We start from the raw sequence: 51,193 nt of genomic DNA on the forward strand, positions 1-51,193 counted from the left end.
ACCAGGCGTGCGCGCGAAGCAGGGTTCGACATGCTCGAGCTGCAAGCCGGGCACGGCTTTCTGCTGTCGAGCTTCATCACGCCGTTGCTGAACGAGCGTCGGGATGCCTATGGCGGCACCCTTGAAAACCGACTGAGGTTCCCGCTCGAGGTGATTGGTGCAGTGCGTGAAGCCTGGGGCGCAGATCGGCCGCTGGCCGTCAGGATCTCGGCCAATGACTGGCTGGGGGACGCAGGCGTGACGCCTGCCGATGCAGTCCTCATCGCTGTTGCTCTGCGCAACGCAGGTGTCGATCTTGTCGACGTGTCGGCAGGCGAAACCTCCGCACAGGCCAAACCCCGTTATGGGCGTATGTTCCAGACGCCCTTTTCCGATCGCATTCGAAATGAGGCGGGCTGCCCGACCATGGCCGTCGGCAACATATTCGAACCGGATCATGCCAATTCGATCCTCGCCGCAGGCCGTGCAGATCTCGTTGCACTTGGCAGGCCGCATCTCGCGGATCCGCACTGGACGATGCGCGCCGCAGCCCAATCCGGCTACCGAGGGCTTGGCGTTCCAAAGGCGTACGTGCTTGGTCAGGCTCAGCTGGAACGGACGTTGCAGCAGGCAAACGCCGTATGAAGCAGCCGGCGGCTCGTGCCGAGCAGGATCAGGCGCCGATACGCGAAAAGCATGATGGCGCCCTTACGGGGCGCTCGGATGTGCGCGTCTGGCTGCGGCTGCTCAGCTGTTCGACCGTCATCGAGAAGCGGCTCAGGCGGCGGTTCATCGAGCAATATGACACGACCTTGCCGCGCTTTGACGTGCTCGCGCTGCTTGACCGCCACCCAGAGGGGGTGACGATGAGCGCCTTATCGAGCGGACTGTTGGTCTCGAATGGCAATGTGACGTCGCTCGTGCGGCAGCTCGAAAACGATGGTTTCGTCGTCAGCCGTCCCGCCGCCGAGGATCGTCGATCGTCCATCGTCGCATTGTCGGACAGAGGGCAGGCCCATTTCGTTGAGCTGGCGCGGGCCCATCATCGGTGGATCGAGGCCATGTTCGCCGGGATGAAAGGCGAAGACCAGATGGCATTGTACAGCTTGCTCGCAATGCTCAAGGAATCAATTGCAAGAGAGGGCGGGACACCTGAATGACGTTCGTTTCCGAGCAGCAGGTGCGGTTTGCGCACGTAGATCCGGCCGGTATCGTCTTTTACCCGCGCTACTTTGAGATGCTGAACGCAGCCCTAGAGGATTATTTCGCTGCCGTGATCGGTGTCGACTTCGAGACGATGCACTTTCGTCTGCGGCTGGGCGTCCCCACCGTGAAACTGGAGGCTGAATTTGTTGTGCCGAGCCGATTGGGTGACCTACTCGATTTCGCGGTCGAGGTGGATCGGGTCGGCCGCAGTTCGGCGGCTTTGACTGTGACCGTCACATGCAACGGTGAATTGCGCCTGCGTCTCAAGCCGGTGCTCGTGTGCATGGACCTGGCGACGGCGCGCTCGCATCCATGGCCTGCGGAAATGAGACCCGCGGAAACCGCTCAGGCCGCCTGATCGAAGTGTCAGGCGGCCTGCATGCGGCAGATCCTCAGGCTGCGATGATGGCGTGGCGTAGCTTACCGATGCCAGCGACCTCGGCCTCGATGATATCGCCCGGCCACAGAAATTCCTGAGGATTGCGCCCGGCGCCCACGCCCTCTGGCGTTCCCGTCGCGATGATATCACCAGGTTCGAGCGTGATGCCCTGGCTGATATCCGCGATGAGCTCGTCGACTTTGAACAGCATATGGCTGGTGTTGGATCGCTGTTTCTCAACCCCATTCACACTCAGCCACAGGTCCAGCGTCTGTGGATCCGGAATTTCGTCAGCCGTGACGATACAGGGGCCCATCGGCGCATAAGTGTCCTGCCCTTTGGAATAGATCCATTGGCCGGCCCGGCGATTGTCGCGCGCGCTCATGTCGATGCACACCGTATAGCCGAACACATGCGTTAGCGCATTCGTGCGCTCGACCCGCTTTGCGGTGGTGCCGATGATCGCAGCCAACTCCACCTCCCAGTCCAGCTGCTGCGTAATCGCGGCATTGTGCACAACCGGATCACCCGGGCCGACAACCGCCGTGGGGGGTTTGGAGAAGATAACCGGCTGCTTGGGCAGATCTGGCGAAGTGTCCAAGGCTGCCGCCGATTCCGCTACATGATCGATATAGTTCAATCCGATGCCAAAGATGTTCTTGCGAGGGCGCGGTATGGGGGCGAGCAGTCTCGCATTAGCCAGCGGCAGTGCGCCACCCACCGGCCAACGGCCGTCAGCCGCTTCGATCAGACGACCGAGTTCCATCACCGCTGTCGGTCCGAGCTCGATAAAATCGAGCATGCGGTGCGGAAATGATAGGCCGGCGCGTTCGCCAAGTGCGGCCACGTCGATCACCAGGTCGCCGACGATGACCCCCATCCGGCCCGCCGCTTCGATCGAGGCGCGGTAGGTTACAAGACGCATGGGTTTCCTTTCAAAGAGCTGGTCTATCAGTGATGTGTTGATGGCCGTCATTCTCGGCCAACCCTTCGGCACGATAGAGGCCGAGCGAACGCATCACCGGCAGATCGTGGAAGGAGAAAAGACAGGCGTCGCCGCTGTTCGAGCCGTTAACATGTTCGTGCCACATCCCAGTCGGCTCGCAAAAGATGTCGCGTTCTTTCCAGTCCAGCCGCTGGCCATTGACGATCGAATATCCCGACCCTTTGGCACATTGGTAGATGAAGCTGCCCACCTCCCGATGGGCTTTGGTATGCTCGCCCGGACGCAGCAACTGCATCGCAGCCCCGATCGTCGGCATCACCGGTCCGCCGGAGATCGGGTTCACATAGTCCATATGGACCCCGTCGTAGGGCGAGCCGGCGGTGACTTTGGAATAGCGCAGGAGGCCTTCATAGGTCGGCCCCCATTCGTATTTCAGGAGAGGCGAATAACGTCGCGACCAAGTCTCGCCGGCCGGGCGTAACGCCGCAGCCCCCCAGGTCGCGGTGGAATCGTCGATCGGGAACGAGACGGCCTGCTGAAGGTCCGGATGGACCTCGTAGAAATTGGCTTCGAGCGCGTTCATAAGGGGAATGTCGAGCCCGTCCTGCCAGATGCAGACCGTGCCATCCTCTGACACCCCATGTTCATGCCAGGTACCATTCGGCGTCAGGACGAAATCGTTCGCGCCGAGCGTCATCTTGTGGCCATCGACGTTGGTGAAGGCGCCGGAGCCCTCCATGATGAACCGCAGGGCCGATGCGGAATGCCGGTGGCTCGACGCACATTCGCCCGGTCCCATCACCTGTAGTCCCGAATAGAGCCAGCCAACCGCGGCGACGACATCGGTGCGGCCTGGGTTGGCAAGGTAGACGACGCGTCGTCCGGCCTGTTCAGGCGTGACAAGTTCGAGCGCGCGCAGGACGTGGTCGCGCAGCCGATCATAATGCCACACCATCGGACGGGAGGCAGAGACAGGCTCCCACGGCTCGATCTTGTTGGCGACCGTCCACAGGGCGCCCGTATGTTGCTGTTCGAGCGCGCGATAGAAGTCGACCAGTTCTGCCGTGTCGGCGACGTTCGCTCGCCCGGCCACGTCCTCGCGATAGTGATCGTAGCCTGCTGTCGCCATAGCACCCTCGGTTTTCGAGAACTGTTATAGGGTTAAAATAATTTGCGCCGAAGTGTCAATGCAGGGCATGAGAGCAGGAACGGGTTGGCGGAGATTTGCGATGACAGCTTACAGGGCAGCAGTGGTGCAGGCCGCGGCAATGCCATTCCAGCCGATCGCGTCTGCGGAAAAGGCGGCACGGCTTATCCGGGAAGCAGCAGCAGAAGGGGCACGATTGGCCGTATTCCCTGAGGTCTTCATCGGCGGATATCCCAAAGGCGCGTCCTTCGGTACGCCTGTCGGCATGCGCAAGCCGGAGGGGCGCGACGCATTTCTGCGCTACCACGAAGGCGCGATCGCTCTCGACGGTCCCGAGGTGGCGCTGCTCGAAGAGGCAACGGCCGCGACGGGACTTTTCGTCGTCATCGGCTGCCTCGAGCGCGACGGCGGCACGCTGTATTGCAGCGCCTTGTTCTTCGATGGCGAGAGAGGGCTGATCGGCAAGCACCGCAAGCTGATGCCGACCGGGGCCGAGCGGCTGATCTGGGGCTTCGGCGACGGATCGACGATGCCCGTGTTCGAGACTTCCCTTGGCCGAATCGGTGCTGTGATCTGCTGGGAAAATTACATGCCAGCGCTGCGTCTGGCGATGTTCGATAAGGGCGTGAGCATCTATTGCGCGCCGACCGCCGACGATCGCGATACGTGGGTGCCGTCGATGCAGCACATCGCGCTGGAGGGGCGGTGCTACGTGCTCTCCGCATGCCAGCACATCACGCGCGCAGCCTATCCGGACGATTATGAGTGTGCCTTGGGCAATGAGAAAGACACGGTGCTGCTGCGGGGCGGCAGCGTGATCGTCAGCCCACACGGCCAGATTCTCGCGGGCCCGGATTTTTCGGGCGAGACGATCCTATATGCCGAGATCGAATTGGGTGAGGTCGTGCGCGGCAAATATGATTTCGACGTGGTCGGACATTATGCGCGTCCCGACGTCTTTCGACTTCTCGTTGACGAGACGCCCAAGGCGGCGGTGGTTCGACAGGGCTAGGCCCATGCAGTTCGATATGCGCGCCATGCCGAAGAGCGACCGCTACAAGATCTTGGGATCCTGTGTGACGCCGCGGCCAATTGCCTGGATCACATCCCTGTCGGATCATGGGATCGTCAACGCAGCGCCTTACAGCTTCTTCAATATGATGGGGGACGATCCCCTGACGATCGCAGTGGGACTTATGGCGCATGACAAGGGCAGGTTGAAGGATACCGCTGCCAACATCGTGGCCAGCGGCGAATTCGTGGTGAACCTGGTCGACGTGGCCCATGGTGAAACCATGAACCTGACCTGCATTGATGCGCCGCCGGAGGTGAGCGAGGCCGAACTTGCCGGTTTGACGATGGCACCCAGCGTGATGGTCAAGCCGCCACGTATCGCGACGGCGCCAGCAAGCTTTGAATGCCGTAGCCTGCATGAGATCGCGACGGGTCAGAACCAGGTCGTGATCATCGCCGAAGTGCTATACGGCCATCTGGTCGATGCGTTCATCACTGACGCTGAGCGTCTCTACGTCGATGCGCCGGCCATGAATCTGCTCGGCCGCATGCACGGGTCCGGCTGGTACAGCCTTCAGACCGACCTGTTTCAAATTACGCGGCCCAAGTGGAAGGAAACCCACGAAAGCGCAGCCGGAAGGTAGGCCAGCGATGGGCGCTCGCTCCCGACCGTCTTTCAATGCTCTCACCGCAGCGTGATCAGCGCTCTGCAGCGAACCACCTGATCGGACCCATCACGGTGATAGTGTGGCTGTTATCATTGTCTGCGCGGATGCGACGACGTCCTCCGGGGAGGCGGAAAGCGGAATGCCTCACCAACCGGTCTTGGCACTCGGCGTCGGCTGGTTGGCCCTGTTTCCCGCGCAGGCAGGTCCAGAAGGGTCACGGGAGCTGGTAGCCCATCGCTCACCAGATCAGCCCAGACGGTGGCCAATTCGCGCCGCCGCGGCATATAGGCGGCGCGGTTATAGGCGCCCTCGACCTTTCCCTTCGGCAGATGCGCGAGCATGAGATCAATGACTTGCCGATCATGGTCCTTGCCGTGGCGCTCAGCCCATTCGTTCATGATGGTTGAGAATGCAGCGCGAAAGCCATGTGGCACGTGGTGGCCATGATAGCCGGCGCGGTTCAACAGATAGCCAAGCGCGTTCTCACTCATTGGTCGATGAGAGTGGCGTGCACTTGGGAACACGAGATCTAGGTTGCCGGACAACGGCCATATGGCGCGGAGCACTGCAACGGCTTGATAGGGTAGGGGCACCAGATGGTCGCCCCGTAGCTCCTCCTTGCGATCAAGCGCGCCTTTCATGCGGGCGGCCGGGATGCGCCATAGCGGCTCCGGCCCGTCGAGATCCTCGAATTCTGCCCAGCTCGCGCCGCGTATCTCGTTAGGACGGACCGCCGTCAGTGCGAGGAGACGAAGGGCCAAACGGGACACCGGCCGAGCATATTCCCCTTCGGTCGCTCGGATCATGGCGCGGAGAGGTTCGATCTCTGTGATTGCTGCCTGTCGGCCCCGGCGTAGTGGCTTCAGTACCGCACCAAGCTTCTCGGCTGGATCCGCTTTCACCACACCTTCTGCTATTCCATAGACAAAGACGGCTGAGATTCGCTGGCGCAGGCGCCTGGCGGTCTCGATAGCGCCTCGGCTCTCGACCTCGCGCAAAGTGCCAAGCACCAGCGGAGGGGTGATGTCGCCAACGGGTAGGTTGCCGATCGTTGGGAACACATCGCGTTCCAGGCTGCGGATAACGTCGTCCACATGGCGTGCACCCCACCGAGGTGCGGCGTTCGCATACCAAGATCGTGCAAGCTTTTCAAACGTTTGCCGCGCAGCTTGAAGATTTTCTTCGATCTTTAACTTCTTCAGGATCGCAGGATCTCGAGCCTCGCACAGTGCAGTATAAGCCCTATCGCGCTTGGCGCGTGCATCGCCCAGCGTGACGAGCGGATAGGCCCCGAAGGCCATGCTCTTCTGCTTGCCATCGTAGGTGTAATTCCACCGCCACAGCTTTCCCCCGTTGGGAGTGACAAGAAGATAGAGCCTGTGAGAGTCCGTTAACTTGTAGGGTTTGTCGCGCCCCCTCGCGGCTCGAACTTTGGCGTCGCTCAACACGATCAGTCCTCCTGGCAAAGTACCACGTTTTTGCTCGCCACGTACCACGTTTTGATACCACAAGGCCGTTGAGACCCGGTTGGACCAAACTGGACACGCGGAGCCAACAAGACCCGCCAAGGTTTTGATAATACGAGAAAATTCTTCAAGCCATTGGGACCTGTTAGGACCCCTTGGAATGACCCAATGGCGGACAGGGTGGGATTCGAACCCACGGTACGGTTCCCCGCACGGCGGTTTTCAAGACCGCTGCCTTAAACCACTCGGCCACCTGTCCAAGCGCGCGCTTATCGGGGCGGCAGCGCGTCGGCGCAAGCACTCCGCGCATCTTTAACAGGGTTTTCGATCTGCGGCCGAATGTGGCAGGGCAGGGCATGATGTTGTCGCTTCGCTTATCCGCCCTAGCCCTTGCGCTGTGCGCGGCGCCTCTGGCCGCTCAAACCGCTCCTCCGTCCTCGGGCAGCACTGTTACCGACACAGGCGGTAGCCTGACGCAGGACGCGGCTTTCACCAGCTTCGTTGCCGGTCTGCGGTCGCGCGCGATAGCGGAAGGGGTCAAGCCCGAGACATTCGATCGTGAGACGGCCGGTCTTACCTTCAACCCGAAAGTGATTCGCCTCGATCGTGCGCAGCCTGGGGGCACGCTCAACTCGGGGCCGCCGGGGCCGATGGAGTTTGCGGCCTATCGACGCAGTCATGTCGATCAGGCCCATATCGACAAGGGGCGCACCCTTTATCAGACACTCAGCGCCCAGCTGGCGCGTAACGAGGCGCGCACGGGCGTCGCGGGAAAGATCACGCTGTCGATATTCGGGCTCGAGACCGGCTATGGTGTCTATACCGGTGATTTCGATCTGATCCGTTCGTGCGCAACTCTGGCCTACGAGGGGCGTAGGCGAGAATTGTTCACCGCTGAGTTGATCGCGACGCTGAAGCTGATCGACCGCGGTTTCACGCGGGCCGAAATGAAGGGCAGTTGGGCAGGGGCTACCGGCTATCCGCAATTCCTGCCGAGCGTATACCTCCGTATCGCGGCGGATGGCGATGGCGATGGCAAGGCCGATATCTGGACCAACAAGGCCGACGCTTTGGCCTCGATCGCAGCTTATTTGCGCGAGGCGGGATGGAAACCGGGGGCGCCCTGGGGCGTGGCCGCTACCGTGCCTGCCAATTTCGATCGCGCCGCGGTGCGCACTCCGCTCGTATCGCCGCGCTGCCCTCGCGTGCACGCGCGGCTGAGCAAGTGGCTGACCATTGCCGAATGGAAGGCCAGAGGATTGGTGATCTCCGGATTTCCCGCTCCAGCGGATGACGAGCTCGCCCGTCTGCTGGAGCCCGATGGACCAGGCATGACGGCATATCTGCTGACCACCAATTACGGGTCGATCCTGGATTATAACTGCTCCAACTTCTACGCGATGTCGGTGGGGGTGCTTTCGGACGCGATTGCCAGATAGAGGCTTGGCGCCGCGCGACCGTGGGCGCTATCACAGGCAAAACCATCACGGGATCACCATGACGCGTCTTCGTTTCACCGCTTTCGCTCTTGCCGCCACTGCGCTTACCGCGCTGCCTAGCGAGGCGGCGGCCCCGCCGTTCGATACGCCGGCGACCGTGGCGTTCATGAAGGATCTGTCGTCCGGCGCCGTGCTGTATTCGAAGAATGCCGATCAGCGCATCCCGCCCGCGTCGCTTGCCAAGATGATGACGGTCTATGTCGCGTTCGACATGATCAAGAAGGGCGAGCTCAAGCTGACCGACATGGCGACGGTGAACCCCGAGACATGGCGCAAATGGCATGGCCCGGCGGCCGGATCGACCATGTTCCTGTCGCCCGGCGAGCAGGTCTCGGTCGCTAATCTACTGCTCGGCATCATCACCTTGTCGGGCAATGACGCTTGCGTCGTGCTGGCCGAGCGTATCGCCGGGACGGAGCCTGCCTTCGTCGCGATCATGAACCGGAAGGCGCAGGAGATCGGCCTGACGAACAGCCATTTCGGTACATCGAATGGCTGGCCGGACGGTGGCGTGACCTACGTCACCGCGCGCGACCTGACGACGCTCGCCACCGCGACGATCCAGAATTTCCCCACGCTCTATAAGCAGTTCTACAGCCGTACGAACTTCACCTGGGGCAAGACGATGGGGACGGGTGCGGATATCACCCAGGCCAATCGTGATCCCTTGTTGGGCCGCGTCGCCGGTGCCGATGGCCTCAAGACCGGCCACACCGAAGAATCCGGATATTCCTTCACCGGATCTGCGGAGCAGAATGGCCGACGGCTGGTCATGGTGCTGTCGGGCCTGACGTCGTTCAACCAGCGGATCGAACAATCGGTCGCGTTCATGAATTGGGGCCTGCATGCCTGGCAGTCCAAGCCGCTCTTTCCCAAGGGTAAGCAGGTGGCGACCGCCCCCGTGCAACTGGGCAATGCGCGTCAGGTCGGCCTGGTGGCACCGCGCGATCTGGCGGTGACCGTTCCGGCCGGCATGGGCTCCGACATGAAGCTGTCGGTCGCTTATGACGGGCCGATCAAGGCGCCGTTCAAGGCGGGAACCCATGTCGCGGATCTGATCGTCCGCACCCCCGATGGTCCGCCGCAGGTGATGCCGTTGGTTGCTGCCGCCGACGTCGTGGAGGCCGGCTTCTTCGATCGTGTCTGGGCCGGGCTGCGCCGGCTGCTTGGAATGGCATGAATCAAGGCACGCGCGGCCGCTTCATCAGCCTTGAAGGCGGGGAAGGGGTCGGCAAATCGACGCAGGCCCGCGCTTTAGCGGCGGCGTTGCGGGCCGACGGCCGAGACGTCGTTGAAACACGCGAGCCGGGCGGCAGCGCCGGTGCCGAGGCGGTGCGCGCGCTTTTGCTGGAAGGGAGCGCGGATCGCTGGGGGCCCCGGGCAGAAGCGCTGTTGTTCGCAGCCGCGCGCGCCGACCATGTCGACAAGACGATCCGGCCGGCGCTCGATGCCGGCGCTTGGGTGATCTGCGATCGCTTTCTCGATAGTTCGATTGCCTATCAGGGGGGCGCTGACGGATTGGGATCCGATTCCATCCGCGCCTTGCATGCGATTGGAAGTGAGGGCCTTTTGCCGGATCGCACGTTGCTGCTGACGCTGCCGGAGGAGGTGGCGATGGCGCGCGAGGCGGCGCGTGATGCCGGCCGCCCGGATCGCTTCGGCAAACGAGATGCCGCCTATCACCGCCGCGTGACAGCTTCGTTTCGCAACTTGGCCGACGCCGAGCCTGAACGGTGGCGGGTGATCGAGGCACGGGGCAGCGCCGATACGGTGACCCAGGCCTTGCTGGCGGCGCTCGAGGACCTGCTTTGACCCTTCGTCACAGCGAATGGCCTGAGGTGACTCGATGATCGTCGGTCATGACGACGCGATTGCGGCGTTCGTGGATGCAGCACGCTCCGGTCGGATGCACCATGCCTGGCTGCTGGCGGGTCCCCAAGGCGTTGGCAAAGCGACCGTCGCCTTTGCCGCTGCGCGCTGGTTACTGGCGAGCGCCGCGGGGCCAAAGCCGTCCGGCGATCGGTTGGACGTTGCAGAGACGCATCCTGTGGCGGCGCTGCTGGAAGCTGGATCGCATCCTGATTTCAAGCTGTTACAGCGGCTGCCACGGGCGAATTCTGAAGATCTGGCACGGTCGATTACGGTCGATCAGGTGCGTAGTCTGCAGCCGCTTTTTGCGACAACGCCCAGCCTGTCTTCCCGTCGGGTCGTGCTGATCGATGCGATCGACGATATGGAGCGTGGGGGCGCCAACGCGCTGCTCAAGAATCTGGAAGAGCCGCCGGCCGGTACCATCTTCCTGCTCGTCAGCCATGCGCCCGGGCGCCTGTTGCCGACCATCCGCTCGCGCTGCCGGATGGTGCGGTTCGGCCCGCTGGACGACGCGCAGGTCGGAATCGTCCTGCGCCGTGCCCTGCCGGAAGCCGAGCCAGGCGAGATCGACAGCCTTGTCCGTGTGGCAGCGGGGGTGCCCGGCAACGCCTTGCGGTTCGCCGGTCTCGATATTGCTGGCCTGGATCAGGCGATCGACACGCTCGCCGCGCGAGGTGATGCAAGCAACGCCCTGCGCACGGCCTTGGGGCGTACGCTGGCGACCAAGAGCGCACAGCCGCGCTATGAGGCCTTTCTGGAGCGCGCGCCCTCGCGGATTGCCTTGGCGGCCCGGGCGGGCAGGGCGGATATGGGGGCCACGATCGCGCTCTGGCGCCAGGCGCGGGACATTGCCGATCGCGCCGTGCGCCAGTCGCTCGACCCGCAATTGACGGTCGTGGAAATTGCCGGGCTTGTCGCAAAGCTTGCTCAGGCGGAGCCTCCCGCTAAAGGCTGAGCCATGGCCGAGCCTTTCTACATCACTACCGCAATCTCTTATCCCAATGGGCGGCCGCATATCGGCCACGCTTATGAAGCGATCGCTGCGGACGCGATCGCGCGCTATCGGCGGATGCAGGGGCGCGACGTCTTCTTCATGACGGGGACGGACGAGCACGGCCTGAAAATGGCCCAGGCGGCCAAGGCCCGTAATGTGTCGCCTAAAGCCTTGGCCGACGAAATGTCGGGCTATTTCCAGACAATGGACGAAGCTCTCAACATTTCCTTCGATCGGTTCATCCGCACCACCGAGCCGGACCATTATGCGGCCAGCCAAGCCATTTGGCGGGCTATGCAGGCCAATGGTGATATCTATCTCGGCCGCTATGAGGGCTGGTATTCGGTACGGGACGAGGCCTTTTACGACGAGAAGGAGCTTGTCGAAGGGGAAGGGGGCGCGAAGCTCTCGCCGCAGGGCACGCCCGTCGAATGGACCGTGGAGGAAAGCTGGTTCTTCCGCTTATCCGCTTATGCCGATCGCTTGCTCGCGCATTATGATGCCCATCCCGATTTCATCAGGCCGGAGGGCCGGCGCAACGAGGTGACCAGCTTTGTGCGCGGGGGCCTGTCCGATCTGTCCATCTCCCGCACCAGTTTCGATTGGGGCGTGCCGGTGCCGGACGCGCCCGGCCATGTCATGTATGTCTGGGTCGACGCACTGACCAACTACCTGACCGGCGCCGGCTATCCGGGCGAGGGGGGGTCAGGCTTCGGGCGGTGGCCCGCCGATGTGCATATCATTGGCAAGGACATCGTACGCTTTCACGCAATCTATTGGCCTGCTTTCCTGATGTCGGCAGGTCTGCCGCTGCCGAAGCAGGTGTTCGGCCATGGCTTCCTGCTCAACAAGGGCGAGAAAATGTCCAAGTCGGTCGGCAATGTGGTCGATCCGATCGACATGGCGACGACCTACGGCGTCGATCAATTGCGCTATTTCCTGTTGCGTGAGGTAAGCTTCGGCCAGGACGGCAGTTACAGCCACGAGGCGATCGTCACCCGGTGCAATGCCGATCTTGCCAATGGTCTTGGCAATCTCGCGCAACGCTGCCTGTCCATTATCGCCAAAAATGCCGGCGGCGTGGTGCCGGAGCCGGGGCCCGCGCACGACCAGCTTGGATTGGCTGCGCTGTTGGAGCGGGTCGACGGGGCGATGGAGGAACTCGCGCTCAATCGCGCTTTGGAGATCATCTGGGACGGCGTGGCGCTCGCCAATCGCTATTTTGCCGATATGGCGCCCTGGTCGCTCCGCAAGGAGGATCCCGCCATGGCGGATGGCGTTCTGTACTGGACGGCGGAGGCCGTTCGTATCCTGGCGATCCTGGCACGCTGGGCCATTCCGAAAAGCGCGGATGCATTGCTCGACCTGCTTGGGCAGGACGCAACCGCGCGCGATTTCGCTGCGTTGCGCGCGCCTATCGTTGCTGGCACGCCGTTGCCGGCGCCGCAGGGTGTGTTTCCGCGATGGGTTGAGCCGGCCTGATGCTGATCGATAGCCACTGCCACCTCAATTATAAGGGGTTGGTCGAAGAGCAGGCGGCGGTGCTGAACCGCGCGCGGGCGCGTGGCGTCACCGGCATGCTCAATATTTCGACGCGCGAACGCGAGTGGGCCGACATTGTCGCGACGGCGGAGCGCGAACCGGACGTATGGGCGTCGGTGGGCATCCATCCGCACGAGGCGGACGAGCATCCCGATGTCGATGCGGCCAAGCTGATCGCGGCGGCCCAGCACCTGAAGGTGATCGGTATCGGCGAAACCGGCCTCGATTACTTTTACGATCATTCCGATCGAACACAGCAACAGCGCAGCTTCCGTGCCCATATCGCCGCTGCCCGCGAAACCGCATTACCTCTGATCGTCCACACGCGCGACGCTGAAGAGGATACGGCTGCGATCATCGCCGAGGAGATGGGGAAGGGGGCCTTCCCGGCCTTGATCCACTGCTTCACCGCCAGCGCAGCGTTCGCCGACAGGATGTTGGAACTCGGCCTTTATATCTCGATCGCCGGGATCGTGACGTTCAAGAATGCTCAGGCGCTGCAGGAGACGGCATCCCGGTTACCGATCGATCGGATGTTGATCGAAACCGATGCCCCCTTCCTGGCGCCGGTGCCCCATCGCGGCAAGACCGGCGAGCCCGCCTTTGTCGCCGATACGGCCGCGTTCATCGCGAAGCTGCGGTGTGAGGAGGTGGGAGAGATCTGCTCGAGAACGGCACATAATTTCAAACGCTTGTTCACGAAAGCGCAGGCGTGAGGGTAACGATACTCGGCTGCGGGACTTCGTCTGGGGTACCGCGGATCGGGGGCGACTGGGGCGCATGCGACCCAAGCGATCCGCGCAACCGACGCACGCGGGCCGCCATCCTCGTTCGAAGCGAGACCACCACCATCCTGGTCGATACCGGGCCGGACATGCGGGAGCAGTTGCTCACCGCCAATGTCGGCCGCGTCGATGCGGTGTTATGGACGCATGAACATGCCGATCACACCCACGGGATCGACGATCTGCGCCAGATCTTTCACCTGACGCACCATCCAATTCCCGGCTTTGCCCGCCGGCAAACCCACGATCTGCTGGAGACACGGTTCCGCTATGTCTTTCATGGGCGTGGCGGTTATCCTCCAACCGCGAGCCTGCAGCTGCTCGAAGACGACATTGTTATCGGCGACATCCGCGTCCGCACCGTCGATCAGCCGCATGGCGGGATAACGTCGGCCGGTTTCCGGTTCGACGGGGCAGGCCGCGCGGCGGCCTATTCAACGGATTTTCATACACTTACGGAAGATATGGAGCGTCTGTTCAAAGGTGTCGATGTTTGGGTGGTCGACGCCCTGCGGCGGGTGCCGCATCCCACACATGCGCACCTTGCGACAACGTTGGAAGCCATTGGGCGGGTCAATCCCGGTCGTGCGATCCTCACCCACATGGACCAATCGATGGATTATGCCACGCTGGCAAGGGAACTTCCCCAAGGCGTGGAGCCCGGCTTCGATGGGCTTGAGGCCGTCATTTCATGAACGGCAATGGCGCCGACATCGCATTTTACCTCCTGGCATTGATCCTGCCATTATCGGCCTTGCTGAGCCGCCGGATACCGTGGCGCAAGGCGCTCGGGCTGGCCGGCATTTGGTTCGTGATATTCCTGACATTGTTCCTGATCGTGGGCGCGGGCACAAATGTCCCGAGCGATGTCTGGTCGAAGATTGGGGGCATCTTTCGCGAAGACGAACAGCATGTCACCGGCGGTACGATGCGGTTGGACATGGCGTCCGACGGGCATTTCTGGGCGACCGCTTCGATCAACGGGGTTTCGCGACGGATGCTTGTCGATAGCGGCGCTACGACGACGTCCTTGAGCCACGCGACAGCAAAGGCCGCAGGCTTGGATCTTGAGCAAAGTCCGTTTCCGGTCCAGCTCGACACCGCCAACGGCATGGTCATGGCGCGGACGTCGAGCATCGATCGATTGGTGATCGGACCGATCCAGGCCACCGATTTGCGCGTCGTCGTCTCGGATCGGTTCGGCACCGACATATTGGGCATGAACTTCTTATCCCGGCTGGGTTCATGGCGTGTCGAAGATCGCACCTTGATCCTCAATCCGGGCAGTCCAGGCTAGACGCCGTATTGCGACATCAATCCAATTTAACATAATATATATTATCAGACTGTGAGTTGGAGGTTAGATCGTCAGGCTGCGGCCCTACCGCCGGAGCCCAACCACGACCGCCGATAGATCGGCCAAGCGCCCTAATGCGCTTTCCAAGACGCGCCGTGGACGTCGACGGCAATGACATTCAAAACGCGCTCTCCTCTCGCTCGGTCGCTTTCGCCTTCGGTCGGCAAGACCAGGAGATCCGGCGAGATCCCCGCCTCCTCGTTTGTGCCGTCCGCGCGCAATCGCATGCAGTTCGGCAGTCTAAAACGGAGGCGCGAATGGCGCAGAACGATGGGTTCGTCTTCGGTCATGAATCCGCAGCCGTCGCCTCCCGTCCGCTCGCCAACGAGCTTGCCGATCCGGTTGTCCTGCACCACGGCCGCGAACATCTCGGCCGATGAATAGGATCGCTTGTCCGCGATCGCGTAAGTCGGCCCGGTCCAGGCGCCGTAGAATTGTTGGACAGTCGATGCTGAAGATAGCACGGTCGCTGCCGTCCCATCGCCATAGGCGCCGGGCGGCAGGCCCGCCCAAAAACCACCGGCGTAGCCGGCGTCGAGCAGCCGGTTGCAATTTGCCAAGGACCAGGCCCTCCTCTCCTGCCATACCCAGGACAGATCGCATCGCTGCTGCCCGATCGCGGTACTTTGCCGGGAGAAGAAAGAGCGTGCCTCGGCGAGCGCAGCCTTGGCCGTCCGCGACGATGTGGCGACCAGCGCCTGATCGATGTCCGCAACCTCGTCGCCAAAGTACCGGGCAGCGACGGGCGCATCCGCCATCATCAGGCGGGCGGAGCGCACAGAACGATCTGTCAGCAGACGAGGCGTCCAGTCGCCGCTATCGTCGCCGCCGCTGTTGTTGCCGATGTCGATCACCAGTGCCGTCGCGCCGGCCTGGCGAAGCGTTTCAATAGCGGCCGTCAGGTCTTTGAACCAGCGCAGGCGCGTCGCGTCGCGCACCCCGGCCGCCGTGATCGTCCTACCCGTTCGCCGCAGGTCTGCCCAAGCGTGGAGGCAGGCGGCCGGGAAGACACGAGCGCGGAAGTTCTGGATACGCAAGACTCCCATGGTTACCCCCGAGCGGGTTACGAGACCGCTTCGGAAGGTCCCGCTGAGCCCGTCCGATATCAGCTTGAAACCCGGGAGGCTCTCCAGCGGCAGCGAAAACGCGACTGGCCCGGTCGAGGCGAACCCCAAGGCGGCGCACCCCGCTACCGGTTGTGCTGGATCAAGCGCAGCTTTGGCAGGCTCCACTGGCGGTGCAGTCGCTGAGGCGAGATAGGGCACTTCAGAGAGGTGGCCGTCATGGAAAGCAGCAATGAAGGCACGGATCGCGTCCCCTGCCTCTGTGTCATTACTCGCAGACGCCAGTGCGGCGCTGGTCCTGCGGTCAAGCGCGGGCAGATCGATCCCACCGGCGCCGGAGGCCTTCCATGCTAGGTTGGCGTAACGGCTGACCAACTCTCCCTTGAGCTGGCCGTAATCCTGTTGCCAGGCCGTTCGGTCGAACGAGGCGGCAGCGGGCGCGGCGATCGTCAACCAGCTCAAGATGATCAGCGGGGCTATGCGCATCGACTCTCCAACGGCTTGCAAGGTGCCGTCATGCTATCGCGCCTGCTCGGTCCGCGCTTGGATCAGAGACGCGATGAGGACCTTACGCGCGCCTACGATATTCGGATGGGGAGCAACCCAGCACGGCCCGAAAGGATCGCGCGAGGTGCGCCTGGTCGCAGAAGCCGCAGCGTGTCGCGATTGCGGCGATGGGCAACGCCGTGGTCCGGATCATGTCGGCTGCCTTTCTTACACGCATCTCGCGCTGGTAGGCGCCGGGCGTGCAGCCATGCTCCCGGCGAAAGGCGCGCGTAAGCGTCGCGGGGTGGCAGTCTACGGAGCGTGACAGGTCGGTCATCGAAAGCGGCTCCCCGTCAGCCGCCACGATCATCGCGATTGTGTGACGGACGATTGTGGAGAGCGGTATGGAGCTACCGGACGAGCCGCGGCCCAGCTCGGCGGATGCCTGCCAGATCAGGCCTTCGATCGCGCCGCGGGAAAATTCATCGTTAGTGCGCTGTTCCGCGTCAATGCGCGCCGCCAACCTTGCGATCGCCGTTGACCGTGCGACTGAGGCGGATCGGAAAGGCGTCGTGCCGGTCAGATAATCGAGCAGATCACCGCCAGGTGTGACGATGATTTTGTATGCCCCACGCGCTCCAAATTGCTGGGAATGCGGCACGCCGGCAGGGCAGACCAGCGCGCTGCCCCGCCTCTCCATGCCGGACCTGCCCCCGATCTCCTCTTCGTAGCTGCCGCCTAGAATAATCGTCAGGCTTGAACATGCATGCGTGTGCGCCGCGATATGGCTGCCGGCGCCATAGGCTCGAAAGGTGAAATCGGTTCTGGCGCCTGGCCGCTCTTGCATCCTGCCGGCCGTACACCATTCATCGTCTAGACGATATCAGAGCTTCGCAACTGGACCCTTTCATGGAGAGGTGTCCAACCGTTTCCCGGATCGGCAGTGTCTAGCCAGCGTCGTCAAATCGGCTTCCGAACCGACCGCGACCACCGCTTCAGCGATTGTCGAAATATGCCTCCTGTGGCTAATCTCCGGGCGTGATGTCCCTCGAACGATCTACATGCCCCACCCCGCCGCCCCTCATCGGAGGAGGACGATCGGGAGACCTGATCCGGGCGAAGGATTGGAGCACGACCTCGCTTGGGCCGATCGAGTTCTGGCAACCGCAATTGCTCGCGGCCGTGCAGATGGTGCTTGCTTCGCCCGTGCCGATGACGGTGCTGTGGGGTCTAGACGGTATCCTGCTGTACAATGATGGCTATGCGGAGGTGTGCGGGCCGCGACATCCTGCAGCGCTGGGCGGGAAGCTGCTCGAGATCTGGCCGGAGGCCCGCGCGTTCAACATGCGCGTGATCGAGGCCGGCTTGTCCGGTCAGCCGTTGAGCTTTCAGGCCCAAGAACTGGAGCTCTGGCGTAAGGGCCATGCCGAGACGGTCTGGATGGACCTAGAATATACACCCCTGTTCGACGGCAGCGGCCGGCCGGCAGGAATGCTCGCCATGGTCTTCGACATCACACCGCGGGTGCGGGCGGAGCAGCAGCTCGCCCGGAGCGAGGAGCTGTACCGCTTCCTTGATGAATTGAGCCAGGCCGTCATGGGCCTTCATGACGCGGATGAGGTGCTGCAGGTTACGACCCGCATGGTCGCCTTGCATCTTGGCATCTCCAGCTGCGCCTATGCCGACATGGATGAGGATGAGGACGGCTTTACCATTCGCGGCGATTGGTACGCGCCGGGCTCCCGATCGATTGTCGGGCATTATAGCCTTGCTGACTTTGGCCAGCTCGCTGTCCAGGAGCTAACGGCGGGCCGCCCTCTCATCATCAATGACAACCTTGCTGAGATTGCGCCGCACGAGGCGAAGACGTTCCAGGATATCGGCATCTCCGCGACGCTTTGCATGCCGCTCATCAAGAATGGCCGGTTGCGCGCGCTGATGGCGATCCACGACAAGGCGCCTCACCGCTGGAGCGAAGACGAACTGAGCGTAATCCGCGAGGTTACCGAACGGTCCTGGGCGCATGTCGAACGTGTGGGCGCTGAGTCCAACCTTCGCTCCAGCGAGGAGCAGTTGCGCCTCGCGGTTGAAGCCGCGGAGATCGGCCTTTGGGATGTCGACGAAGTCAGGGGCACCCTCTTCTGGCCGCCGCGCGTGAAGGCGATGTTCGGCATTTCGGCCGACGTGCCCGTGTCCATGGCCGACTATTACGGCGGGCTGCATCCCGATGATCACGCGGCTACGGCAACTGCCTATGCGGCTGCCGCCGATCCAGCACAGCGCGCGCTCTACGACGTCGAATATCGCACGATCGGCAAGGAGGACGGTGTTGTTCGCTGGGTCGCTGCGAAAGGACGTGGTGTCTTCGAAGGCAACACATGCGTTCGGGTGATCGGCACTGCGATCGATATCAGCCGCAGAAAGCAGACGGAACAGGCGCTACGAGAGCTGAACGAAACGCTGGAAGAGCGGATCTCGACCGGGGTGGCCGAGCGCAAGCTGCTGGCGGACGTGATCGAGAATACGACTGCGATCATCTTTGTTGCCGATCTGCAGTTCCGCTGGCTTGCCATCAACAAGGCGGCCGAAAAGGCGTTCGAAACCGTGTTCGGCGTCCGCCCGATGGTGGGCGCATCGATGCTCGACGCGCTCGATCATGTTCCTGACCAGCGTGCGCACGTCGAAAGGGTTTGGAGCCGCGCCCTGCAGGGTGAAGAATTCACCCTCACCGAGGAGTTCGGTGATCCCAACCACGCGCGGCGGTCGTTCGAGATGACGTTCAACTCGCTACGCGACCAGACCGGCCAACGCATCGGCGCTTACCAGATCGTTCATGACGTGACGGAGCGGCGCGCGGAACAGCGGCGGCTGGCGGATGCGGAGGAGCAGCTTCGCCACGCGCAGAAAATGGAGGCGCTCGGGCAACTCACCGGCGGTGTCGCGCATGACTTCAACAATCTGCTTACGCCCATCATTGGCTCGCTGGACCTGCTGACCCGCAAGCAGGTTGGCAACGACCGTGAGCGTCAACTTATCGGGGGTGCTCTCCAATCTGCGGAGCGCGCAAGGACCTTGGTTCAACGCCTCCTCGCGTTCGCCCGGCGCCAGCCTTTGCAACCGACCGCCATCGATATACGCGCCCTTATCTTTGGCATGGGCGATCTGGTCGGCAGCACGACGGGGCCACAAGTGAAGGTTCTGGTTGAAGCGCCTGAAGATCTGCCGGCGGCCCGCGCCGATCACAATCAGGTCGAAATGGCGCTTCTGAACCTGACCGTAAACGCGCGCGACGCGATGCCGGATGGAGGAACGCTTCGCATCAGCGCCGCACCGCGGAGAATAGAGAGTGGGGATCACGATCTTCGCGCAGGCGACTATGTCATGATCTCCGTAGCGGATACGGGCATCGGCATGGATGCCGACACGATCAACCGCGCGATCGAACCCTTCTTCTCGACGAAGGGTATCGGCAAGGGCACCGGTCTCGGCCTGTCGATGGTTCACGGCCTGGCGCAGCAACTTGGCGGCGCTATCCGCATCTTCAGCCGGCCGCGCCTTGGCACCAATATCGAGCTTTGGCTGCCCGTAGCGCAGGATCCGGTACAGCTTGTTTCGGATGGCCATACGTCCCCTGCCCGACCGGGCTCGGGGCGTGGCCGCGCGTTGCTTGTCGACGACGAAGGGATCGTTCGCGCGACGACGGCGCATATGCTCGAGGAGCTCGGCTATGACGTCGTCGAAGCCGGCTCAGCCGAGGACGCATTGCCGCTCTTGCAAAAGGGCTCAGACTATACCCTGCTGGTGACGGATCATCTCATGCCGGGCATGGATGGCACAGAGCTGATACGGCGCGTGCGCTCCATCAATCCCCGCCTCCCGGTACTGGTTGTTTCCGGTTATGCGGATGTGGACGGCATTGCCCCTGATGTGCCGCGTCTCACCAAACCCTTCCGCGCCGAAGAGCTTGCGGGAGCACTCGCGACCTTGAGTGCTGACGTACCGTAGCAAATCCTCCCCTCTCCCCGCGTGAGACCGTCCTTGGTCCCAAACGAAGATCGGCGGGTGTCGCGATTTGACGTGTCCTGCTTGGTCTGCCAAAGCGCGACCTTCCCTGGGGAGTAGCCGTCCGCATCAGCGGGGTTTCCGTCAACATGCTCGGTCTTGGCCGTGGCGGAAACAGCGAGAGCTTGGCGAGACCATGGATCGGCGAGTGCCCGGGCCGGCACGTTGCCGGTTCATGTGCGTCTCACGCCGGCCCGGGATGTATCGATGCCCGTTATCTGGCTACATTTGGCGCTGCTGGTCGGTTCGGCAGTTGCCATTTATCTATCATGCGAATTGTTCGTGAATGGCGTCGAATGGGTGGGCCGTAAGCTTGCGGTCGGTCAGAAGGCGACTGGCTCTATCTTCGCTGCATTCGGAACCGCTCTCCCGGAAAGCGTGGTCACGCTGGTAGCAGTGGCGTTTGGCGCCAACGCGGCGACCAAGGCGCTAGGCGTAGGTGCCGCGCTCGGTGGGCCCTTGGCACTCGCTACGATCGCCTACGCCACTGTCGGCATCGTTTTGTTGGCCAAGCGGCAGAGCCTGCCTAAGACATCGGAAATCTGTGGCAGCTTTCGGATTTTGGCGCGCGATCAAGGATGGTTCCTTGTTTTGTTCGCGGCCAAGATCGCGCTGGGCCTGATCGCCTTTGCCTGGAAACCGTGGTTGGGCATTCTCTTCCTGGCGGCTTATGCCTTGTACGTCCGCAAGGAGATGGTCGGCGAAGCGATAGACGAGGAGGGCGAGGCCGAAGCACTGACCTTCGCGCCAAACAGCGCTGTTCCCGGTACGGCGGTCGCGCTCTTTCAGACGCTGCTGTCGCTGGCGATCATCTTTGTCGCGTCCCGCCTGTTCGTCTCGCAGCTGGAGGCGCTGGGCCCTGCCCTCGGCCTTCCGCCCCAGCTTCTGGCGCTGTTGCTGAGCCCGATCGCGACCGAATTGCCAGAGACGATGAACGCCATCATCTGGGTCCGGCAGGGAAAATATCGTCTCGCGCTCGCCAACATCTCGGGCGCGATGATGATCCAAACCACCATCCCCACGGCCTTCGCGTTGTTCTGGACGCCGTGGATGCTGGACACGCCGCTGATCGTCGCCGCTGGCATTACCGCTGTTGCAGTCACCATCATGTTCATCGCCTTCGGACGCGGCGTCGTTTCCCGCCGGCTGCTTGCCGCCATGGGATTGCTATATCTCGTTTTTGTCGCGCTGCTTCTGCTGCTTCATCTGGGATAAGCATTGCCCGCTCGCGCAATAGAACATATAAGGAACGCATGGCGCAGCTCGATACGCGTGAGAAACTTGCGATCCTGGCGGACGCGGCAAAATATGACGCCTCCTGCGCCTCTTCGGGAACGTCGAAGCGATCGTCGCGCGATGGGAAAGGCTTGGGATCGACCGATGCGGGTATGGGCATCTGCCATGCTTATGCACCCGATGGCCGCTGCATTTCTCTCCTCAAGATCTTACTGACGAATAGCTGTATCTTCGACTGCCATTATTGCATCAACCGAAAGAGCTCCAACGTTCGGCGGGCACGTTTCACCGTCGACGAAGTGGTGAACCTCACCCTGTCCTTCTATCGCCGGAATTATATCGAAGGTCTCTTCCTTTCTTCCGGCATCATTCGATCTTCCGATTATACGATGGAGCAATTGGTAGAGGTGGCGCGCCTGCTGCGTGAAAAGCATCATTTCCGTGGCTATATCCATCTCAAGACTATTCCGGATGCCGATCCCGAACTGGTTCACCAGGCCGGGCTCTATGCCGACCGCCTGTCGATCAATGTCGAGCTTCCCACGGAAAATGGCTTGAAGCGGCTGGCGCCCGAGAAATCCGGTGCGCGTATTGCGGGCGCAATGGGGGACCTCAAGGGCGCGATCGAAGACGGCAAGGATGCACGCAAGCGCTACCGGTCCGCGCCGAAATTCGCACCAGCGGGGCAATCGACGCAGATGATCGTGGGAGCGGACAGCGCCAATGATCGCGACATTATCGGGAGCGCGCGCCGGCTTTACGATCGGTACAGTCTCAAGCGCGTTTATTATTCGGCCTTCAGCCCGATTTCGGATGCGAGCGCCATTTTGCCGCTGAAGCGCCCGCCTTTGATCCGCGAGCATCGGCTATATCAGTCGGACTGGATGATGCGCTTCTATGGCTTTGCGGCGGACGAAGTCGCGGCGGCCGCAGGCGACGATGGTATGCTGCCGCTGGATATGGATCCGAAGCTCGCCTGGGCGCTGAAGTTCCGCGATCAATTTCCCGTCGATGTGAACCGTGCTTCGAAAGAGATGTTGCTGCGCGTGCCGGGGCTGGGCGTCAAAGCTGTCTCCGCGATTCTGAACTCGCGGCGTTCCCATGCTTTGCGTTTAGATGACGTCGCGCGATTGACTGTTTCCGTTAAAAAGATCCGGCCCTTCATTATAGCGGCAGATTGGAAACCCATCCTGCTGGCGGACAGTCTTTTATCGCCTCCGCCCCTTTCTTTGAAATCGCAACTTGAACTGTTTGGGGCATGAACATCGTTTCGCACATGCAAGATAAGCTCGGCGACGAGCCCAGCTTTTTGCTACCATTTCTGGGAAGAATAGCTATGTTGCTGTGCGGCAGAGATGAGCGAGGGGCGTTCGATGTCGACGTTGTTGAGCGTATTGGCCGTCATTTACGGCGGTTCTGTAATCATCGCTTTGGGGGGCGGAATTGTCTGGATGATCACATCCGGATCGGGCGACGCGGCGGGAGAAAATCCCGAAGTTCAATAATTTATGTCGGTCGCGGCTGATGCATCTCGCATCGCTTGCGGCGGAAGATGATTTTGACGGCTGGCGCAAAGAGGCGCGGCGGTTTGCCGCGTTGAACATCGCCCCAGGCGAGATCGCCTGGCGCGTGGGGGATGCTTTCGGCGATCTTCTGGCAGCGACGGCCGATTCGCAGCCTGCGGTCGGGGGAGCGACGCCTTTTTCGGTTCCCCGCCCCTTCGTCGATCTGGCGCGCATGGCGCTTCGTCATTTGGAGCCCGAACGGTTCGGTCTTCTCTACAGCTTGCTGTTGCGGATACGCGAAAATCCAAGGCTGCTGCAGGATCAGACGGACGTTCTCGTCCGCCGCGTCGAGTTGATGGCGAAGGAAGTCCGTCGCGATATTCACAAGATGCGGGCATTTGTGCGCTTCCGGGAAATTGGCGAAGGCGAAGAGCAGCGTTTCGTCGCCTGGTTTGAACCCGATCATCACATCGTTCGCGCAAATGCCGGTTTTTTCCTCGATCGGTTTGCATCCATGCGTTGGTCTATTTTGACGCCCGAACTATCGCTCCATTGGGACGGCGTCACCTTGCGCGAAGCACCCGGAGCTGTGCGCTCGGACGCGCCTGATGGCGATCCGCTCGAGGATACCTGGAAGACCTATTACGCCTCCATCTTCAATCCAGCGCGCGTGAAGATCGGCGCCATGGTGAAGGAGATGCCGCGTAAATATTGGAAAAATATGCCGGAGACCGCGTTGGTCCCGGAACTGATTGCAAGTGCGCAGGCGCGGGAGAGTGCGATGGTGGCCGCAAGCCGCGAAAATCTCGGCGCGAACGCAACCCGCTCCTGGGCGGCGCTGCGCGATGAAGCGATGGGGTGTACACGCTGCTCGCTGTTCAAGGATGCTACTCAGACGGTTTTCGGCGAAGGTCCCTTGGACGCAAGGCTGATGTTCGTGGGGGAACAACCAGGCGATCAAGAGGATCTGGCGGGTAAACCCTTTGTCGGCCCGGCCGGGCAGATGTTCGATCGGGCGCTGGCTGAGGCCGGATTGGACCGGCGGCTCAGCTACATCACCAATGCGGTCAAGCATTTCAAATATGAACAGCGCGGCAAGCGCCGGATCCATGCCAAGCCAAATGCAGGTGAAATCCAGGCCTGCCGCTGGTGGTATGGGCAGGAACGTGAATTGATCCGGCCACGCGTGACGGTCGCCATGGGGGCGACCGCGGCCCGGCAGATGCTGGGCAAGGCGGTGACGATCAGCGGTACGCGTGGGGCAGCGCATCGGCTGGAGGATGGCAGCGAAGGATGGGTTACGGTCCACCCAAGCTTCCTGTTGCGTATCCAGGAAAAAGAGGAGGCGGAGGCAGAATATCTACGTTTCGTCGCCGATCTCAAACGCGTGCGCGAACGGGTCGACGCGTTGAGCTGAATATCCCTGCCGCATCCGAGGCATCGACTCTGTCCGGGCCATCCGTCTAGGAGACAGGATGGCCTCGAACCCTGCGACCCGTCCTCCCGAAATCACGCTGCGTGGAATCCTGCTGGGGTGCTTCATCACCCTGCTGTTCACAGCGGCAAATCTTTATCTGGGCCTCAAGGTCGGGCTGACCATTGCGACATCGATACCCGCGGCGGTCATATCCATGGCGCTGCTGCGGAACTTCAAGAATTCGAACATCTTTGAAAATAATATCGTCCAGACGATCGCGAGTGCGGCCGGCACTTTATCGGCGATCGGCTATGTCCTGCCAGGCCTCGTCATGGTCGGCTGGTGGAGCGGCTTCAGCTTTTGGATGACGTTCGCGATCTGCGCCATTGGCGGCCTCCTCGGCGTGTTGTTCAGCGTACCGCTCCGCCGTGCCTTGGTGACGGGGTCGGACCTGCCCTACCCGGAAGGCGTCGCTGCCGCGGCCGTGTTGAAGGTCGGTTCCGAGACAGCCGCCGGTGCCGAAGAGAGCAAGGTTGGATTGCGCGTCATCATCGCCGGCAGTCTCGCGTCCGCTTTCTATTCCGCTGTCGCGGCCACGCAGGTGGCGACGGCGGAGATCACCAAATGGTTTCGTGTCGGGCCGGCGGGCACCGGCGTCGATGCGAGCATGTCCTTCGCGCTGATCGGCGCGGGACATCTCGTCGGTCTGACGGTAGGGCTGGCAATCTTCTGGGGGCTGGTCCTCGGCTTTGGCATTATAACGCCCCTGCTCACCTACCTTGCGGGTACGCCGGAAGCAGCCGAATATATCTGGGCGCATCAGGTGCGCTTTTTTGGCGCTGGTGTGATCGGCGTGGCGGCCCTGTGGACGCTGGCGACGCTCATCGTGCCGATCTTCCGCGGCCTGAAGGAGTCGCTTGCCGCATCGCGAGCGCGCAAGGCTGGTAACGAGCTGCTGGCGATCGAAGAGCAGGATTTGCCCGTGGCCGCCTTAGGCTTCGGCCTGATCGTCCTGATCGTGCCGTTGGCGCTCGTTCTGTACGAATTCCTTATCGCGGGTCCGCTCGTCACCCTCGCCTGGCCTCTTGTTGCGCTGGGGATCGTCTACGTGCTCGTCGCCGGGGCAATCGTGGCGGCCGTGTGCGGGTATATGGCTGGCCTGATCGGCGCCTCGAACAGCCCCGTATCCGGCCTCGGCATCCTGGGGGTTGTCGGCGCCGGACTGATGCTGGCGATCCTGGTGCAGCCGCATATTCCGGCCGGCGCACTCCAGCATCTGGTCGCCTTCGCGCTGTTCCTCACCGCGCTGATCTTTTCCACGGCGACCATCTCAAACGACAATCTGCAGGATCTGAAGACGGGCCAGCTCGTCGGCGCCACACCATGGAAGCAGCAGGTCGCACTGGTCATCGGTGTCATCGCCGGCTCGCTGGTCATTCCCGTCGCGCTCAACCTGCTGAACAAGGCCTATGGCTTCGCGCCCCTGGAAGGCACGGCGCCGCCGGCCCCCTTGGCAGCGCCCCAGGCGACCTTGATCAGCACGCTCGCGCGCGGCGTGTTGGGCGCCGGGCTGGACTGGCCCGTCATCGGCGCCGGCGTTGCGGTCGGCATCGCGCTGATCCTGATCGACGCCCTGCTTGGCAAGCTTGGCTGGCGGCGGGTTCCGCCGCTGGCCGTTGGCCTGGGTATCTATTTGCCGATGGGAGCGACGCTGCCGGTGGTGGTCGGCGCGATCATTGGTCGCCTGTATGAAGCGCAGACCAAGACGGAAGTCGCCGCGCGCAACGGCGTGCTGCTCGCATCCGGCTTCATCGTGGGCGATGGCTTGTTTGGGGTTGCCTTGGCGGGGTTGATTGTCGCGACCGGTAGCGGAACCCCGCTCGCCTTGGTGGGAGAAGGCTTCGCCACGCCCGCCATCTTCGTCGGCCTCGCTCTTTTCGGCGCGCTGTTGGCCTATCTTTACCGCTGGGTCTCACGCATCTCCGCGCGCTTATAAGACATCCGGATCCGGCCCGATCCGCCCATCCGGGCTGTCGAGGGCCGCGATCGCGCGCATGTCGTCCGCGTCCAGCGTAAAGTCGAAGACGTTGAGATTTTCCTCCTGACGCGCACGGCTCGACGACTTGGGGATGACCGTCAGCCCAAGCTCGATATGCCAGCGCAAAATGACCTGTGCGGGCGTGCGTCCATATTGGCGCGCAATCTCCGCGATCGTTGGATCCGACAGCGCCCCGCCGCGCCCGAGCGGGGACCAGCTGGTGGTAACGATGCCATTTTCCTCATGATAGGCGCGCAGTTCAACCTGTTGAAAATGTGGATGAAGCTCGATCTGGTTGACCGCAGGCACGACGCCTGTGTCATGGATGATCCGCTCCAGATGGGCCATCGTGAAGTTGGATACACCGATGGAGCGCACCCGCCCCTCTTCGCGCAGCCTGATCAGCGCCTTCCAGCTTTCGGCATACAGATCCTGCCGCGGGACGGGCCAATGGATCAGATAGAGATCGATGACGTCCAGCCCGAGGGCGGCATAGCTGGCATCGAACGCCCGCAGGGTTCGGTCATAGCCATGATGGTCATTTGGCAGCTTGGTCGTCACGAAAACATAGCGATCGGTGGCCCGTATGGCGCGGCCCACCGCGGCCTCGTTGCGGTATAATGTCGCGGTATCGACCGCCTGATACCCCGCATCCAGCGCGTCCCGGACCAGCTGTTCGGTCTCTTCCGGTGGTACTAGGAACACGCCATAGCCCAGTTGCGGCATCGATTTGCCATCGTTCAGAAGGATTTTTGGCTGTTCGGTCATCGCTTGAGCACCCGTAAAACATGTGATGGGGCAACGCGCCAGGCACCCATCGGGGCACGTTAATTCTCGAAACGCGGCGGAAACTTTGCCGCCGGCGGTTAAGAGACGGCGCGTTTAAGGCGGCCCACAAGCCGTTCGCGCGCGGCTAATATCTCCGAAACCCGCCCATGCAGCAGGTCGCGTTCCAGAAAATGACCGGTGAGGCGCAGCCCATCCAGGATGTCCGGCCAGGTGCCGGGGGCGCCATCGGTGAGGAAAGGCGGTAGCGGCAGCAGGCGATCGCGATAAAGTTCGCCCGCATTCCGGCTGACTGCACCGCCGCTTTTGGGGCTGACATAAGCAAGATCTACGCGACTGCCGGTTGCGACGCACGCCGACAGATCCAGCCCAAATCCCAATTCCGACAGCAACAACAATTCATAGCGGACCAGCGCCGCCGCCCATCCTCGCGCCGAAGGCGCGGCAACAACGGCGGCCAGAAGTCCGTCGAGAGCGGTGTAGAGGCGCGGATAAGGCTGGGCCTCGGGCAAGGCGCTGGCGGTAAGCGCAGTCGTCCACTCGATCGCCGCGACCGGCAGCGGCTCGCTCAGCATCGATGCGCGGCTTTCGGTGAGTTCCACCGTCAACGCCGGAAGCTGTTCCTCCGTTCGTGCACGATAGTCCGCGCGGATCAGATTGCCCGGCACCAATGTTGGCCGTAGCCGTCGCGAACGCCCGCCCCTCACATAGCCAGCCAACAGACCGTCTGCCCACGTCAGAGCGCGGACGATGGCGCCATGTTCGCCATGCCCCCGCACCGCGCAGACAATCGCCTCGGCTTCGACATGCATCCTAGCGCGCGCTCCAACGCACGATGGGCGCGTCAACCGCTGGGATGAAAATGGTCATAGATCGCGCGCGCCATGGCCGCGGACACACCGGGCGCCTTCTGCAGGTCCTCCAGACCCGCGCTTTTCACCGCCTTGGCCGTTCCGAAATGCATGAGAAGCGCCTTTTTGCGCGCCGGGCCGATGCCGGGCACGTCATCCAAGGGGCTGCTGGTGAAGGCGGCGGCGCGCTTGGTGCGGTGGGCGCCGATGGCAAAACGATGCGCCTCGTCCCGCAGGCGTTGCAGGTAAAACAAGACGGGGGAGTTCATCGGCAGCATCGACTCGCGCCCATCGGGAAGGTGGAAATGCTCGCGGCCGGCGTTGCGATCGGGACCTTTCGAGATGCCGACGACCGGCACATCGTGGACGCCCATCTCCTCCATCGTTTTGTAGACCGCCGATACCTGGCCCTTGCCGCCGTCGATCAGCAGCAGATCGGGCCACTCACCCGATTTGCGATCGGGATCTTCTCGCTCCAGCCGCGCAAAGCGGCGCTCCAATACCTCGCGCATCATGGCGAAGTCGTCGCCCGGGGCGGTCTCCGGCCGCTTGATGTTGAACTTGCGATATTGGCCGTTGCGGAAGCCTTCCGGCCCGGCGACCACCATCGCGCCCACCATATTGGTTCCCATGATGTGGCTGTTATCGTAAATCTCGATGCGGTTGGGCACCGCGTCGAGACCGAACAGGTCGGCGACCTCGCGCAGCAGCTTCGACTGGGTTGCGCCCTCCGCCAGCCGGCGATCGAGCGCTTCTTCGGCGTTGCGCGTGGCCTGGGCGAGAAGACGCCTTTGCTCCCCCCGCTGCGGCACCTTGATCACGACCTTGCGCTCAGCTTTCGCCGCCAAGGCTTCAGCGACCAACTCCGCCTCCGTCAGTGTGCGATCGACCAGGATCAACCGCGGCGGTGGCACCTCTTCATAGAATTGCATCATGAAGCTGGTCAGCACTTCGTCTTCCGGAATGTCCGAAGTGTGCGTCGGAAAGAAGGCGCGGTGACCCCAATTCTGGCCGCCGCGGATGAAGAAGGCCTGGATGCCGATCTGCCCGGATTTACAGGCGAGCGCGAACACGTCCGCGTCGTCAACGCCCTCGGCGTTGATCGCCTGGGTGCCCTGAATGAAGGTTAACGCCTTCAACCGGTCGCGCAGCACTGCGGCCAGCTCGAAATCCATCGCTTCCGCAGCTTCCGCCATTTGCGCGCTCAGTCGCTTCTGGACTTGGGTGGACTTGCCCGAGAGGAAGGCGGTCGCGTCCGCAACCAGCTCGGCATAATCCTCCTTGCTGATCCGATCGACACAAGGCGCCGAACAGCGCTTGATCTGATGAAGCAGGCACGGCCGCGTCCGATTGGAAAAGAAACTGTCGGTACAGGACCGCAACAGGAACAGCTTTTGCAAGGACGTCAGCGTCTTGCGGACGGCCCCTGCCCCGGCAAAGGGGCCGAAATATTGGCCTTTGGCGCGGCGTGCACCCCGGTGCAGCTGGGCGCGGGGAAAAGGATGATCCTCGCGCAGCAGGATGAAGGGAAAGCTTTTATCGTCGCGCAGCAGCACATTGTATGGCGGTCGGAACCGCTTGATGAGCTGCGCTTCGAGTAGCAGCGCCTCCGCTTCGGTGTTCGTGGTGACCACCGTCATGCCACGGGTTTGCGCAACCATGCGCGTCAGCCGTCGCGGCAGCCGCGACACCTGCGTATAGTTGGCGACCCGATTGCGCAGCGCGCGTGCCTTGCCGACGTAGAGAACGTCGCCACGCGCATCCAGCATCCGATACACGCCCGGCCGGACGGGTAGCGTCTTCAGCACATTGCGGATCGCGGCGATGCCGGTCTCAATGTCGGGCGCCCCCTCTCCGCCCGCCTCGCCGCGAACGGCATAGGTCGCTTTCTCTTCGCTAAAACGGTCGCCCAGGTCTTTGGTGGTGTCGCTCACATCCCTGATTTAGGAGCAGGAAGTGGATCGCGCCAGCAGTGGAGCAGGCAATGAGTGAAGCCCCCGAAATACCCGAAGCTCAGGATAAGCGATTGAACCGCGCCGTAGCCGCGACGGTGGTGGTGCTGTCGGTGATGATGGCGCTCGGCAACATCAAGGACGGGAACATCGTTCAGAATATGCAGGCGGCCCAGGCAACCCAGGTCGATTTGTGGAACGAATATCAGGCGACCCGACTGAAACTGCACATGGAGGAGATTGCCGTGGCTGGTGGGGGTGCCGATCTGCCGCGGGCCCAGGCCGCCCTGGCCAAATATACGCGCGAGTCAGCTGCGCTGAAGCAGCAAGCGCAGGCAGCCAAAGACGATTACGATCATAATAATTACCGCGACGACCAGTTCGATCTGTCGGAAGGCCTCGCCTCGATCGCGCTGGCAACGACGGCGATCGCGGCATTGACCGAGATCTGGGGGCTGCTTTTCTTCGGTTGGGGAGCGACTGCCTGCGCGCTGCTGTTCAACGTGGCCGGCTTCGCCCAGCTGCCGATCCACCCGGATGCGATTATCAGCTTCCTGACCTGACGCACCGCGGCCCGGCGCGGCGCGGCATCAACGGGTCAGTTAACGCGCTGGCCCAGATTGGCGATGGTCCGATCCACCAGACCCTTGTCGCTGCCGGCGTCCAGACGATTCGCAATCAGTGTCGCTGCAGCGCGGGCCGCTGCATCGGCCGCCTTGGCACGGACTTCTGCAATCGCAGTGCGTTCCGCCGCAGCAATCTTGTCTTCCGCCATACGGGTGCGACGCTCGATCAGTGCAGCTGTATGCTCACGCGCATCCGCCAGAATGACGTCCGCCTCAGCCCGCGCGTGGGCGAGGATCTGATCCGCCTCCTTCTGTGCAGCCGCCGCCTTCGCCTGATGCTCGGCACGAAGCGCCTCCGCCTCAGCACGCAATTGGGAGGCTTCCTCCAGCTGCTGCCGGATGGTGGCAATCTTGTTGTCCAGCGCGCGGCCAATAGCCTTCGGCGCACCCTTCCAGATCAGGATGGCGATGACCACCAACATCGAAAGCGCAACAAAGCCACCCGCATTGATGCCGTGAAAAGCCGCCTCGCCATGTTCCATGGCTTCGGGCTGGACCAAGGTGGTCGCGTTGAGAGGAGCCGTCATCCGATGCAATCCTTACGCGGCCAGGGCCGTCTTCACCGCCATGGCGGCATCCTGCTGGTCGACGCGCAGACCGGCGACCTTGGCAACGATCTCCTGAACCGCATCGACAGCGACATTTTCGATTTCCGCCAAAGCGGCGCCCTGCTGGGCCTGCAGCTGCGTCTCCGCCGCAGCAACCTTGGCGGCGATCGCCGCATCCGCCGCCTTGATCTCCTTCTCAGAGGCCGCGGCGGCTTCCGCCTTGGCCTTCGCGGCGGCAACCTGTGCCTCGTTCCGGCTGCTGTTCAGCTTGGTCTGATAGGCCGCGTCGGCCGCGTCGGCTTCGGCATGGGCACGTTCCGCCGCAGCAAGATCCCCGCTGATACGGGCATCACGCTGCTCCACCGTCCCCTGGATCTTCGGCAGCATGAGGTAGCTGCCGATCAGGATCAATCCGAACACCACCACCAGCCAGAAGAGCTGTGAGGCGTAAATGGACGCGATCTGATCAATCTGAGGCATCGGCTTCCCTTGAAGGCCGTGAGAAAAGTGAGAGGGCGCGGCAGCGCCCTCCCCCGTAGCTTACTTGACGACGAACAGGATCAGGATCGCAATAACGAATGCGATCAGACCCAGAAGCTCGGCGGCCGCAAAGCCGATGAACAGGCGGCCCTGCTGGCCGTCAGCGGCACCCGGGTTGCGCAGTGCGCCTTCCAGGAACGAGCCGAACACGTTGCCCACGCCGAGCGCGGCCATGCCAACACCGATGGCTGCGAGGCCGGCGCCGATCATCTTGGCAGAGGTGACGTCCATGTAGATTTCCCTTCTTAGTATCTGATGAACTTAGTGAAGATTGACCGCATCGTTGAGGTACAGCGACGTCAACAAAGCGAAAACATAGGCCTGGATCGCCGACACGAGCAGCTCGAGCGCGGACACGCCGATGATCATGACGAACGACAGGAAGCTGACGCCGAAGCCAAGACCCGACCCGCTGTTGAGGCCCTGCACGACGAAGCTGGCGAACACGTCGAGCAAGATATGCCCGGCGGTCATGGCTACGAACAGTCGCAGTCCCAGGCTGAACGGGCGCACCAGGAAGCTCATGAATTCGATCGGTGCGACGAACAGCGCGATCGGCAAAGGCGTCCCATGGGGTACGAACAGCGAAAAGAAATGCAGTCCATGCTTCGCGAAGCCGACGACCAGCACGATCCCGAAGCTGACGAAGGCAAGGATGGCGGTGACGGTGATGTGGCTCGTCACGGTGAACGGATGCGCGCCGCGCACGATCCCGATCGGGAAAAGGCCGATCAGGTTGGCGAAGAGGATGAACATGAACAGCGAAAAGACGTAGGGCGTGAACTTCCTGCCCTGCGGCCCGATGTTGGTGTCCATCATGTTGGACACGAAACCGGTCATGCCTTCGACCGCCGCCTGCCAGCGGCCGGGCACAAGCTTGCGCTGCATACCGCCGAGCATGAAAATCCACAGCACGACGGCCGTGATGACCATGAACAAGGCCGAGTTGGTGAAGCTGATATCGTAACCGAACAGCGTCAGCGGCTGGCCGAACAATGGTTCGACCAGGAACTGATGCATGGGATCGATACCGGATCCTTCAGCCGCCACTCTTTTTAACCCCTGTCATGCGCGAAGCGCCCGGATCACTCCGGACGCTGCTGCGAAATCCGATAGATGTTCCGGAAGGCGACGATGATCCCGAGGATCAACATCACCAACAGGAGCCAGGGCGCCGTGCCGAACAGCCGGTCCAGAAACCAGCCGAGCAGCGCACCGCCAGCGGGACCCGCGACCAGCTCGGCCAGAACACGGCTGCCTTGACGATAGCCCTTGTCGGGCTTGCGCGGCGCCGTTCCTGTCCTTGCCTGTTCGACACCTGCCGCAGCCTTGAGCCGCGCATCCAGCTGAGAGAGCCGGACGTCCCGCCCGGAGTTGCCCCCATCCGGATTATCAGTGCCGATCGGATCCTGCCCGGGTTCGTTTGCTGTCACGCCATGCTCCTGCAGACCCAGTTGATCGGGCCGGCCCACGGCCGTGCCAGCGGGCGTTCCCGTCAGGCGCGGTCCCTTTAGCAGGGGGGGCGGGCGAGTCAACTTTTGGGTGATTTCCCTGTTATTCCCGCTAGCTTCGCCGGATGAGCGATGCCGATCCCGCCACCGACGCCAGCGGCCATCGTGCACGATTGCGCAAGCGGCTGATTCAGGGTGGCAGCGAGGCGCTGCTCGACCATGAATTGATTGAATATCTGCTCGCGCTGGCTATCCCGCGACGCGACACTAAGCCGCAAGCGCGTGCCCTGCTCGCGGAGTTTGGCAGCCTGGGGGCGGTCTTCAGCGCGGACGCCGAATCGCTCGCTCGCGAAGGGTTGAGCGAAGGCGCAATCGCGGCAATCAAGATTGCGCAGGCTTCCGCAGTCCGGTTGCTCAGGGGGGAGATCAAGGCGCGTCCCGTTTTGGGGAGCTGGCAGTCGCTGCTGGATTATCTGCATGCGGCGATGGCGCACCGCATGACCGAAGGCGCGCGCGTCCTCCATCTTAATTCCCGGAACATGCTGATCCGTGACGAGCTCGTCTCTGAAGGCTCCATCGATCAGGCCGCTATCTATGTACGGGAAGTGGCCCGCCGGGCGCTCGAGCTCGGCTCGGCAGCCATCATTCTGGTCCACAATCATCCGAGTGGCGACCCCACCCCCTCCCGTCAGGACATCGCCCTGACGAAGGAGATCATGGCCGCACTCAAGCCGTTCGGCATTCAGGTGCACGACCATGTCGTGGTTGGGTCGACCGGTCACGCGAGCCTGCGCGGGCTGGGGCTCATCTGACGGCGGATTGAACCGGGCGCCGTCGGTTGCTACCGCGCCACCTCACCTCTCGTCGAAGGCTATCCTATGATCCCCCGTTATTCGCGCCCCGAGATGGTTGCCATCTGGGAACCGCAGGCTCGTTTCCGCATCTGGTTCGAGATCGAAGCGCACGCGACCGAGGCGCTGGGCGAATTGGGCGTGGTACCCAAGAGCGCGGCCAAGGCGCTGTGGGACTGGTGGGCAACGAAGCCCGAGATCGACGTCGCCGCGATCGACGCGATCGAGGCCGTTACCAAGCATGACGTGATTGCTTTCCTCACCTGGGTGGCGGAGCAGGTCGGCGACGAGGCGCGCTTCATGCACCAGGGCATGACCTCGTCCGACGTACTCGATACCTGCCTGTCCGTGCAGCTGGTACGCGCGTCGGACTTGCTGCTGGATGATCTTGATCGGCTGCTGGAGGTGCTGAAGCGTCGCGCCTTCGAGCACAAGCTGACGCCGACCATCGGCCGCAGTCACGGCATCCATGCCGAGCCCGTGACCTTCGGGCTCAAGCTCGCCGAAGCCTATGCCGAATTCAGCCGCAACAAGGCGCGGCTGCTGGCGGCGCGGGCGGACATCGCAACTTGCGCGATCTCCGGCGCCGTTGGCACCTTCGCCAATATCGACCCGCGGGTGGAAGAACATGTTGCGGAGAAGATGGGGCTCACGGTCGAGCCGGTCTCGACGCAAATCATCCCCCGCGACCGTCACGCCATGTATTTCGCGACATTGGGCGTGATCGCCTCCTCGATCGAGCGGCTGGCGGTGGAAATTCGGCATCTGCAGCGCACCGAAGTTCTGGAAGCCGAGGAATATTTTTCTCCTGGGCAGAAGGGTTCGTCGGCCATGCCGCACAAGCGCAACCCGGTGCTGACCGAAAATCTCACCGGCCTCGCCCGCATGATCCGCGGCTATGTCACCCCGGCGCTGGAGAATGTGGCGCTTTGGCACGAGCGTGACATCAGTCACTCGTCTGTCGAGCGCTATATCGGCCCGGACGCGACGATCACGTTGGATTTCGCCTTGGCGCGGCTGACCGGCGTGATGGACAAGTTGCTGGTCTATCCGGCGCGCATGCAGAAAAACCTCGACCGCATGGGCGGGCTTGTCCACTCGCAACGCGTGCTATTGGCGCTTACCCAGGCAGGCGTAAGCCGGGAAGATTCCTATCGGCTGGTCCAGCGCAACGCGATGAAGGTGTGGGAATCCGATGGCGCCTTGTCGCTGCTGGAGCTGCTGAAGGCCGATCCCGAGGTGACGCTGTCGGATGCGGAGCTGGAGGACAAGTTCGACCTCGGCTACCATTTCCGGCAGGTGGATACGATTTTCGATCGGGTGTTTGGCGCGGCATAACGCCCGCCGCGCTCAGGCTTTCGTTAGATAGCAGGCACAATAATCGTCATTGCGAGGCGCGGGACGCGCCGCGGCGATCCAGGCCCGGGCAGGACTGGATTGCTTCCCCCGGCTTTCGCCGGGGTCGCAATGACGATTCAGCCAGAGCCTCCCCGACGCGGGATCAGTGGCCGGCTTGCGGGCCGCGCTTCAGGCCGGACAAAGCGAGCTGCTCATCAATTTGGGCCAAAAGCCGATCGAGGCCGGCCTGATCCTTGGCTTCGGCGCGGGCGACGAGCACGTCCTGGGTGTTGGACGCCCGCAACAGCCACCAGCCATCGACCGTATTGACGCGCGCGCCATCGGTACGGTTGACCTCGGCACCTGCGGCTTCGAGACGGTCCAGCACCTCATCGACAACGGCGAATTTGCGGCTTTCGTCCACCTGGAAGCGCATCTCCGGCGTGTTGACCAAGGCCGGCATCGCGCTCTTAAGCGCGGTGAGCGAACCGCCGAGCACCCGCACGGCGCTGATCAGCCGGATCGCGGCATATAGCGCATCGTCAAAGCCATACCATTCGTGGCGGAAGAAGATGTGGCCCGACATCTCGCCGGCCAGCGGGCTATCGGTTTCCTTCATCTTGACCTTGATCAGCGAGTGGCCTGTCTTCCACATCAACGGGTTACCACCCAGCTCTGCGATCCGATCATAGAGCGCCTGGCTGGCCTTCACGTCCGCAATGATAGTCGCGCCGGGCTCGGCGCGGAGCACCGGTTCGGCCAGGATGGAGAGGATCTGGTCGCCCCAGACCACCCTGCCCTCGCCGTCGATCGCTCCGATGCGGTCGGCATCGCCGTCGAAGGCAATACCGAAATCCAGCTTCTTCTCAGCCACCAACGCCTTCAAATCGGCGAGATTCTTCTCCTCGGTCGGGTCGGGATGATGGTTGGGGAAGCTGCCGTCGATGTCGGTATATAACAGGTGATGCTCCCCGGGCAGCTGGGCGACCAGCTTCTCAAGGATCCGACCGCCGGCACCGTTGCCATTGTCCCAGCCGATCCGGAAGGCGCCACCGGAATAACCCGCCATCAGCCGGTCGACGTACAGATCCTCGATATCATAATCGGTGACCTGGCCTTGGCCTTCCTCCCAATCGCCTTCGGCCGCCATCGTGCCGATCGACTGGATCTGTTCCCCGAAGAAGGGGCCATGCTGCAGCACCATCTTGAAGCCGTTATATTCCGCCGGATTATGGCTGCCGGTGATCTGCACGGCGCCGTCCACCTCCAGCGTGGCTTCCGCGAAATAGAGCATCGGCGTGGGGCCGATGCCGGTCCGCACGACATCGACACCGCTTTCGGTCAGGCCGCGCACCAACTCGTCGCGCAGGCTTGGGGACGATACCCGCCCGTCCCAGCCGACGGCGACGCGCGTGCCGCCGGCGCGGCGGACATGGGTCGCGAACCCGCGGCCGATGGCGTAGGCATCCTCGGTCCCCAACGTCTTCCCGACGATCCCGCGAATGTCATATTCGCGCAGCGAGGTCGGATCGAAACGATGGGTCATGCAAAGCTCCTGATGAAGGAAGAGAGGGCCTCGTCATTGCGGGCGCGAAAGGATGAAGCAACCCGTCCACGCCATCGTGGACTTGATTGCACGCCCTTTCATGCTCCCGCCCGCGAAGACGATGTGCCTTCATAGACGCATGAAATTGTTACGAGTTCAACCGTGGCGCTGGAGGAGCAGATCGCGCGCCGCATTCACGCGGCTGGTGAGGTCGGCCGAGCCGCCGACGTCGGGGTGGATACGTGCAATCAGGCGGCGATGAGCGGCGCGGATCTGATCGGGCGTCGCGTCAGCGGGTACATCCAGCAGCCGCCGCGCTTCGGCATCGCCGATCACCGGACGAGAGGCGCCACCGCCCCTGCGGAACCAGATCCACCATCCTGCCGCAGCGAATGCCATCAGTGCCAGCGGCGCGTTTCCCTTGAGCATCTTTAGCGCAATCAGGCCGGCCACGACCGCCATGACGTCGCCGATACGCATTGCCTGCGGGTCGCGCGTCTTCCATGCCCAATAGCCGACGCCGAGCGCGCCGACCAAGGCCAGCTCCACGATCATGCGGGTTCTGCTTCTCGCGCTGACGCGGCGGCGGTCTCAGGAAGCTGGAGACCGGCAATGAGCTCCCGTAACTCGCCGCGTGCCGCGACATGGCCCAAGCCCGCTTCCTTCCCGATGGCGGCGAGGTCCAGCAAGGTCAGGCCCTTTGGAAAGAGTTCGCGGTAGATGACGCGTTCCGACAGCCCCGGGATGACTCGGAACCCTACCCGCTTCGACAATTCCCCCAAGGCCGCCGCGACCCGTCGCATGTTGCGCGCCTCTAGATGCTGGAGGCGGTTGCGCAGCACCACCCAGTCCACGGTGCCCCCATCCTGCCGGGCGCGCAGCTTGCGCGCGTCCCACACCAGTTCGGCATAATAGCTGGGGCGCTTGATCTTGTAGCTGTCAGGATCGACCTGACCGATAAGGTCGAGATCGACGAAACTGTCGTTGATCGGCGTGACGAGTGTGTCAGCGCTAGCAATGGCGGCGCGGACATGATCGTCGTCGCGCCCGGGCGTGTCCACGATCAGATAATCCGCTTCGGCGGCGAGCGCATCCATTCGCTCGCCGATCGGAATGCCCTTGTCCGGATCGAACGTATCGAAGGTCGGGATCGGCAGGTCCAATCCATCCCGGTTGGCGAGGGCGGCGCGATTGTCGAGATAGCGGCCGAGCGTGCGCTGACGCGTATCCAGATCAAGTGCCGCGACCTTGTGCCCTTTGACGGCGAGGGCAACGGCGGTGTGGACCGCACTGGTCGACTTACCCGACCCGCCCTTTTCGTTGGCGAAGATGATACGATGCGCGACCATTGAAATCCCCTGTGACGGCGGCGCTTATGTCGAGCTAGGTGATTCCACGCAACGGGCCTCGTATGGCCAAACCGTGCCGAAGCCAGGACGGACGGGTTTTTGCCCGACTCCTTTGGGCAGTTGCCTTCCCCTTATCACGGGCACATAGCGGCAGGCCATCCCGGACCCAGCGCCGGACCCCCAATGGATCGTTCCGTCGTCCAATCATCCGATTAGGTAAAGCGGGCTCATGGTGTCGAACCAGCCCGTGGATCGTCGGCCTTGTCGGCAAAATGAAGGCTTACGCTACTGATGAAACGGGACACGCGGCATGGTTATGCTTTTGTAGCGTGGCTTCCCTTTGGAAGAAGAAATCAGGGCACGAAGCAGGGCTATAAGCTTATTCATGTGGCGCTTTTCATGATTGGGGTGGACGTACCAGATACATCAGGCGTTGGCAGATCGTTGAATGCCGAGATGGCGCGCGCATCGCAGGCGCCTGGCGCATCCGTGCTTCGACATTCAGCTGTTTGGGGCGGGTGATGAGCGGCGATCTCAGCTTAAGACAGGCCCTGAACGGCACACAGATGTCGCTGATTGCCATTGGAGGGGCCGTCGGAACCGGTCTTTTCCTGGGGAGCGGCTTTGCCGTCGGGCTCGCCGGACCAAGCGTGCTCCTGAGCTATGCCATCGGCGCGGTCATCGCGTTGCTGCTGATGATCGGCCTGGCGGAGATGGTGATCGTACAACCCCGGGCGGGTAACTTTGGTACGTTCGCCTCGACCTATATCGGGCCGACTGCTGGCCTTCTGGTCAATTATGCCTACCTATCGGCCAATCTGCTGGCAATCGGTACGGAAGCCACTGCCGTCGCGCTCGCGCTACGGGTCTGGATGCCGGACGTGCCGACTTGGGTGTGGGTGGCCGCCAGCGCGGTGAGCGTCGTCGCTGTGAATATTGTCACAATCCGGGCGTTCGGGGTGATCGAATCCACATTCGCGCTGATCAAGATTGGCGCGATCCTGTTTTTCATCACCCTCGGCGTCTGGTATTTCGTGAGTGCCCCGCCCGCCTCGAATGTGGGCACGCACCTTCTCATTGCAGACGGTGGCTTCTTTCCCAACGGTTTACGCGGAACCTGGTTTGCCGTGGTCGTGACTTTGTTCAGCTACATGGGGGTCGAACTGATCGCCGTGACAGCTGCAGAAGCCGTCGATCCGCGCGCGGCCGTCTTGAAAGCGGTGCGGCTGACCTTTGCGCGCCTGGCATTATTCTACCTAGCCACATTGAGCGTGGTTCTCACGATCGTGCCTTGGCGGAAGATCGGCACGCAGGTGAGCCCGTTCGTTGTGGTGATGGAACATGCGCATCTGCCGTCGGCCGCAGGGCTCCTCAATCTCGTCGTCCTGATCGCGGCGCTGTCGGCCATGAACAGCCAGCTTTACGGCGCGAGCCGGACGGTATTCGGCCTTGCCATGGCGGGTCAGGCGCCCGGCTTCCTGAAAGGGGTCAGTCGCAACGGCGTGCCCCTTCCCGCCCTTACGCTTGCCGCATCGGGGATGGCCGTTGCCATCGGCATCAACGCGGCAATGCCGGAGCATGCGCTTGAAATCATGATCGCGCTGGCGAGTTTCGGTGCCATCTTCACCTGGCTGATGATCTTCCTCAGCCATATCGCCTTCCGCCGTTCCAAACGGACGGCCGACGCGGAAGCCAGCATAGCGGGCGGGCGTCTCTCCTCCTATTTAGGTGCCGTCCTCGTCACCGCCGTGCTGATCACGACGCTTTTCATGCCGGCCTTCCGGCTGACGGTCGTCTGCGGAATTCCGCTGCTTATCATTGTGGCTGCCCTGGGCCGGCGCCACACCCGAAAAGCCGCCGTGCAGAAGTAGGAACGCGCACGCTGGATCAAGGCTACGCGTCAGCCTCCGTGAGAACGGCGCTGCCGGGCTTCGCTCGATCATGCATTTCGGGCATCGAGCGCCGCACTAGGTTAGCGGATAGGCAGGCGAGCATAGCGCCGGGCGGCGCGTCCCAGCCAGACCGTCTTGGCGTACTATAGCGTGGGAGCAGGCGCATACCTATGTGCGCGCCTGCAAAGGAGCAAACATGTCCTTCTACCACAAGGCGGCATCAGCCGTGGCGCTGATGCTGGCGGCTCTCCCCTCGCAATCATGGGCGGCGCCCCCACCGGAAAGTGGCACCATCTCGCTTGCTCCGCGTACGACGGATGGCGACTATGATCCTGCGCTCGCCTCCTTCGTGGAGGCCGCTACGGAAGCCCTGGGCGCGCGCGGCTTCACGATCCTGGATGCGGATCATGCGGCATATTCGGGAGAGCTTATCCTGAGCCGTGAAGAGGTCGGAACCGGGACGGCCAAGGTGGCGTCTAACCGGGCTTCCGTCGACCGCGGCGGAGCTTTTGGCAGCGTGGGTGCCGGCGTGACCATCCCCTTGTCCACCGGCAAGTCCAGCATTGTTCCGCTGCAGCGGACGCGGCTGGAATTGCGGATCCGCAAGCGTGGTGACCCGGCTGTCGTGTGGGATGGCGCGGCTGTGACGGTACGTGCTGCCGGGACGCGCAAGGGAGCCGACGAAGCGGTGGCCACCGATCTCAGCAACGCACTACTGCGCAGCTATCCCATTCCACAGGCGACCGACATCGGCGTTCCCTGAGCGACGCACGCTTCACTTTGTGGGAGGCGCGGCGCCGAGCTGGATCAGCAGCTTGGTAAACAGATAAAGGCGCGGCGTGAGGCTCGGCAGGTCCAGATATTCGTCCACGCTGTGAAAGCCGCCGCCGACCGGCCCGAGCCCATCGAGCGCGGGCGTGCCGGCTGCGGCCGCAAGCGCGCTTTCGGACGCCCCGCCATTGCCGGCCATGCCCAGGGTCAGCCCCAGATCCGCGTAGATGGCCTTGGCCTGAGCGGCGAGCCGGTCGGTGGCGGGATTGTTGGGCAGCGGTGGGAAAGAGGGCGTGGTCGAGACGTCCACCTTGGTATCGGGGATCATCGTCTGGCGTGCCGATGCCTCAAACGCGGCCAGAATGCCGGCAAATTGATCCGCCGTCCGGACGCGGACATTGATGTCGGCGGTGGCGAGATCGGGAATGACATTGACCCGATTGCCCGCCCGCAAGGTGGTGAGGTTCGCGGTCAACCCATCGCCCGACTTGGGGAAGCGATCCAGTGTCCCGATCTGATGGATCAGTTCAGCCGCCGCGTTACGCCCGTCCTGCGGCGCCACGCCGGCATGGGCGGCGCGGCCATGCACCGTCAGCTTGATCGTGGCCGATCCCTTGCGCCAGACCGTGATCGCATCGGGCGCGTCGCCCGGCTCGACGTTAAGCTCGACATCCGCCTCATGAACCAATCTGTCGATCAGCTTGCGCGTTCCGGGCGACCCGGTTTCCTCGCTCGTCTCGATCAGAAACGTGATGCTGGCATAATTGGTCTCTTTAAGGTCATGTAGCAGCTTGAGCGCGGTAAGCGCCTGAACAACGCCGCCTTTCTCGTCGGAGACACCAGGCCCGTACGCCCGCTTCTCGTCCATCCGGAACGGTCGTTCCGCGACCGTACCAGCGGGAAACACGGTATCGATATGACCGATGATGAGGATGCGGCCCCTGCCCTTTCCGGTCAGCCGTGCGACGACATTATCGCCCAAGCCGGGCGCTTCAGCGGGTATTGTTTCGATCGTCGCGCCGATCGCCTTCAGCTCCGGGACCAGCCGCGCCATAACGCGGGCGGACCCTTGCGCATCCCCGCTGCCGGAATCGATGTTCACGATATCCTTGAGAAGAGCGATCTGGGCTGAACGGGCATCGGTCGCGGCCTTGAGAATTTGCTTGTCGGGCTGAGCGGCGATGGCCGGGATGGCTGCAACCATGGCTGCTACTGCGGCCAGTGACGGCATGTACGGATTGTACCTCATTAGACGGTCCTCCCGACCGGACCCCATGGCCCTTTGCTCCTGCATGGCAGCGGATGGCCGTCCCGTCTCTCCTTTTCGACGGGAGCGCCTTTCTATAGGCAAGCCGGTCGTCGGCTCGGTTACCGTCGAGGGGGAGGATGTACGCTGTGCGATTTGGAGGCCTGCTCCATCGGGCGATATTCGCCTTGGCGGGTGTCGCGACGTTTGCGGACGGCGGCGGCGCCTCCGCCACAGCCTTCGACGGGTTCGGCCTATATCGCCATGGCACGGTCGACAGTATCGAGCAGTTGATGATCCTGCCTGATGGCCGCTTTTGCTACAATGTAATGGCGGGCTCGCTGGACCTGCTCACCGGAGGATATTGGACCGCGCAAGGCGACGCCATCGTCCTGCGTGAAATCAAGCCGGTCTCCTCGCCGATCGTCGTCCTCTGGCAGGCCAGCACCCGCGAAGAGGATCGCGGGAAGATCCTGTTTGAATTTAGCGGGCGAACCTTTGGCGGCCAGGCCGGCATCCTGTTCGGTACGTCTGACGGCGATCAGCTGCCAAAGGATATGCGGCCGCTCTTCGCGCCCGACGCTAACGGCTTTGAATCATTTTATGTGGAGACGCGCTCTATCGGTACGAAGACGTTCGCGCTGGCCACCCGCGCGCGGCAATTTCCCTCCGATGGCCCGTCGACAATCCTGCAATATCGCCTGCCGGCCGTGCCGGCGGGATCCGGGCTTCGCCTGCGCCTTTATTATGATCGGGAGGCCGTTCGTCCATCGATTGCGCTCACCGCAACAATGAAGGATGGCGCGATGACGATCGACGACCGATCCTTTGGCAAGCCTGGGCCGATCAGCGACGGCGACCGCGCGACCTGCACCGACGTGATCCGGAAAGCCGAAAGCGGCGAAGCCCCCGCGGCGGTTGATGCCGCCCGCCTCAAGGCGGAGCGCAGCGCAGAAGCCGATTTTCCTGGCGCCGCGTCCGCAACGCCGTTGTTCAAGACCTCCGGCGACGGAGCCATGGCGAACTGAGGTCAGTGCATGTGCGCCCCTGGGCGGTCTAACCGCCGTCTTTCTTGTAGGGCGCTTCTTCTTCCAGCAGTTCGATATTCTCCGCAACCATCAGCCGTTCCTGTTCCAGATAGTCGGCAACCGCGCGGCGGAAGTTAGGATCGGGAATATAGTGGGCGGAGAAGGTCGGCGTCGGTAGATAGCCGCGCGCCAATTTATGCTCGCCCTGCGCCCCCGCTTCCACACGGTTCAGGCCCCGTGCGATCGCGACGTCGATCGCCTGATAATAACAGAGTTCGAAATGGAGGAAGGGCACATCCTCCGTCGATCCCCAATAGCGGCCATAGAGGGTGTCGCTGCCGAGAAGATTGAGCGCGCCAGCAATGGGCGCGCCGTCGCGTAGCGCCAGCATCAGAATGACCCGTTCGCCCAAACGCTGGCCGAGCAGGCTGAAAAAGCTGCGCTTGAGGTAGGGGCGCCCCCATTTTCGCGATCCGGTATCCTGATAGAAACGCCAGAAGGCATCCCAATGCTCTTCCCGGATCGCATCGCCCGTCAGGTGCAGAAACTGCAGCCCCTCCCGCGCGGCGGCACGTTCCTTGCGGATGGCCTTGCGCTTGCGGGAGGACAACGCCCCCAAGAAGCCATCGAAATCCACATAATTCTGATTGTACCAGTGGAACTGGCGGTCGGCGCGGATCAGCCATCCGGCGGCCTCGAACAGCGGAACCTGGGCGGGATCGATGAAGGTTGCGTGCGCGGAGGAGAGATCGTTCTGATGTACCACCGCCTCGGCGGCGGCGATCAACGCCGGTGCCACCGTGGTATCGCGCAGCAGGAGGCGCGGCCCGGGGACCGGCGAGAAAGGCACGGCAATCTGCAGCTTGGGATAATAAGATCGCCCGGCGCGCTCCCACGCATCGGCCCATCCCTGATCGAACACATATTCGCCTTGGCTGTGGCTCTTGGCGTAGGCCGGTAGGATCGCCGCGGGCACGCCATCCGCGTCGTCGATCGCGATGGGCACCGCTTGCCATCCGGTATGAGCAACCGCGCTGCCCGAATCCTCCAGCGCGCTTAGAAAGGCGTGGCTGACGAAAGGATTGTCATTGCCGGCGCATGCATCCCATTGCTCCGCCGAAAAGGCGGCAATGCCGTCGGCCATCCGCGCGACGACGTCGGCCACGGGCTTAACTCCGAACCTGGACCACCGCGTCGACCTCGACGACCGCATTCAACGGCAAAACGGGAACGCCGACCGCGCTCCGGGCATGCTTGCCGGCGTCGCCGAATACCTGCTGCATCAGCTCGGACGCACCATTGGCGACTTGCGGCTGTGCCGTGAAATTCGCTGCCGATGATACGAACACGCCCAGCTTGACGATCCGCTCCACGCGATCCAGCGAACCCAAGGCTTTCCGGATCTGCGCGAGCAACATCACGGCGCAGCGTTCGGCCGCTTGGCGCGCATAATCCTGATCCGCATCTTCGCCGCAGCGGCCAGTCATCAATTGCCCGTCAAGGAACGGCAATTGCCCGGAAATATGAAGCAGGCCGTTAGCCTCGACCGCCGGGACATAAGCGGCGACCGGTGCGGCGGCTTCGGGAAGAACGATGCCGAGTTCGGCGAGGCGGGTGTCGATGCTCATGTGCGCGCCTTCGGACGATGCCGCGCGAGCGTCAAGCGCTTGCGACACGTTCCGGAGCGCGATAGCGGCCTGGCATGGCCGCTGACCCTGCTCTGATATCGATATGGATCAAAGCCTGGGCGATCACCCGCGGCGTCGCTCCGCCCATACCCTATGCCAGCGGCCATTACGTGGCGGTGGGCTGGCCGGATCAGCTTGGGCGCTACGTGTTCTCAACGCTCGACGAGAAGGCCATCCGGGCCATCGGCAACCGCCATGAGCCATGGCTCTATCTGAAGGTATGCGCTCCGGAAGCGGAGGTGCGCCCGCTCCTGCCCCCGCGCTGGCAGATCCGATCCACACCGACCTGCATGATGATTGCAGACTTGACCGCCATACCGCTGGAGCTGCCGGACACTTACCATTTGTCGATGGCGCAGGAGGGCGAGGTGCTTACCGCGACCATCCAGGCGGGGGATGAACTGGCCGCACGTGGCCGTCTCGTGATTGTGGAAGGCGTCGCGATCTTCGATCAGATCCGCACCCAGGACCCGCATCAGCGCCGTGGGCTAGGTCGCGCGCTTATGGCGACGTTAACGCGAAAGGCGTTGGAGTGCGACGTCGACTTCGCGATCCTGTCTGCCACCGCAATGGGACGAGCATTGTATGAAAGCGTCGGCTGGCGATGGCATTCGCCCTATACGAGCGCCGTCATAGCGGGATCGGATACGGGCGCGCCTTAAGCCTGATCGGCCATCACGTCCGCTGGTTCACCGGCAAACCGCGCCAACACCCAGTCCACCGCCGTGTCCCAATCGTCTATCCGTGCATGCGCATGCCGCGCGGGCGGGATCGTCGGCGCAATGGACGGTTCGGCCACCATGTGGAGGCGAAACACGCTTGGCGCATGTTGGGCCACGGAAGCATGGTGCGTTTCCAGATCGTCGACGAATACGGCGACGCTGGCGCCGTGTTCGGCAGCCAATCGGGCGACCGGCGGCCCCTTCCCGCCCTGGTTGCACATGACGCGGTGACGAATGCCGAGAGCGTCGAGCTGCGCCACGCGTCCGGCATGACACCAATCCTGAAGATTGGTGAGGATCACGATGTCGGCCACCGCCGCGATCCGTTCCAGCGCGTCCGCCGCGCCTGGGGTGAGCGTCTGCCGGTCCATTTCTGTCCGGAAAAAATCGTCCAGCAGGGGCCAGACTTCTTCGGCGGGCATCAGCCGGTTGGAGGCGCGATGGGTCAAGGCGGAATCGAATTCGCCGCGCTCCGGCCGGAAATCGATGCCATGTGCCTCGTCGAGCCATGCGCCGAAATGGCGGACCATGTGCAGCAGCACTTCGTCACAATCCGTGATGAGCAAAGGGCGGCTCATCGTTCAAGCGCCTCGCGCGCGTCGACCAGCGCTTGAGGCCGCATCTCGAGCGCTTCCGCACAGGCGATCAGATCTGGCTCATAAGCTTCCAGAAAGCCGAGAACTGCTGCCAAGACCGCAGGCTCCGTTGCGCGCTCGCGCAGATCCTGGCCGGTGAGGCCGGTCAATGCCAGCATCCGATCGGCGCGCGTCTGTTCGCTGGCCGCCCAGGCGAGTGCATGCAGGCCGGTGGCGATCGGATCCGGCGTCGAGTGTCGGGTGGAGGCGATCATGTCATCCGTGAGAGAGAGGTACCATGTCGAGGCGCAAGCCGGAACTGGGCTGACATGGCGTCAGATGCGCGCTTGTCGAGGACAATCCGGCAAAGCTCAAGGGATTAAGCGTTTCCGCGCTGCCGCCGGTCGTGCAAGGCGTGGAGCGCCGTTAGGCGGTCACGATCCAGCCATCCACCAGCGTTACCGGCCAAGAGGACAATGCCGCGCCATGACAGGGGCCGCCCACGCAGCGGCCATCCTCGGGTGCGAACAGGGCGCCGTGCCACGAGCATAGGATCAGGCTGCCGTCCGGCGTGAGATAGCGATCGAGCTGCTGGGCGAGCGGAAGGCCGGCATGGGGGCAGCGATCGACATACCCGTAGATCCTGTCTGCGCGTCGCACCACAAAGCCATGGAAACGCCCTGCTTTCATCTGGAGGACGAAGTTGCGGGCAGCTCCTTCGGTGAGGTCGTCGAAGCGGGCAAGGCGCACACCAGGCGGTGTGGCGGCAATCCGGTTCTCCGCGTTCATGCGGGATCGGCGTCTGGCTGAAGATCGGGATGCGCCGCCGCGACGGCCGGATGGGCGCGGGCGCGCGCCGTTGCCGCACCAAGATGCCGGAAGCGGGATATGTCCACGCCGAACCGCTCAGCATTGTAGACCTGCGGGACCAGGCAGCAGTCCGCCATCGTGAGTTGGTCACCAAAGGCGTAATCCCCGCCATAACGCGCGATCATCGCTTCGAGCGCGGCCAATCCTTCGCTCATCCAATGCGACATCCACGCATGCGCAGCTTCCGTCGAAAGCTCAAGGTTGGACTTCAAGTAGTTCATAACGCGAAGATTGTTCAGCGGATGAATATCGGCCACGAGGATCGAGGCCATCCCGCGAACAATTGCCCGCGGCTCATAGGCACGCGGAAGCAAGGCTGGATCCGGCCAGTATTCTTCGAGCCATTCGAGAATGGCCAGACTTTGCACGAAGGCGTGATCGCCCCATTCCAGCGCAGGTACGAGGCCCGCTGGTGCGATCGCGCGATACGTGGGATCGGTCTGTTCCCCCGTGCGCAAATCATGCGTGATCTGCCGATAGCTCAGCTTCTTCAGGTTCAGTGCGATCCGGACGCGATAGCTGGCACTGGAGCGCCAATAGCCGTGGAGGACCAAGTCACTCATGGCGCCGGGATAATGAAGGCAGTGCACGCGCCGAAGCCGATCGGAACATGGCCTGCGGCTCGCGCCGTCGCGCGAAGTGTCACCTCATCGCCGTCCTCAAGGAAGGCACGCGTTTCGCCGTTTGGCAGCGACACAGGCACTTTCCCGCCCTGGCTGATCTCCAGCAGGCTGCCGAAGCCGCCTGCTTCCGCGGTGGAAATCGTGCCGGTGCCGATCAGGTCGCCGGGCTGAAGATTGCAGCCGTTGGAAGCATGATGGGTAACGATCTGCGCCATCGTCCAGTACATGTTCGTGGCTGGGCCCTGGCTGAGCGTGAACGGCGCAACGCCGTCCGCGCGCATTTGCGCGGTCGACAGCAAGACCTCGAGCTCGAGAGCGAATGCACCCTGCCGCTGGTCTTCCTCATCGAACAGATAGGGCAAAGGCTGCGGATCGCCCTCCGGTCGCGGCGGCTGTGCCAGCCGGAATGGAGCCAATGCCTCGGCGGTCACGATCCAGGGCGAAACAGTGGTGTGGAAATTCTTGGCGAGGAAAGGCCCAAGCGGCTGATACTCCCAGGCCTGGACGTCGCGTGCCGACCAATCGTTGAGCAGGCAATAGCCGGCGATATGACCCTGGGCTTCCCCGATCGGGATCGGCCGCCCAAGCGCGTTGCCCTGCCCCACCCAGATGCCGAGTTCGAGCTCGTAATCCAAGCGGCGCGACGGGCCGAAGCTCGGCCTTTCCTCGTCCGGTGCCTTGCGCTGCCCATTGGGGCGCACGACCGGCACGCCGCTCGGCCGAACCGAAGAGGCGCGGCCGTGATAGCCGATCGGCACATATTTATAGTTTGGAAGCAAGGGATTGTCGGGGCGGAACTGCTTGCCGACGTTGGTTGCGTGGTGAATGCCGACGTAGAAATCGGTATAATCGCCGATCGCCGCGGGCAGATGTACGACGCAGTCCGCCGCGCGATGCAACAGCGGCCGGAGCGTCTCACGATGCGTCGGGTTCGACAGCAGGTCCGACAGGCGTCGGCGAAGCCCGCGGCGGTCAGCGGCAGGCAGTGCCAGCACGGGATTGAGCGTTGGACCTGTCAGCAAATGCCCGACCGCGTCCGGCAACAGCGCCCCTACCCCGCTGAGTTCAAGGATATAATCGCCGATCGCGACACCGGGGCGGACATGATGGCCCGGTGGGGAGAAGATGCCGAGTGGCAAATTCTGGATCGGGAACTCCCCATGACCATTGGCGGACTCCACCCAGGATGTGCGGCTGGGATCGTGGGTTTCGTCGATCAGGCTCACGGCAGTTTGGCCTTGTCGAAGCCGGACCAGCAATCGTCATAGTCGAGTTGGCAGAGCGGGGTTTCGATTGCCCAACGCGTCGGGCGGATCACCCAGCGGCTTTCGAACATGAAGGCCATCGTCCCTTCGATCTTGTGAGGTTTGAGGTCGGCGGCGATCGCCCTTTGATAGCTCGCCTGGTCCGGGCCGTGGCCGGCCATCTGGTTGTGTAGGGACGCACCGCCAGGCGCGAAGCCGCCTTCCTTCGCGTCATAAGCCCCTTCGATCAGTCCCATGAATTCGCTCATTACATTACGGTGGAACCAGGGCGGCCGGAACGTCCCTTCGGCCACCATCCAGCGAGGCGGGAAGATCACGAAATCGCAATTGGCCGTGCCGTGACTCTCGCTCGGGCTGGTCAGCACAGTAAAGATGGATGGATCGGGATGGTCGAAGCTGACCGTGTTGATCGTGTTGAAGCGGGTCAGGTCGTAGCGTGACGGCGCAAGATTGCCGTGCCACGCGACCACGTCGAACGGGCTATGATCGAGCGTAGTCGTCCAAAGGCGCCCCTGAAATTTCTGGACGATCTCATGCGGTGCATCGCGATCCTCGAACCAGGCGGTCGGTGTCTCGAAATCGCGCGCATTGGCGAGGCCGTTTGCGCCGATCGGGCCAAGATCGGGCAGCCGGAGCGGTGCGCCGTAATTTTCGCAAACATAACCGCGCGATGGACCGGCCACTTCGATCCGAAAGCGCAGCCCGCGCGGGATGAGTGCGATCTGCAGCGGCGTCACCCCGATCCGACCTAGCTCGGTCACGATGGTGAGCGCACCCTGCTGCGGCACGATCAGCAATTCACCGTCGGCATTCTGGAACGCGCGCCGCTCCATCGACGCGTTCGCGACGTAGAGGTGGATACCAATCCCCGCGCCGGTCGCCACGTCTCCGTTGCCGCCGTAGGAGGTGAGCCCGTCGACGAAGTCGATCGCGGCGTCAGCCAGCGGGTGCGGATCCCATCGCAGGCGATTGGGCGTCGGCGGCACCTCGTCGAAGGGCGCAGAACGGAGCAAGGGCGCGCCGGCATAGGGCGTGTACGGCGGATGGCTCGCAGTCGGGCGCAGGCGATAGAGCCAAGACCGCTTATTCTCGGCACGCGGCGCGGTGAAGGCGGTTCCCGAAAGTTGCTCCGCATAGAGACCGAACGGCACGCATTGCGGAGAATTGCGCCCGACCGGCAACGCCCCGGAGACCGCCTCGCTGGCGAAGTGATTGCCGAAGCCGGTGAGGTAATCGGTCATCTTCGCCCACCTAGAGGGTTTCGCTGGTGCTGAGGAGAGGCTTCGACCGGGCTCGTCCGCTTGGCTGGATGCACGCGGACGGGATCACTCATCCACCGTGATCACGCCGCGACGGATCTGGTCGAGTTCGATCGATTCATACAGCGCCTGGAAATTGCCGTTGCCGAAGCCTTCATTACCCTTGCGCTGGATGATCTCGAAGAAGATCGGCCCGAACATATTCTCGGTGAAAATCTGCAGGAGCAGGCCTTCCTCGCCGATATTGCCGTCGATTAGGATGCGGTTCCTTCGTAACCGCTCCAGATCCTCGCCGTGATTTGGTACGCGGTTGTCGACCAGCTCGTAATAGGTCTCGATCGTGTCCTGCAGGCGCACGCCGCGTGCGCGCAGCCGCTCGACCGTATCGTAGATGTTATCGGTGGTGAGCGCCAAATGCTGGATGCCCTCACCCTGATAGTCGCGGATGAACTCCTCAATCTGGCTATGCTCGTCCTGGCTTTCATTCAGCGGGATCCGGATCGCCTTGTCGGGCGCAATCATCGCCTGGCTGAACAGGCCGGTCGCCTTGCCCTTGATATCGAAATATTTCTGTTCCTCGAAGCCGAACAGGGTCCGGTAGAATTCTGACCATACCCGCATCTGACCGCGCTTCACATTGTGAGTAAGATGATCGAGCAGATCCAACCCGACGTTGTTGGCAGCTTCCGCTTCCTGCCAGCCGGCAAACTCGGCCCAATCGGCGTAGAGATCCTCGCCATCCTTGATGAAATAG

The 51,193-nt window shown here is 62.7% G+C and carries 50 protein-coding genes, 1 tRNA gene, 1 pseudogene and 1 riboswitch; of the genes and pseudogenes, 25 read left to right on the top strand and 27 right to left on the bottom strand.

Translation table 11 applies throughout. From position 1 onward, the window contains the following. The 3 genes and pseudogenes from ACOJSI_RS04575 to ACOJSI_RS04585 form a co-directional block, all read left to right on the top strand. Positions 1-624, top strand: a pseudogene (locus tag ACOJSI_RS04575) (bifunctional salicylyl-CoA 5-hydroxylase/oxidoreductase); the annotation flags it as partial. Next, positions 621-1,139: a MarR family winged helix-turn-helix transcriptional regulator gene (locus ACOJSI_RS04580; RefSeq protein ID WP_420137079.1), complete on the top strand. Its 519-nt coding sequence runs from the start codon at positions 621-623 to the stop codon at positions 1,137-1,139. The pseudogene ACOJSI_RS04575 and the gene ACOJSI_RS04580, both read left to right, overlap by 4 nt. Beyond that, positions 1,136-1,543: an acyl-CoA thioesterase gene (locus ACOJSI_RS04585; protein ID WP_420137080.1), complete on the top strand. Its 408-nt coding sequence runs from the start codon at positions 1,136-1,138 to the stop codon at positions 1,541-1,543. The genes ACOJSI_RS04580 and ACOJSI_RS04585 overlap by 4 nt, the downstream gene beginning before the upstream one ends. 34 nt (positions 1,544-1,577) lie before the next feature. Here ACOJSI_RS04585 and ACOJSI_RS04590 read toward each other — a convergent pair whose 3' ends face one another. Further along, entirely contained in the window at positions 1,578-2,540 is a 963-nt protein-coding gene (locus ACOJSI_RS04590; RefSeq protein WP_420137081.1) for a fumarylacetoacetate hydrolase family protein, read from the bottom strand. Further along, positions 2,500-3,639: a cupin domain-containing protein gene (locus ACOJSI_RS04595; RefSeq protein ID WP_420137082.1), complete on the bottom strand. Its 1,140-nt coding sequence runs from the start codon at positions 3,637-3,639 to the stop codon at positions 2,500-2,502. Before ACOJSI_RS04595 ends, ACOJSI_RS04590 begins: the two co-directional genes overlap by 41 nt. A gap of 100 nt (positions 3,640-3,739) precedes the next feature. On the opposite strand from ACOJSI_RS04595, the gene ACOJSI_RS04600 reads away from it, so the two are divergent. Then, positions 3,740-4,669: a carbon-nitrogen hydrolase family protein gene (locus tag ACOJSI_RS04600; RefSeq protein ID WP_420137083.1), complete on the top strand. Its 930-nt coding sequence runs from the start codon at positions 3,740-3,742 to the stop codon at positions 4,667-4,669. 16 nt (positions 4,670-4,685) lie between these two features. Next, a complete protein-coding gene (locus ACOJSI_RS04605) occupies positions 4,686-5,315 on the top strand; it encodes a flavin reductase family protein (protein WP_420137084.1) in 630 nt (209 codons plus the stop codon). A gap of 113 nt (positions 5,316-5,428) precedes the next feature. Here the strand turns inward: ACOJSI_RS04605 and ACOJSI_RS04610 are convergent, their stop codons facing one another. Together ACOJSI_RS04610 and ACOJSI_RS04615 are read right to left on the bottom strand one after the other, a co-directional pair. Then, on the bottom strand, positions 5,429-6,787 hold the full coding sequence (locus ACOJSI_RS04610) for a tyrosine-type recombinase/integrase (protein ID WP_420137085.1): 1,359 nt from the start codon (positions 6,785-6,787) through the stop codon (positions 5,429-5,431). Between the two features lie 187 nt (positions 6,788-6,974). After that, a tRNA-Ser gene (locus ACOJSI_RS04615) sits at positions 6,975-7,064 on the bottom strand. 100 nt (positions 7,065-7,164) lie between these two features. Between ACOJSI_RS04615 and ACOJSI_RS04620 the strand changes: the two genes are divergently transcribed. The 8 genes from ACOJSI_RS04620 to ACOJSI_RS04655 are packed head-to-tail and all read left to right on the top strand — an operon-like array spanning position 7,165 to position 14,794. Then, positions 7,165-8,244 carry a lytic murein transglycosylase gene (locus tag ACOJSI_RS04620; RefSeq protein WP_420137126.1) on the top strand — a complete coding sequence of 360 codons (1,080 nt, stop codon included), beginning with the start codon at positions 7,165-7,167 and terminating at the stop codon, positions 8,242-8,244. A gap of 58 nt (positions 8,245-8,302) precedes the next feature. Then, positions 8,303-9,484, top strand: a complete 1,182-nt coding sequence (locus tag ACOJSI_RS04625) for a D-alanyl-D-alanine carboxypeptidase family protein (protein ID WP_420137086.1) — start codon at positions 8,303-8,305, stop codon at positions 9,482-9,484. After that, positions 9,481-10,116 carry a dTMP kinase gene (tmk, locus tag ACOJSI_RS04630; protein ID WP_420137087.1) on the top strand — a complete coding sequence of 212 codons (636 nt, stop codon included), beginning with the start codon at positions 9,481-9,483 and terminating at the stop codon, positions 10,114-10,116. The genes ACOJSI_RS04625 and tmk overlap by 4 nt, the downstream gene beginning before the upstream one ends. Positions 10,117-10,150: 34 nt before the next feature. After that, on the top strand, positions 10,151-11,131 hold the full coding sequence (locus tag ACOJSI_RS04635; RefSeq protein ID WP_420137088.1) for a DNA polymerase III subunit delta': 981 nt from the start codon (positions 10,151-10,153) through the stop codon (positions 11,129-11,131). Between the two features lie 3 nt (positions 11,132-11,134). Continuing rightward, entirely contained in the window at positions 11,135-12,652 is a 1,518-nt protein-coding gene (gene metG, locus ACOJSI_RS04640; RefSeq protein WP_420137089.1) for a methionine--tRNA ligase, read from the top strand. Continuing rightward, positions 12,652-13,428: a TatD family hydrolase gene (locus tag ACOJSI_RS04645; protein WP_420137090.1), complete on the top strand. Its 777-nt coding sequence runs from the start codon at positions 12,652-12,654 to the stop codon at positions 13,426-13,428. The genes metG and ACOJSI_RS04645 overlap by 1 nt, the downstream gene beginning before the upstream one ends. Beyond that, entirely contained in the window at positions 13,425-14,192 is a 768-nt protein-coding gene (locus ACOJSI_RS04650; RefSeq protein ID WP_420137091.1) for an MBL fold metallo-hydrolase, read from the top strand. The genes ACOJSI_RS04645 and ACOJSI_RS04650 overlap by 4 nt, the downstream gene beginning before the upstream one ends. Further along, positions 14,189-14,794 carry a retropepsin-like aspartic protease family protein gene (locus ACOJSI_RS04655; RefSeq protein WP_420137092.1) on the top strand — a complete coding sequence of 202 codons (606 nt, stop codon included), beginning with the start codon at positions 14,189-14,191 and terminating at the stop codon, positions 14,792-14,794. Before ACOJSI_RS04650 ends, ACOJSI_RS04655 begins: the two co-directional genes overlap by 4 nt. Positions 14,795-14,925: 131 nt before the next feature. Here the strand turns inward: ACOJSI_RS04655 and ACOJSI_RS04660 are convergent, their stop codons facing one another. Then, complete coding sequence (locus tag ACOJSI_RS04660; RefSeq protein WP_420137093.1) at positions 14,926-16,404, bottom strand: S41 family peptidase; 1,479 nt, start codon at positions 16,402-16,404, stop codon at positions 14,926-14,928. A gap of 82 nt (positions 16,405-16,486) precedes the next feature. Further along, positions 16,487-17,251 (bottom strand): helix-turn-helix domain-containing protein, encoded by a 765-nt coding sequence (locus tag ACOJSI_RS04665; protein WP_420137094.1) that lies wholly within the window; start codon positions 17,249-17,251, stop codon positions 16,487-16,489. Positions 17,252-17,445: 194 nt separating this feature from the next. Here ACOJSI_RS04665 and ACOJSI_RS04670 point away from each other — a divergent pair, with 194 nt between their 5' ends. From ACOJSI_RS04670 to ACOJSI_RS04690, 5 genes are all read left to right on the top strand, one after another. Further along, a complete protein-coding gene (locus ACOJSI_RS04670) occupies positions 17,446-20,409 on the top strand; it encodes a PAS domain S-box protein (RefSeq protein WP_420137095.1) in 2,964 nt (987 codons plus the stop codon). Between the two features lie 89 nt (positions 20,410-20,498). Next, positions 20,499-20,690: riboswitch (yybP-ykoY riboswitch) on the top strand. Continuing rightward, positions 20,674-21,681, top strand: coding sequence for a sodium:calcium antiporter (locus ACOJSI_RS04675; RefSeq protein ID WP_420137096.1), 1,008 nt, complete (start codon positions 20,674-20,676; stop codon positions 21,679-21,681). It overlaps the preceding riboswitch by 17 nt. 38 nt (positions 21,682-21,719) lie before the next feature. After that, positions 21,720-22,964: a putative DNA modification/repair radical SAM protein gene (locus ACOJSI_RS04680; RefSeq protein ID WP_420137097.1), complete on the top strand. Its 1,245-nt coding sequence runs from the start codon at positions 21,720-21,722 to the stop codon at positions 22,962-22,964. A 262-nt stretch (positions 22,965-23,226) separates the two neighbouring features. Then, a complete protein-coding gene (locus ACOJSI_RS04685; protein WP_420137098.1) occupies positions 23,227-24,624 on the top strand; it encodes a UdgX family uracil-DNA binding protein in 1,398 nt (465 codons plus the stop codon). 58 nt (positions 24,625-24,682) lie between these two features. Then, complete coding sequence (locus ACOJSI_RS04690; RefSeq protein ID WP_420137099.1) at positions 24,683-26,620, top strand: OPT family oligopeptide transporter; 1,938 nt, start codon at positions 24,683-24,685, stop codon at positions 26,618-26,620. Here the strand turns inward: ACOJSI_RS04690 and ACOJSI_RS04695 are convergent. The 3 genes from ACOJSI_RS04695 to uvrC all read right to left on the bottom strand — a co-directional run bounded on the left by ACOJSI_RS04695 (position 26,615) and on the right by uvrC (position 30,233). Then, positions 26,615-27,430, bottom strand: a complete 816-nt coding sequence (locus ACOJSI_RS04695; RefSeq protein ID WP_420137100.1) for an aldo/keto reductase — start codon at positions 27,428-27,430, stop codon at positions 26,615-26,617. The two genes, ACOJSI_RS04690 and ACOJSI_RS04695, sit on opposite strands and share 6 nt — an antisense overlap. 98 nt (positions 27,431-27,528) lie before the next feature. Further along, positions 27,529-28,260, bottom strand: a complete 732-nt coding sequence (gene recO / locus ACOJSI_RS04700; RefSeq protein ID WP_420137101.1) for a DNA repair protein RecO — start codon at positions 28,258-28,260, stop codon at positions 27,529-27,531. A gap of 32 nt (positions 28,261-28,292) precedes the next feature. Further along, entirely contained in the window at positions 28,293-30,233 is a 1,941-nt protein-coding gene (uvrC, locus tag ACOJSI_RS04705) for an excinuclease ABC subunit UvrC (RefSeq protein WP_420137102.1), read from the bottom strand. A gap of 50 nt (positions 30,234-30,283) precedes the next feature. On the opposite strand from uvrC, the gene ACOJSI_RS04710 reads away from it, so the two are divergent. Next, the gene (locus tag ACOJSI_RS04710; RefSeq protein ID WP_420137103.1) at positions 30,284-30,814 is read left to right on the top strand and encodes a DUF4337 family protein; all 531 of its coding nucleotides are present in this window, start codon (positions 30,284-30,286) and stop codon (positions 30,812-30,814) included. A gap of 35 nt (positions 30,815-30,849) precedes the next feature. On the opposite strand, the gene ACOJSI_RS04715 is transcribed toward ACOJSI_RS04710, so the two are convergent. From ACOJSI_RS04715 to ACOJSI_RS04735, 5 genes are read right to left on the bottom strand one after another with little or no spacing between them, the layout of a single operon-like run. Continuing rightward, entirely contained in the window at positions 30,850-31,404 is a 555-nt protein-coding gene (locus ACOJSI_RS04715; RefSeq protein ID WP_420137104.1) for a hypothetical protein, read from the bottom strand. Between the two features lie 12 nt (positions 31,405-31,416). Then, a complete protein-coding gene (locus ACOJSI_RS04720) occupies positions 31,417-31,905 on the bottom strand; it encodes an ATPase (RefSeq protein WP_420137105.1) in 489 nt (162 codons plus the stop codon). A 60-nt stretch (positions 31,906-31,965) separates the two neighbouring features. Then, the gene (locus ACOJSI_RS04725) at positions 31,966-32,196 is read right to left on the bottom strand and encodes a F0F1 ATP synthase subunit C (protein WP_116089728.1); all 231 of its coding nucleotides are present in this window, start codon (positions 32,194-32,196) and stop codon (positions 31,966-31,968) included. 30 nt (positions 32,197-32,226) lie between these two features. After that, the gene (locus ACOJSI_RS04730) at positions 32,227-33,015 is read right to left on the bottom strand and encodes a F0F1 ATP synthase subunit A (RefSeq protein ID WP_420137106.1); all 789 of its coding nucleotides are present in this window, start codon (positions 33,013-33,015) and stop codon (positions 32,227-32,229) included. Between the two features lie 35 nt (positions 33,016-33,050). Further along, entirely contained in the window at positions 33,051-33,398 is a 348-nt protein-coding gene (locus ACOJSI_RS04735) for an AtpZ/AtpI family protein (RefSeq protein ID WP_420137107.1), read from the bottom strand. 143 nt (positions 33,399-33,541) lie between these two features. On the opposite strand from ACOJSI_RS04735, the gene radC reads away from it, so the two are divergent. Together radC and purB are read left to right on the top strand one after the other, a co-directional pair. Then, on the top strand, positions 33,542-34,228 hold the full coding sequence (gene radC / locus ACOJSI_RS04740; protein WP_420137108.1) for a RadC family protein: 687 nt from the start codon (positions 33,542-33,544) through the stop codon (positions 34,226-34,228). 66 nt (positions 34,229-34,294) lie between these two features. After that, positions 34,295-35,605, top strand: a complete 1,311-nt coding sequence (purB, locus tag ACOJSI_RS04745; protein WP_420137109.1) for an adenylosuccinate lyase — start codon at positions 34,295-34,297, stop codon at positions 35,603-35,605. A gap of 163 nt (positions 35,606-35,768) precedes the next feature. Here purB and pgmG read toward each other — a convergent pair whose 3' ends face one another. The 3 genes from pgmG to ACOJSI_RS04760 form a co-directional block, all read right to left on the bottom strand. After that, positions 35,769-37,151 (bottom strand): phosphoglucomutase/phosphomannomutase PgmG, encoded by a 1,383-nt coding sequence (pgmG, locus tag ACOJSI_RS04750; protein ID WP_420137110.1) that lies wholly within the window; start codon positions 37,149-37,151, stop codon positions 35,769-35,771. Positions 37,152-37,307: 156 nt separating this feature from the next. Beyond that, the gene (locus ACOJSI_RS04755) at positions 37,308-37,706 is read right to left on the bottom strand and encodes a molecular chaperone DnaJ (protein WP_420137111.1); all 399 of its coding nucleotides are present in this window, start codon (positions 37,704-37,706) and stop codon (positions 37,308-37,310) included. Then, positions 37,703-38,500, bottom strand: coding sequence for a division plane positioning ATPase MipZ (locus tag ACOJSI_RS04760; RefSeq protein WP_420137112.1), 798 nt, complete (start codon positions 38,498-38,500; stop codon positions 37,703-37,705). The genes ACOJSI_RS04755 and ACOJSI_RS04760 overlap by 4 nt, the downstream gene beginning before the upstream one ends. A 521-nt stretch (positions 38,501-39,021) precedes the next feature. Here ACOJSI_RS04760 and ACOJSI_RS04765 point away from each other — a divergent pair. Beyond that, positions 39,022-40,371 carry an amino acid permease gene (locus tag ACOJSI_RS04765; protein ID WP_420137113.1) on the top strand — a complete coding sequence of 450 codons (1,350 nt, stop codon included), beginning with the start codon at positions 39,022-39,024 and terminating at the stop codon, positions 40,369-40,371. 217 nt (positions 40,372-40,588) lie between these two features. After that, on the top strand, positions 40,589-41,155 hold the full coding sequence (locus ACOJSI_RS04770) for a hypothetical protein (RefSeq protein ID WP_420137114.1): 567 nt from the start codon (positions 40,589-40,591) through the stop codon (positions 41,153-41,155). A 12-nt stretch (positions 41,156-41,167) separates the two neighbouring features. Here ACOJSI_RS04770 and ACOJSI_RS04775 read toward each other — a convergent pair whose 3' ends face one another. Further along, positions 41,168-42,412: a glutamate carboxypeptidase gene (locus tag ACOJSI_RS04775; protein WP_420137115.1), complete on the bottom strand. Its 1,245-nt coding sequence runs from the start codon at positions 42,410-42,412 to the stop codon at positions 41,168-41,170. 137 nt (positions 42,413-42,549) lie between these two features. Here ACOJSI_RS04775 and ACOJSI_RS04780 point away from each other — a divergent pair, with 137 nt between their 5' ends. After that, entirely contained in the window at positions 42,550-43,437 is an 888-nt protein-coding gene (locus ACOJSI_RS04780; RefSeq protein ID WP_420137116.1) for a hypothetical protein, read from the top strand. 28 nt (positions 43,438-43,465) lie between these two features. Here ACOJSI_RS04780 and ACOJSI_RS04785 read toward each other — a convergent pair whose 3' ends face one another. Both ACOJSI_RS04785 and ACOJSI_RS04790 read right to left on the bottom strand, forming a co-directional pair. After that, the gene (locus ACOJSI_RS04785; RefSeq protein WP_420137127.1) at positions 43,466-44,581 is read right to left on the bottom strand and encodes a GNAT family N-acetyltransferase; all 1,116 of its coding nucleotides are present in this window, start codon (positions 44,579-44,581) and stop codon (positions 43,466-43,468) included. Positions 44,582-44,606: 25 nt separating this feature from the next. Further along, positions 44,607-45,065, bottom strand: a complete 459-nt coding sequence (locus tag ACOJSI_RS04790; RefSeq protein ID WP_420137117.1) for a RidA family protein — start codon at positions 45,063-45,065, stop codon at positions 44,607-44,609. Between the two features lie 74 nt (positions 45,066-45,139). On the opposite strand from ACOJSI_RS04790, the gene ACOJSI_RS04795 reads away from it, so the two are divergent. Further along, complete coding sequence (locus ACOJSI_RS04795) at positions 45,140-45,787, top strand: GNAT family N-acetyltransferase (protein ID WP_420137118.1); 648 nt, start codon at positions 45,140-45,142, stop codon at positions 45,785-45,787. Here ACOJSI_RS04795 and ACOJSI_RS04800 read toward each other — a convergent pair. The 7 genes from ACOJSI_RS04800 to hppD form a co-directional block, all read right to left on the bottom strand. Then, positions 45,784-46,425: an HAD family hydrolase gene (locus tag ACOJSI_RS04800; RefSeq protein ID WP_420137119.1), complete on the bottom strand. Its 642-nt coding sequence runs from the start codon at positions 46,423-46,425 to the stop codon at positions 45,784-45,786. The two genes, ACOJSI_RS04795 and ACOJSI_RS04800, sit on opposite strands and share 4 nt — an antisense overlap. After that, positions 46,422-46,697 carry a DUF3572 family protein gene (locus ACOJSI_RS04805; protein ID WP_420137120.1) on the bottom strand — a complete coding sequence of 92 codons (276 nt, stop codon included), beginning with the start codon at positions 46,695-46,697 and terminating at the stop codon, positions 46,422-46,424. The genes ACOJSI_RS04800 and ACOJSI_RS04805 overlap by 4 nt, the downstream gene beginning before the upstream one ends. A gap of 151 nt (positions 46,698-46,848) precedes the next feature. Further along, on the bottom strand, positions 46,849-47,211 hold the full coding sequence (locus tag ACOJSI_RS04810; RefSeq protein WP_420137121.1) for a Rieske (2Fe-2S) protein: 363 nt from the start codon (positions 47,209-47,211) through the stop codon (positions 46,849-46,851). Beyond that, positions 47,208-47,855 carry a maleylacetoacetate isomerase gene (maiA, locus tag ACOJSI_RS04815; protein ID WP_420137122.1) on the bottom strand — a complete coding sequence of 216 codons (648 nt, stop codon included), beginning with the start codon at positions 47,853-47,855 and terminating at the stop codon, positions 47,208-47,210. Before maiA ends, ACOJSI_RS04810 begins: the two co-directional genes overlap by 4 nt. Further along, positions 47,852-49,141 (bottom strand): fumarylacetoacetase, encoded by a 1,290-nt coding sequence (fahA, locus tag ACOJSI_RS04820; protein WP_420137123.1) that lies wholly within the window; start codon positions 49,139-49,141, stop codon positions 47,852-47,854. Before fahA ends, maiA begins: the two co-directional genes overlap by 4 nt. Continuing rightward, entirely contained in the window at positions 49,138-50,421 is a 1,284-nt protein-coding gene (gene hmgA / locus ACOJSI_RS04825) for a homogentisate 1,2-dioxygenase (RefSeq protein ID WP_420137124.1), read from the bottom strand. The genes fahA and hmgA overlap by 4 nt, the downstream gene beginning before the upstream one ends. A gap of 84 nt (positions 50,422-50,505) precedes the next feature. After that, a partial coding sequence (gene hppD / locus ACOJSI_RS04830) for a 4-hydroxyphenylpyruvate dioxygenase (protein ID WP_420137125.1) occupies positions 50,506-51,193 on the bottom strand: 688 nt, incomplete at its 5' end.

It is taken from the genome of Sphingomonas sp. (genome assembly GCF_048595155.1).
Taxonomy (GTDB): domain Bacteria; phylum Pseudomonadota; class Alphaproteobacteria; order Sphingomonadales; family Sphingomonadaceae; genus Sphingomonas_I.

Bases quoted from the DNA above. Each gene is read 5' to 3' on its own strand.
- ACOJSI_RS04580 (WP_420137079.1), top strand. From the start codon at position 621: ATGAAGCAGCCGGCGGCTCGTGCCGAGCAGGATCAGGCGCCGATACGC.
- ACOJSI_RS04585 (WP_420137080.1), top strand. From the start codon at position 1,136: ATGACGTTCGTTTCCGAGCAGCAGGTGCGGTTTGCGCACGTAGATCCG.
- ACOJSI_RS04590 (WP_420137081.1), bottom strand. From the start codon at position 2,540: ATGACGGCCATCAACACATCACTGATAGACCAGCTCTTTGAAAGGAAA.
- ACOJSI_RS04595 (WP_420137082.1), bottom strand. From the start codon at position 3,639: ATGGCGACAGCAGGCTACGATCACTATCGCGAGGACGTGGCCGGGCGA.
- ACOJSI_RS04600 (WP_420137083.1), top strand. From the start codon at position 3,740: ATGACAGCTTACAGGGCAGCAGTGGTGCAGGCCGCGGCAATGCCATTC.
- ACOJSI_RS04605 (WP_420137084.1), top strand. From the start codon at position 4,686: ATGCGCGCCATGCCGAAGAGCGACCGCTACAAGATCTTGGGATCCTGT.
- ACOJSI_RS04620 (WP_420137126.1), top strand. From the start codon at position 7,165: ATGTTGTCGCTTCGCTTATCCGCCCTAGCCCTTGCGCTGTGCGCGGCG.
- ACOJSI_RS04625 (WP_420137086.1), top strand. From the start codon at position 8,303: ATGACGCGTCTTCGTTTCACCGCTTTCGCTCTTGCCGCCACTGCGCTT.
- tmk (WP_420137087.1), top strand. From the start codon at position 9,481: ATGAATCAAGGCACGCGCGGCCGCTTCATCAGCCTTGAAGGCGGGGAA.
- ACOJSI_RS04635 (WP_420137088.1), top strand. From the start codon at position 10,151: ATGATCGTCGGTCATGACGACGCGATTGCGGCGTTCGTGGATGCAGCA.
- metG (WP_420137089.1), top strand. From the start codon at position 11,135: ATGGCCGAGCCTTTCTACATCACTACCGCAATCTCTTATCCCAATGGG.
- ACOJSI_RS04645 (WP_420137090.1), top strand. From the start codon at position 12,652: ATGCTGATCGATAGCCACTGCCACCTCAATTATAAGGGGTTGGTCGAA.
- ACOJSI_RS04655 (WP_420137092.1), top strand. From the start codon at position 14,189: ATGAACGGCAATGGCGCCGACATCGCATTTTACCTCCTGGCATTGATC.
- ACOJSI_RS04660 (WP_420137093.1), bottom strand. From the start codon at position 16,404: ATGCGCATAGCCCCGCTGATCATCTTGAGCTGGTTGACGATCGCCGCG.
- ACOJSI_RS04665 (WP_420137094.1), bottom strand. From the start codon at position 17,251: ATGCAAGAGCGGCCAGGCGCCAGAACCGATTTCACCTTTCGAGCCTAT.
- ACOJSI_RS04670 (WP_420137095.1), top strand. From the start codon at position 17,446: ATGTCCCTCGAACGATCTACATGCCCCACCCCGCCGCCCCTCATCGGA.
- ACOJSI_RS04675 (WP_420137096.1), top strand. From the start codon at position 20,674: ATGCCCGTTATCTGGCTACATTTGGCGCTGCTGGTCGGTTCGGCAGTT.
- ACOJSI_RS04680 (WP_420137097.1), top strand. From the start codon at position 21,720: ATGGCGCAGCTCGATACGCGTGAGAAACTTGCGATCCTGGCGGACGCG.
- ACOJSI_RS04685 (WP_420137098.1), top strand. From the start codon at position 23,227: ATGCATCTCGCATCGCTTGCGGCGGAAGATGATTTTGACGGCTGGCGC.
- ACOJSI_RS04690 (WP_420137099.1), top strand. From the start codon at position 24,683: ATGGCCTCGAACCCTGCGACCCGTCCTCCCGAAATCACGCTGCGTGGA.
- ACOJSI_RS04695 (WP_420137100.1), bottom strand. From the start codon at position 27,430: ATGACCGAACAGCCAAAAATCCTTCTGAACGATGGCAAATCGATGCCG.
- recO (WP_420137101.1), bottom strand. From the start codon at position 28,260: ATGCATGTCGAAGCCGAGGCGATTGTCTGCGCGGTGCGGGGGCATGGC.
- ACOJSI_RS04710 (WP_420137103.1), top strand. From the start codon at position 30,284: ATGAGTGAAGCCCCCGAAATACCCGAAGCTCAGGATAAGCGATTGAAC.
- ACOJSI_RS04715 (WP_420137104.1), bottom strand. From the start codon at position 31,404: ATGACGGCTCCTCTCAACGCGACCACCTTGGTCCAGCCCGAAGCCATG.
- ACOJSI_RS04720 (WP_420137105.1), bottom strand. From the start codon at position 31,905: ATGCCTCAGATTGATCAGATCGCGTCCATTTACGCCTCACAGCTCTTC.
- ACOJSI_RS04725 (WP_116089728.1), bottom strand. From the start codon at position 32,196: ATGGACGTCACCTCTGCCAAGATGATCGGCGCCGGCCTCGCAGCCATC.
- radC (WP_420137108.1), top strand. From the start codon at position 33,542: ATGAGCGATGCCGATCCCGCCACCGACGCCAGCGGCCATCGTGCACGA.
- purB (WP_420137109.1), top strand. From the start codon at position 34,295: ATGATCCCCCGTTATTCGCGCCCCGAGATGGTTGCCATCTGGGAACCG.
- pgmG (WP_420137110.1), bottom strand. From the start codon at position 37,151: ATGACCCATCGTTTCGATCCGACCTCGCTGCGCGAATATGACATTCGC.
- ACOJSI_RS04755 (WP_420137111.1), bottom strand. From the start codon at position 37,706: ATGATCGTGGAGCTGGCCTTGGTCGGCGCGCTCGGCGTCGGCTATTGG.
- ACOJSI_RS04760 (WP_420137112.1), bottom strand. From the start codon at position 38,500: ATGGTCGCGCATCGTATCATCTTCGCCAACGAAAAGGGCGGGTCGGGT.
- ACOJSI_RS04765 (WP_420137113.1), top strand. From the start codon at position 39,022: ATGAGCGGCGATCTCAGCTTAAGACAGGCCCTGAACGGCACACAGATG.
- ACOJSI_RS04770 (WP_420137114.1), top strand. From the start codon at position 40,589: ATGTCCTTCTACCACAAGGCGGCATCAGCCGTGGCGCTGATGCTGGCG.
- ACOJSI_RS04775 (WP_420137115.1), bottom strand. From the start codon at position 42,412: ATGAGGTACAATCCGTACATGCCGTCACTGGCCGCAGTAGCAGCCATG.
- ACOJSI_RS04780 (WP_420137116.1), top strand. From the start codon at position 42,550: ATGTACGCTGTGCGATTTGGAGGCCTGCTCCATCGGGCGATATTCGCC.
- ACOJSI_RS04785 (WP_420137127.1), bottom strand. From the start codon at position 44,581: ATGGCCGACGGCATTGCCGCCTTTTCGGCGGAGCAATGGGATGCATGC.
- ACOJSI_RS04790 (WP_420137117.1), bottom strand. From the start codon at position 45,065: ATGAGCATCGACACCCGCCTCGCCGAACTCGGCATCGTTCTTCCCGAA.
- ACOJSI_RS04795 (WP_420137118.1), top strand. From the start codon at position 45,140: ATGGCCGCTGACCCTGCTCTGATATCGATATGGATCAAAGCCTGGGCG.
- ACOJSI_RS04800 (WP_420137119.1), bottom strand. From the start codon at position 46,425: ATGAGCCGCCCTTTGCTCATCACGGATTGTGACGAAGTGCTGCTGCAC.
- ACOJSI_RS04805 (WP_420137120.1), bottom strand. From the start codon at position 46,697: ATGATCGCCTCCACCCGACACTCGACGCCGGATCCGATCGCCACCGGC.
- ACOJSI_RS04810 (WP_420137121.1), bottom strand. From the start codon at position 47,211: ATGAACGCGGAGAACCGGATTGCCGCCACACCGCCTGGTGTGCGCCTT.
- maiA (WP_420137122.1), bottom strand. From the start codon at position 47,855: ATGAGTGACTTGGTCCTCCACGGCTATTGGCGCTCCAGTGCCAGCTAT.
- hmgA (WP_420137124.1), bottom strand. From the start codon at position 50,421: ATGACCGATTACCTCACCGGCTTCGGCAATCACTTCGCCAGCGAGGCG.